Below are 57,671 nucleotides of genomic sequence, written 5' to 3' on the forward strand. Positions count from 1 at the left end.
GGCGGATCACCTGCCGGGCCGCGCGAGAAGCCGACCAGATGACCGGATCCGGAACCTGAAGCGAAGACCGGCCGGTACTCACCGTGATCGAACCACGAGGGGTTCTCCCGCCGCAGTGTCAGTGCCGTGCGAACGAGGTGCAACTTTGCGGTTCCTGTTGCGTCGATCGGCGCGGCGCCGGAATCGAGCAGTGATCGCCTCGTTCCGTAGTCGACAAGCCGCCGGTTGTCCGGATCGACCAACGAGTCCTCCCACAGCTCAGTGCCCTGGTAGACGTCGGGAACGCCGGGCCCGAGAAGTTGGAGCAGCTTTTGGCCCAGAGAGTCCGACCAGCCGTGACGCGCGATCCTGCCGACGAATTCGCTGACCGAATCACCGACTGGGCCGTCGATCACCTCGTCGATCCAGCGGTGCACTGCCGACTCGAAGTCGACGTCCGGATCGTTCCAGGAAGTTCTGGCGCCGGACTCGCGGACGGCTTTCTCCGCATAGGCGTGCAAACGCTCGCGCAGCTCTGGAACCGAGGCTGCCGAGCGGCCGTCCGCCGGCCACACACCGATGATGTTCTGCCACAAGAACAATCCGGTAAGCGGATCAGGGCTGGGGCACACGTCTTCCCACTCGCGAATCAGCCGGGCCCACAGCGTCGGCACCTGAGACACAACACCGATCCGTGCCCGCACGTCCTCGCCGCGTTTGGTGTCGTGAGTGGACAGACTCGTCATCGCGCGCGGCCACCGCTTCGCTCGGTCCGCGTTGTGGAGATGGAATTCGGCGACGGAGACGGCAAGCGATGCCGGGTTGCCGCCGACTTCCTGACGTGAGACCAGGCGCGCCGTCCGATAGAAGAGTCGATCTTCGACGGACTTGGCCATGACAGCGCCACACACCTGCTGGAAGCGAACTGAGGCTTCACCGCTGTTCACCAGGGATTGCGCCAACACGTTGAACGATGGTTCATGTCCGGGAGCCAATTCGTGCATGTCACCGACGATCCGAGCGGCCAAACCGGCGAGGGGACTGTAGTCGGATCGGTACACCGGCATCCGAGCGATCGCGACGACAACTGCGTCGTTCAGTTCGGTCTCACTGCAACGACTTCCGGTTTCGCGTCGGATTGCACGTACGAGCCTGCGAACCTCCGGTGCCAGGTCACCGCGCCCGGTGTCGCGTTTGAACTGACGTTCGGTGTGATGCAACCACGTACTGTCCCCGTCGTCGCCGGTCAGATCTGCCGAGAGTTCGGTCAATTCGAGTTCGGCGGCGGGATCGACGAAAATGCCGCCCAGCTGATTGAGGGCGTCGTATCCGGTGGTGCCGTCGATCGGGAGCATCGGATCGAGTGGTTCCGTATGGCCGAGGATCTTTTCGATCACGAGCCACTGATCTGGTCCGATCAGTTCTCGCAGGCGCCCGAGATATTCCGCCGGATTCGCGAGTCCGTCCGGATGATCGATGCGAACGCCGTCGATCAGTCCTTCGTCGACCCACGACTTCACCTGCCGATGGCAGAGTTCAAAGACTTGGGGGTCCTCCTGGCGCAGCGCAGCGAGTTCGTTGACGGCAAAGAACCGTCGGTAATTGACGATCCCGGCGTTCCACGGTACGAGTCGGTACGACTGCCTGGAGTGCACCTCCTGTGGAGATCCGAATTCAGTACCGGCAGCGATGGGGAAGCGGTGCTCGTAGAACGCGAGAAGTGTTTCCTCGCCATCTTTCTCGACAGTCAGTGCGTCGAGATCGTCCGGGCTGCCCAGTACCGGGAGTGAGAGTTTGCCGTCGGCGCCGTTGGCTCCGTTGTCCTCGGCCCAATCGATGTCGAAGAAATGCGCGTACTCCGACGACTGCCCGTGCGTGAGAACGTCCCACCACCAAGCATTTTCGCGAGGTTTGGCGACACCGACATGGTTGGGGACCAGATCGACGATCAGGCCCATCCCACGTGATCGAACGGCGCGCGAGAGCTCCACCAGGGCCTCGCGGCCACCAAGTCCTTCGGACACGGTTGTCGGATCGGTGACGTCGTAGCCGTGCGTCGATCCGGACGTTGCAGTGAGGATGGGGGAGAGATAGAGATGTGAGACCCCCAATGCCTCGAAGTAGTCCACCTGTGCGGCCGCATCACGAAGAGTGAATGCATCCGGTCGCAACTGCAGTCGGTAGGTGCTGGTTATCGGGGCCATGTGCATGTCTCCCTCAAGCGGTTCTGCGAAGTACCGTCAATGCTCGCGCTTTTACATCCAATATTGTTCCGGCTTTGATCACGGTATCGCTCTCACCGGTGGGGACCGAGGTGTCGAGTACGACGGTCCACTCCGACGCGTAGTCCGCGTTGGGGGTGGAGAATTCGAGATCTTCGTAGTGGGCGTTGAAGCAGAGAAGGAACGAATCTCCGGTGACGCGCTCGCCACGGTAGTTCGGTTCCGGGATCGCGTCACCGTTGAGAAAGACAGCCAACGACTTGCCGAAACCGCTGTCCCAGTCGGCCGGAGTCATCTCTTCGCCAGACGGCGTGAGCCAGGCGATGTCGCGACTCTGATCGCCGCTTCGAATAGGTCGCCCCTCGAAGAATCGACGACGCCGGAAGACCGGGTTCTTGGCGCGCAAGGCAATTGCGCGCTTGGTGAACTCGACGAGGTCGGCGTTGGTTTCCGCGAGAGTCCAATCCATCCATGACAGTTCCGAATCCTGGCAGTAAACGTTGTTGTTACCCTGCTGAGTTCGGCCCATCTCGTCGCCGTGAGCAAGCATCGGGGTGCCCTGGCTGAGCATCAGCGTAGCCAGTATGTTCCGGCTCTGACGGCCACGCAGTTCGAGGATTTCCGGGTCGTCGGTGGGGCCTTCGACCCCGCAGTTCCAAGATCGGTTGTGCGATTCGCCGTCGTTGTTGTTCTCGCCGTTGGCTTCGTTGTGCTTCTCGTTGTACGAGACGAGGTCGTGCAGGGTGAAACCGTCGTGAGCGATGACGAAGTTGATGCTCGCGCCAGGGCGACGTCCGGTGGCCTCGTAGAGATCAGAGGATCCGGTGAGACGGGAGGCGAACTCCCCCAGCGTTGCCGGCTCACCACGCCAGTAGTCGCGGACGGTGTCGCGGTATTTGCCGTTCCATTCGGTCCACAGGCCGGGGAAGTTGCCGACCTGGTAACCGCCTTCGCCGACGTCCCACGGTTCGGCGATCAGCTTCACCTGACTGACGACCGGATCCTGTTGCACGAGATCGAAGAAGGCCGAAAGGCGGTCCACGTCGTGCAGTTCACGGGCGAGTGTCGAGGCGAGGTCGAAGCGGAAACCGTCGACGTGCATCTCCGTGACCCAGTACCGCAGAGAGTCCATGATCAATTGCAGCGTATGCGGATGACGGGCGTTGAGGCTGTTGCCCGTTCCGGTGTAGTCCATGTAGTGCTCTTCGTCGCCGTCGACCAGGCGGTAGTAGGCGGCATTGTCGATTCCGCGGAAGCTGATGGTCGGCCCCATGTGATTGCCCTCGGCGGTGTGGTTGTAGACCACGTCGAGGATCACTTCGATACCCGCCTGGTGGAAGCTGCGCACCATGGCTTTGAATTCCGCTACGGCCGCATCGGGTTTCGTGGCCGAGGAGTAGTCGGTGTGCGGAGCGAGAAAGCCGAAGGTGTTGTAACCCCAGTAGTTTCGCAGACCTTGGTCGAGAAGCACCTGATCGTGCATGAACTGGTGGACCGGCATCAGTTCGATCGCCGTGACACCCAGATCGGTGAGGTGCTCGATGATCACCGGATGAGCGAGCCCCGCGTACGTGCCGCGCAATTCCTCCGGAACTCCGGGATGCGTCGCGGTCATACCCTTGACGTGCGCTTCGTAGATGACCGTCTCGTGATACGGACGCTTCGGCGAGTGGTCGGACGCCCAATCGAAGAACGGGTTGATGACGACGGTCGACATCGTATGGCCGAGCGAATCATGTTGGGGGAAAGGGATGGTGGCGGGTTCGTCGACGAGTGGTTCCGGCTCGAAGGGTTCGGGCTCGAGGATCTCTTCCGATTCCTGATCGCCCGTGGGCGAGTCGTCTTCGAGGCCCACCTCGTCCGATTCGGCTTCCGAACTCGTGTCGTCGGTAGCCTCTTGCGGCTCCACGGCGGGAGATTCGTCGTCTCCTGAAGGTTCGGGGTCCGCCGCCGATTCGACGTCGTACGAGAACAGCGAACGGTCTCCGTCGAAGTCTCCGTCGAACGCTTTTCCGTACGGGTCCAGCAGGAGCTTGCTCGGATCGCATCGCAGACCTGCAGCCGGATCGTACGGCCCGTGTACGCGGTAGCCGTATCGCTGGCCGGGGGATACCGACGGAATGTACGCATGCCAGACGTAACCGTCGACCTCGTCCATCCGAATGCGGGTTTCGGTTCCGTCCTTGGCGATCAGGCACAGCTCGACGGCCTCGGCGACCTCGGAGAAGAGCGAGAAATTGGTCCCCGCGCCGTCGTAGGTGGCACCGAGTGGGTACGCACTGCCAGGCCATACCGGGATGGGAGTGGCTGAGGTCTCGCTCGGCGGTTGATCCATGAATCAGACCCTATCGGGTGCAGCCGATCGAATCTCGTCGACTGTCTACGGTGCCGATCACCGTTTCGCCTGGCTGCGGGCGGTTGCAAGCATTCCGGCTGTGATCTGTTCCACCTCTGCCTCCGAACACAGGTACGGAGGCATCGCGTACACGAGGTTGCGGAACGGCCGGAGCCAGACGCCGGCGTCGACGGCTGCATCGGTCGCGCTCTGCATGTCGACCGGCTGTTCGAGTTCGATCACTCCGATTCCGCCTTTGACGCGGACGTCGACGACCCCGGGAATTGTGACGGCTTCGGCGAGGCCTCGAGCGAGGCCACGTTCGAGGGTTGCGACGTCACGCCGCCAGTCCATCGCAAGCAGAAGTTCGGTCGACGCCACCGCGACGGCGCACGCGAGTGGATTGCCCATGAAGGTGGGGCCGTGCATCAGCCCGCCGCCCTCACCGGCAGTGATGGTCTCCGCGATCTCCGTGGTGCACAGCGTTGCCGCCAGACTCATGTACCCGCCGGTCAGTGCCTTGCCGACGCACATGACATCGGGACTGACGCCGGCGTGATCGGCGGCGAACAATTCTCCGGTGCGTCCGAATCCGGTCGCGATTTCGTCGAAGACCAGGAGGACTTGGTACTTGTCGCAGAGGTTACGCAGGTCGATCAGGTACGCGGGATCGTGGAAACGCATTCCGCCGGCACCTTGGACCACTGGTTCCACGATCACCGCTGCGAGGTGCTCGTGATGCTCGGCCAAGAGCGATTCCAACTCCTGCACGTATTCGGGGAGATAGCCCGCCGGGGGAGCTTGCGCGAAGACCTGAGGGCGCAGGACGTCGGTCCAGAGAGAATGCATGCCGCCGTCGGGATCGCAGACGCTCATGGGGGTGAAGGTGTCACCGTGGTATCCGCCGCGCCAGGTCATCAAACGATTCTTCGACGGCTTTCCGAGGCTCCGCCAGTACTGCAGGCACATCTTCACTGCGACTTCGACGGCCACCGAACCGGAGTCGGAGAGGAACACCTTGTCGAGGTGAGGTGGTGTGATGTCGACGAGCAGTCGCCCGAGGCGAGCGGCGGGTTCGTGCGTCAGTCCGCCGAACATGACATGGCTCATTTTGCCGAGCTGCCGTGCGGCGGCGGTGTCGAGCACGGGATTGCGGTAGCCGTGAATGGCGGCCCACCACGAGCTCATCCCGTCGACCAATCGGCGGCCGTCGGAGAGCGTCAGGGTAGCCCCCTGCGCAGAGTCGACGATCAGCGGACGAGTCGACGCGGGAAACGATCCGTACGGATGCCAGAGGACATCGGCATCGATGGCGGAGACGTCATGGGGATCAAGTCCGGTTGTGAGCACGGATGCACCCTAACCATTGAGTTGAACGGTGTTCAAGTATGGTCGGAAAAGTGAACACCTCGCTGAATTGGCTGACGGCCGTCGAAGCGGACCGCAGGGCCGCTGGACTGCGTCGCGAACTCCGTCCTCGCACGGTCGACTCCCCGTTGATCGACCTGGCGTCGAACGATTATCTCGGACTCGTGCGGCACCCCGATGTGATCGAGGGTGCCGCGGCGGCTCTGCGCCGTTGGGGCGCGGGCGCCACGGGCTCGCGTCTGGTCACCGGCACCACCACCGAACACGAACTGCTCGAAGTCGAACTGGCCGAGTTCGTCGGGGCGGACTCCGGACTTGTCTTCTCCTCCGGTTACACAGCCAATCTCGGCGCGGTGACGGCGCTCTCGGGTCCAGGGTCGTTGATCGTCTCCGATGCGGGATCGCATGCCTCGCTGGTGGATGCCTGCCGCCTGTCACGTGCTCGGGTTGCCGTGGCTCCGCATTCGGACATGGGCTTTCTCGCCGACACGTTGCGCAGCAGAGTGGAAGAGCGAGCACTGGTCGTCACCGATTCGGTCTTCAGCGCCGACGGAGACCTTGCGCCACTGCGGCAGATGCATCAGGCGTGCCGCGAGTACGGGGCGATCCTGTTGGTCGACGAGGCGCATGGCATCGGTGTGCGCGGTACCGGTGGACGTGGACTCGTCCACGAGTCGGGCCTGGCCGGTGAACCCGACGTCGTCGTGACGGCAACACTGTCCAAGTCGCTCGCCAGCCAGGGTGGAGTTGTGCTCGGTGACAACAAGATCCGCGCGCATCTCATCGACGCGGCAAGAACGTTCATCTTCGACACCGGTCTCGCACCGGCCGCCGTAGGCGCGGCCAGGGCTGCACTCGCCGTACTCCAGCGTGAGCCGACGCGAGCGCTCGACGTCCTGGCCCGGGCATCCGAGTTGGCGGACGTCACCGGTGCTCCGTCGCCTGAATCTGCTGTCGTCTCAGTCGTTCTCGGTGATCCGCAGCGGGCGTTCGATGCCGCGTCCGCGTGCCGGGATCAGGGGTTGCATGTCGGTTGCTTCCGCCCGCCGTCGGTTCCGGAAGGAACGTCACGGCTGCGTCTGACTGCACGAGCGACGCTGTCTCCTTCCGAGATGGAGCAGATCTCACTCGTACTTCGCGAGGTATTGGCAGGTGCTCGCGCATGAGTATTCTCCTGGTGACCGGCACATCGACCGACGTCGGAAAAACAGTGGTGACGGCAGCACTGGCATCGCTCGCCCTGCAGTCGGGAAAGTCGGTTGCGGTGCTCAAACCGGCCCAGACCGGCGTCGACGTGGACGGTGCGGGTGATCTGGCCGAGATCGAGCGTCTGACCGGGGGCGGCGTGACGCTGGTCGAGTTGGCGCGGTATCCCGAACCTTTGGCGCCGGATACTGCTGCCCGTCGAAGTGGTCTCCCGTTGTTGGCGCTCGACGACGTAGTCCGAGTTGCTCGCGACCTGGACACCACCCACGACTTGACCCTGATCGAAGGTGCCGGCGGCTTGCTGGTTCGGTTGGGGGTGGACGGGTTCACCGCGCGCGATCTCGCCGCAGTTCTGGCAGTACCGGTGGTGCTGGTAGTTGCGTCCGGCCTGGGCACGCTCAACCACACCGCACTGACCGTGGAAGCCCTACGTGCATCCGGCGTGGACTGCGCCGGGTTGGTGATCGGTTCGTGGCCGCAGGAACCGGACCTCGCCGAGAGATGCAATCGCGAGGATCTGGTCTCGGTCAGCGGTGTTCCCCTTCTCGGGGTAATGCCTGCCGGAAGTGGAGGCGCGAGTGTCCGAGAGTTTGCTCGCACCGCTTCGATCACGCTCGGTGAACTTCATTTGACCAACTGACGACGTAACATCCGATTTGTCCGCATCGATAGCCAAGGCACAGTGGGGTGCCTCGGGTTTCGACGTCCCTCGCGTACGATTCCGGTCGGTATATTTCGACGGGTGTCTTGCGGCGACCCCGCATCCGGGGCGCCTTGGTCGCCGACAGTGGTTGTCGAATTGTGAGTAGGTCAGTCGAATGTAGGTGGTGAGCACGGTCGAAAAGTCGTTGTCGTCATCGGCCGTACGTCGCGCACTGCTTATCGGCGTAGTCGTCTTCGTCTCGTGCCTGGTCGGAATTCTGAGCCGTCTGCCGGGCACGCTTGCAGTCTTCTGGCCGGCGAACGCGCTGCTACTCGGGATCCTCTTTCGGTCGCCGCGTTCCGCCACACTGCTCACCTGGATCTGCGTCGTAGTCGGTTATGTCGGAGCCGACCTGATCACCGGTGGGGCATGGGAGTCCACGGTGTGGCTCAACGCGGCCAACATCGTCGGGGTTGCGAGCGGCTTCTACGCCTTTCGCTGGGTCGACAGTGAGGACCGTCGACTGACCAGTATTCAGTCCGTCGGCTATCTCGTGTCTGTGACTGTCGCCGCCGCGTCGATGGCGGCGCTCGTGGGCGGAATCGCGAACCGCGTGCTGTTCGGCGGGCAGTGGTGGGACGGCTGGTTGCTCTGGTTCTCGAGTGAGTTCGTCAACTACATGACCATCGTCCCCTTGGTGCTGACATTCCCTTCGCTTCGACGAGTGGATCGAGAACCGAAAGCTGTTGCCACGCTTGTGCGTCGATCAGTCGTTCCGACGGCGCTGCTGGCCGTCTGCATCATCTTGGAGTGGGTGATAGGCGGTGCCGGAGCGATCGCGTTTGCCATGCCGGCGCTGGTGACTGCAGCCTTGCTCACCAATGTATTTGTCACGTCGGTGCTCACAGCTGTGTCAACTGCCTGGACGTTGGTACTGACGGCCGACGGCCATCTCGGATTGTCCAGCGAGGGCGTCTCGCCGGTCAGCGCGTCGGTCCAGATCGGATTGTCGCTGCTGGCGGTAGCGCCGATCGCGGTGGCCTGTGTGATCCTCGAGCGTCGCCGCGCGCTCGAGGCACTCACCCAGGCCGTCACCCACGACGATCTCACCGGTGCGTTGCGCCGGGACGAATTCTTGCGGCGAGGCGGCAGCGTGACGGGTGCGACCGATCCGCGTCGCCACTCTGGACGTCCGGTCAGCGTCCTGATGATGGATCTGGATCACTTCAAGATGGTGAACGACAACCTCGGTCATCGTGCCGGCGATACAGCGTTGGTGAGTTTTGCCGATCAGGTGCGGCGGCACCTCGATGACAAGCATCTCTTCGCCCGATTGGGCGGCGAGGAGTTCGTCGTACTGATGGCCGGTGTCGATCTCGAGGGTGCGACCGAAACAGCCGAGATGATTCGACGCGCGCAAGCGGAGAATTCGTCGGCAGTATTGGGTGAATTCGGGCCGACGGTCAGCATCGGTGTCGCGTGTTCACCCCACGGCGACGCAGACCTGACGCAATTGGTCGATTGCGCTGACGAGGCGTTGTATCGAGCGAAGAAGTTGGACCGCAATCGAACCGTGGCGCTCACGGTCGGTAGCTGAAGAAATACGTGCGGACCCGCAGTTTGTTGCGGGTCCGCACGTGGTGGTGGAGTCGACCGATTCAGAACAGATTGATCAGGGCAGGAACACTGAACAGCGCTACGTAGTAACCCATGAACAGAACTCCGCCGTGAATCTTGAACAGGCGCCCGAGAAGGCCACCGACCAGGCCGACCGTCACGGTGATCAGAAGCCCGAGGACGCCGCCCTCCCAGATGCTGATGACGACGACGAGTCCCGTGAACACCGCGATCACAGCTTCGTGACTGATGTGCTTGACCACCGCTGACGCAGCGCGGTACGCGTAGTTCATGGCAAACGGGTATGCGATGACCGTTGCCGTGACCACTGCGAGCAGGCCGTAGAGCAGGAACTCCCACTGCGTCAGGTACGTGGAGAGATTGTTGATCACTCCGGTTTCCTGATTGGTCTCGAACACCGGTGGAGCGTTGAACAGAGGGGCTGCGGGGCCTGCCGCGAGCGGGCTGAGCGGAAGGCCGAAAGCGACGAGTGGGATGAGGGTTTCCGCGATGTAGGTGGATTCCGTCGTACCGTTCTTCGCCGAGACCATTGTGGTCAGTCGGTGATAGCCGTTCTTGATCCGCGCACCTACCAGCTCACCCATCAGAACAGTCATGGCGACCGGGCTGAAGACGAAGGTTGCGCTCGACACCGTGGAAGCGGCGGCGGTGTAACCGATCTGCTTGCGATCGAGGACCTTCAGAGGATTGGGGAAGTATCCCCTCCATCCTTTGATGTCCGGGGCCAATGCAACGGTTTTGGGTTCACTGCGTTCCATGTCCTTACGGCTCGACGGGCCCAAGGTCAATGCGAGGTCCGCGATCAGCGGCCCGACTGCGATCGCAAGGAAGTAGCTGATGTTCAGCGACACATCGTAATTCGACGTCAACGCGCGGGCGCCGAGGATCAAGATGACGAAGGGAACGAGGGCGACAACCCCGGCCCAGCGGCCTGGTGAGGCGTAGGCGATGCCGATGGCGGCGACCAGGAACAGCCACGGTGCTATCGACTGAACGGTGTCCGCGAACGGCGCGAGGATGGTCGCGAACAAAACGGCAACCGGCACAGCGACGAACGCCGAGATCACTGCTCCCGAGATCGCCTTGCGGAGTGCGATGTGCGGGATGCCGAGTGAGCGCATCATCTGCGCTTCCGGCAAGAGTGGAATCGCCATCGTGTCGCCGGGAATGCCCAGCAGCATCGTCGGCACCGCGTGTGTCATGTGTTTGGCGATCGCACCGGAGAGAAAGAACGTGAAGACCGCCGCCGGGGGAGCGCCGAGCAGAATCACGAGCAGAGTCAGTGGTGCGATCGTGGCGGTCTCGTCCGTGCCGGAGATCAATCCGATGAACGTGAATGCGACCGCACCGATGATGCCGAAGAGAACGGCAATCAGAATTTCGTTGGTCAGAACCGAACTCATGCGCGCCCACCGTCCTTCGGTGTGTTCGAGACCCGTGCGTGCTCGGCCTCGGCAGCGGCGAAGTGGTCGTACAGACCCAGCTCGCGAAGTTCCTGTCGGCTCTGCTCCGGAATGTCGGCGAGAGTGCCCAGACCCTGGCGCTGTTCACTCATCGTCGTGATGACACCGTCGATCGACTCCGCGTCGGCGGCGGCCAAGGCGACTATCCGCTTCGGCTTGATGAAGATTCCGCAGACCACGCCGGCGAGCAGGCAGGCCGCGATGCCGACCAGAAGGCTGTACGCCTGGGCCAACGACGGTTCGCTGACGACCCGTTCGAACAGTGCCTGGGCCGCGAGAAGGGCCGAGGCGCCGACGACACTGCCGACTGCAACGGAGATCGCGAGGTGTCGACCGTTGACGGTGTCGCCCCAGACCTCGAGGTATGTCTGCTGCTCGGTCGGCTCGGTTGTGGTGGTCGGCGTCGTTGCCGGCTGCGGTGGTGACATCAGTCTTCTCCAGTGTCATGCATGGCGGGGTCGTACAGGGAGGGGCTTGCGAGATGAGGGGCTTGCGTTGCGAGTGTCAGGTGCGTGCTGCGCGGAGGGCGGTGACAACTCGGGACGGGCTCGAGTGGCCGATCTGTTCGGCCATCCAGATGCTTGTATCGGTGAGCGAATCCAGGTCGATGCCGGTGTCGATCCCGAGGCCGTGGAGCATCCACACCAGATCCTCGGTGGCGAGATTTCCGGTCGCGCCCTTGGCATATGGGCACCGTCCGAGACCACCTGCGGAACTGTCGAATTCGGATACCCCAGCGGTCAACGACGCATAGACGTTCGACAGCGCCTGGCCGTAGGTGTCGTGAAAGTGCATGGCGATCTGCGATGTGGGGATGCCACGTTCTCGGAGGGCGCCGAGCAAAGCGAGTACATGGCCAGGTGTGCCGACGCCGATGGTGTCGCCGAGTGAGAGTGACGTGACACCGCTGTCGATCAGGGTCTTTGCGATGTCGGCGACACGCTCGACGGGCACGGAGCCTTCCCAGGGGTCGCCGAAGCACATGGAGATGTAGCCGCGGACGGGAAGTCCCAGGGCTCGGGCGGCCGTAGTGACCTCGGCAGCCGCGGCGATCGCGCCGTCCACCGTGGAATTGAGGTTGCGTTTCGCGAATTCCTTTGTGGCGCTGACGAATACTGCAACCTCGCTTGCTCCGGCGGCGACGGCCCGCTCGAGACCCTTGCGGTTCGGGACAAGAACGACCGTACGTACCGAGTCCGGCAGGTGCAGCCGACCCATCAATTCTTCCGCGTCCGCAAGTTGCGGGATCCATCGAGGTGAGACGAAACTCGTCAATTCGACAGTGCGGGAGCCGGCCGCGACCAGGCGTTCGATGAACTGGGCTTTCGTCTCGGTCGGGATCACCGCTGTTTCCGCTTGAAGTCCGTCGCGTGGCCCGACTTCGTAGATCCGGACCGAGGTCGGCAGCCCCGGCGCCGGCACTCGATGAGGCGCCGGCTTCCACACCGGTGATCCTGCAACTGTTTCGGTCATTGTCGTCAGTTTCCGCCGCGGATCTCGGCGAGAACCTTCTCGGCATGCTCGACGCGAATGCTCTTGTCCGCGATCAGGCGTGCCACCACGGCGTCGATCTCGCTCTTCTGCGCTCCGGCGGTGGCAGCGATGTTGCGGGCGTGCAGCCCCATGTGTCCGCGCTGGACACCCTCACTGGCCAGAACGCGGACCGCAGCCAGGTTCTGCGCCAGGCCGACTGCCAGGATGATGCCGGCGAGTTCCTCGGCGCTCTCGACGCCGAGCATCTTGATTGCGGCCTGCGCTACCGGGTGCACTTTGGTGGCCCCGCCGACGAGGCCGACCGGCATGGGTAGCTCGAGGGTGCCGACGATGTTTCCGTCGGCATTCTTCTCGAAATGCGAGAGCGACGAGTAGATCCCGTCGGCGTTGACTGCATGGGAATGGCACCCGGCTTCGACTGCGCGCGTGTCGTTTCCGGTTGCCAACACCACGGCGCTGATGCCGTTCATGATGCCCTTGTTGTGTGTCGCGGCGCGGTAGGGATCCAGCTCCGCCAAGCGTGCGGCATGGATCAGGTTGTCCACAACCTCTGCGCCGCCGATCAATTCGGCGTCGAACACGGCACGAACGCGCGTCAGCCGCAGATCTGCCTTGTTGGTGAGAATGCGAAGAACGACGTGCCCGCCGCCGATCTCGGCTACTCGATCCGCGATTGCCTCTGCCATCGTGTTGACTGCGTTGGCGCCCATGGCATCTCGTACGTCGACATGAAGGTGGAGGACGACGTAGGCGGCCTTGTCCGAGGACACGATGCGAACCGAAATGTCCTTCACGCCACCCCCGACGCTGACCAGCTTCGGGTCCTGCTCGTTGGCGAGTGCAATGATTTCTTCACGTGCCTCGAGGAGTCGGATGCGGGCAGCTGCCGGATCCACGACGTCGACGAGTTGAATCTGGGCTTGCATGATCGGCTGCGTGCTCGAGACGTGAAAGCCCCCGAGTCCGCGTGCGATGCGAGCAGCGTTACTCGCGGCTGCGACTACCGACGGCTCCTCGGTGGCGAGGGGGATCAGGTAGTCCGTGCCGTTGATCGTGAAGTTGGTGGCCACGCCGACCGGGATGCCGATGACGCCGAGGACGTTCTCGACCATGCGATCGGCCTGATCGATGGTGAGGCCGTCGGCAGCGTCGTAGACCGCGATGTCTGCTTCGGTCAGGTCGGTCTGGCGAACGATCTCGGCGCGCCGTGCGGCGACGTCGTAGGACCGGAAATCGGCGATGCGGCTGTTGGTTGATCGGCTGCTGGTTGATGACACGGGGGGTCGTCCTCCTGAAGTGGTTCTGTGCTCCGCTTCACAGTAGGGAGGTCGATGCTTGCCAGGCCACGTGCTCACGACACATCGATCGGTCGAAATTGTAGTGTCATGCACCATCGGCGCTGTCGGTGATGCCGCTTCCGGCCTCTTCGGTTCCCACGTCCCGAAGTTCGTCGAGCCTCGTCGCCATGGACACCCGGAAAAAGTTCTCGTCTTCCCGCCACGATTGACCGAGGAGCGTACGGATGCGGTCGAGACGCTGAACGACGGTGTTGGGGTGATAGTTGAGTGCGCGGGCAGCCTTGGTCGGGCTCCCGTCGTTGCGTACCAGGGCACGAAGGGTCGCGGTGAGATCGGTGTCCTTGTCGCGGTCGTACGCGAGTACCGGGCCGATTACTTCGTCGATGAACTGATGAAGTGATTCCGGATTTTCGCCGAACAGAACGGTGTACGGCAGATATGACGCCGTCGTGACCGCGCCGTCGGTCTTGCCCAATGCCGTGAGTAGGCGGGCCGTGCGCAGCGCCGAGGTGAAGCGCGCCGGGAGCTCTTCGGGGCGTTCCGCCGTCGCCGGCGCAATGACTACTGCGTGCGGTCCTACCGAACCGGTGATCTGACGGTGAATGACCGTCGCCGCGGCTGCCGGGTTTCCCGAGCGCGAGACCACCGCGATCAATCCGGCATGCTGCGCCGCCAACCCCGCTACCGGCAGAGACTGCCCGATTGCGCGGAGCGCGGCGGTGCGGAGTTCCGGAGCGACCGACACCACGAGGACGGTGTCCAGTTCGCCGAGTGAGATGCCGAGGTTTCGGGTCCTACGTTCGAGATCGCGCCTGCGCTCGGGGGCAGTGCTCAGCAAGTCGGCGACCAGTTCGTCACGTGCACGCCGGTCCGCTGCTGCCGCCGCCGAGTGTTGCAACACGAGGATGGCAGTGACCTGAGCTGCCCGTTCCACGGTCCGGAGTTCGACGGGGCCGATCGGCGCGTCCGAACGATTCAGCAAGATGGCCCCGAGGAACGATTCTCCGGCGGTGACGGCGCTGACGAGTTGGATCACGGTCTCACTGTCATCGGCGACAAACGTGCATCGGCCGCTTCGGCGACTCTGGTCGATGGCCTCGGACACGGCGGGAGGAAGAGACATCGGCACCGTCGTGATCTGCTCGCCAGAGGATTTCACGAGAGGGCGTAGCTCACTGTCGACGACGACGGTGCTGCGCTCGAGAGAGCTGCTGAGAGTTCGTGCAACCTGGGCGTATCCGCCGCCGCGGAGAACGGCGTGGATCAGATCCTGGTGGACGACGTTCGATTTGTCCCGCGCGGACACGTGTTCGCGCAGCTCGTCGAGTGCTCGCCCGGTCTCGGCAGCGGATTCCTCGGCGCGGTCGAGTGCCCGCGCGGTTTGCAGGACCACCGAGGCGTGATCAGCCAGCGCCGAGAGCAGGGCGATCTGATCTGCGGTAAAACGCCGTTCCCGACGGTCGGCGGCAAACAGGACTCCGAGGATCTGGCCGTCGGAGAGCATCGGCACGCCGAGAATCGCCACCAGACCCTCGGCGACGATCGCGGCATCGACCACTTCGTCATGGCGCGACTGCGTGTAGTCGCTGTAGTTCTGAACCCATTGGGCTGCTCGAGATTCGGCAATCGCGCTGACCAGTCCCGCGCCGGCAGGAACTTGCAGATGCTGGAGTTCCGGCGAGACCGCGCCGGCCGTCTTTCGAACATTCAGGTCACGAGTGATCACGTCGAACTCGGACAGGTACGTGACGTCGGTGCCCATGATGTCGTGTGCGCGGTTGACCAACCTCTGCAGCAGTGTGTCCACGTCGCGAACCTGCGCGAGCTCACGTGCACTCGAATAGAGAACCGCCAATTCGTTCTCGCGACGGCGAAGTCGCCGAAATTCCGACCGACTGGCCCGGATGCGGGCCGCGGTCTCCGCGACCTCCGTTGCGCCAAAGCCGAATTCGGCAAGTACCTGTTCGACATGTTCGTCGCCGACTGAATCGGACGTCACGTCGAACAGCGCGGCAATCACGTTGGGCGCTGAGTCGGAGTCTGAATCAGGGGCGGTCACACCGAACAAACTACAGACCGGTGGATCCACCGAATTCGTCGAGCGGTGTGGATATGTGATTGTTGTTTGTTTCCAATGCATTCCGAGTCGTGCTCGTGTCTCCCGTTTCCCGTCTCAGTCTGTTCACGTCCTTCTCGAGCGCGCTGACTTCTGTCTCGAGGGCACTGATTTTGCGGTTCAACGCTTGGATGCTCGCCATGCAGACGCCGTTCGCGTCGACGGCGGAGATCCGGCGGGCGTTGGATCCCAAGCCGAAAATCGCCGCAAAGTCTTGCGCCATCGGACCCAGGTGACGGACCGACTTGTGGTCGAATCCGTAACTCCACGTACTTATTCGGAGTGCCGTCAACCGGTCGAGCACGTCCTGCGCGCTCGTCGGAACATCTACGCCGGTATGCACGCCACGTCGATGCGCGGCCCGTGCGAACACCCACTGCGCGGGGTGTCGCATCGCGGCGTTCACCCGAATACCGACCCGAGTGCCCAAAAATTCAGTGCGCTCGCCCTCGTCAGGCGGTGAGTTCACGTCGTGCGGTTTTGACGGTCTTGTCGCTCAGCAGAATTCCCGCTCCTGCGCCGAGCAGTCCGAGGCCGATTCCGACAGCGGCGCTGCCGAGGCCCAAAGCAATTCCCAACATGATTCCTCCAAAAATTGTGCGGTGAATTGAGGGGCCAGGTGTCCGACGAAAGTGCTGCCGACCTGCTCCGCGCTCATCTTTCACATTGCTCCGCCGTGCGGGCGATGACAACCCGTCTGGACCGAATTTCTCGTGGAAAACACAGGCGTGCAACACTGGGTGAAGAACTGCTGAGTCATCGGCGTCTTGTCGGCGCCGTACGGGCGGCAGTAATTGAGTAGCCATCGACCGATCTCTAACGCAGGTTTATCTGCGCGCGGCAACGATGACCAGGCAAAAGGGTGGCATGTGAACGAATCGAGCAGTGGCTTGTTTTCCGACCTCAGCGCGTCGGAGCCCGTTGTCGACGCAAAAAGCGCCGAGCAACTGGCTGCCGAGCGTGAAACTGCGGCAGCAGAACGCTCCAACACCGACACCGCTGAACAGCGGCAGTCGCAGCTGTTCAGCGGTTAAGCGCGTCAGGACTCCTTGATCACCGACAGAACATTGCCGGCGGGATCGGTGAACCAGGCGATGTCGGGGCCGTTGCCACGCATGATGCCTCGCGCATCCTGGGGGAATCCGTCGTATTTGAGAAACTCCACGCCACGTGCGGTCAGTTGGTCGACGGTTGTGTCGATGTCGTCGACGACGAAGTTGAGAATCGTGTAGGTCGCCGCTTCGTGATTCGGCTTCGGATAAACGAGGATCTCGGTTCCGCCGGCAAGATGTAGGCGAATCAGTCCCATGTCTCCGTCGGTTACCTTCAACCCGAGTGTTTCGCCGTAGAACTTCTTTGCAGAGTCGATGTCTGTCACCGAAAATCCGCTGAATGCTTTCGTGTCTGTAAGCATGACTATCTCCGTTCCCAGCGGTTGCCGGACTAGGTGGTTTGGGAATCCGTCATTCCGGATTCCATCTCGGCCCTGGCTTCCTCGCTGAACTCGATGATCTGAACGTAGTTTCCGTCGGGGTCGATCGCAGTGGCGAACAAACTGCCCCCGCGGTCTTCGAGTGGAGCGTGCCATTTTCCGCCGAGCGCATCGATGCGCTGTGCGATCGACCGGGCGTCGTCGGTTTCGACGTTGAGGAACATGCGACCCGGCTGGGGGTTGGTCTCGTCGACGTCGTCGCGTCTGTCGAGCATCACGTAGAAACCGTTGAAGTCGAGCACGTCGTAGCCGGGTTCGCCGGGAGTCCGGTCGACCTTCGGGGCGAACGCCTCGGCGTACCAGTCGCGCAAGCGTTCGGGGTCGGTGCTCGAGAGCAAAATGCTGCTGATGCTGGATCCGGACATGGGTCCTCCTGCTGTCGGTCGTTACTGTCGTCGGCAATCGAGGCTCTGGCCACATCACCTCCCAGATACAGACTTCCCGCAGCGGCGAAACTCATCGCGGCTCAGGTGTGTTCCGACACCAAGATCGCTGTCGTCCCTGGTTCGAGCGCCCGAAAGATGTGCTCCTCGTCGCCGGGATAAGCAAGATAGTCGCCCGGTCCGAGTTCGATCGGATTTGCAGTGGGCCCGACCTCCGCCCGTCCGGTGCCGATCACGACGTGTTCGGTGGTGCCGCGTGCATGCGGAGTGGAAATACGCGGCTCGCCCGGTTCGGCGACTATCCGATACAGGTCGCGTCGCGCGTTCGGTGGGCTCGGCGCCAAGAGCGTCGCGATGTACGACGCGTTTGCCGACGCAATCGCGGGACCTTCTCCGGCTCGAATCAACTGAACGGTCTGTGCCTGAGAGTCGACGAGTTGTGAGAACGGCACACCCAATGCGTTTCCGAGTGCCCACAGAGTTTCGAGGCTCGGATTTCCGAGTCCGGATTCGAGTTGGGAGAGTGTGGACTTGGCGATATCGGCGCGCCGGGCGACCTCCGAAAGGCTCAAGCCTGCTCGGGCACGTTCGCGTTTGAGTGCGACGGCGACCAGTTTCTGAGGAGTCTCCGCTGTATCCGTTTCATTACTGGGCATCGTTCGATTCTCCGATCGATCGTTCTACTTGACGAACGGTGTCACTTCGTTCAACATAGAATACATGCGTTCTTTATGGCGAACAGTTGATCGAGACACGGTTCGGGTGAGCGTGCTGATCTGTCTCTCCGTGGCCATCGTCGGTGTGTCCTACGGTGTGACGGCAGGATCGGCTGGATTCTCGTTGTGGCAGCTTTTGGCGTTGGCTGTACTCGTTCTGGGAGCGTCTTCGGAGTTCTTGTTCATCGGAATCATCGCGGCCGGAGGCGGCACCGTCGCTGCAGTTGTAGCCGGCTTGCTGATCAACTCCCGAAACTTCGCCTACGGATTGGCAGCGGGATCTTTTCTCGGCGAGGCTCGCCACACGGATTCAGGCTGGTGCAGGGGCTCGGGCTGGCGCAAGTTGGTCGGCGCGCACCTGGTCAACGACGAAAGCGTCGCGGTCGCCATGGCGCAGGAATCGGTGGAGCGCAAGCGTGCGGCTTTTTGGTTCTGTGGAATCGGGATCGCGGTGTCGTGGCCGATCGGAGCTCTCCTGGGCGGGCTGCTCGGCAGCGTCGTCCGAGACCCCGGCGCGTTGGGATTGGATGCCGCGTTTCCGGTTGTCATTCTGGCCCTTGTCTTTCCTGCGCTGAAGGAGAAGGTGACGCTGCTTGCCGCCCTGATCGGTGCAGCAGTCGCGGTGGCCACGTCGCCGTTCCTGCCGCCCGGTACCGCTCCGCTCGTTGCGCTGCTGAGTATCGCGGTGACGATATCGTTCCGGGAGAAGGTTCGATGAATACCGCGTCGGTCTGGATCGGTATCGTCGTGTTCGCTTGCGGTTCTTACGCTTTGCGGGCAAGTGGCGTTCTGCTCCGCGCTCGGGTGAAGCTCTCCGGCTTCGCCGAGAAAACCCTCGATCGTGCTGTCGTGGTGCTGCTGCTCGCAGTGGTTGTGACATCGACGGTCTTCACCGGGCATGACGTTGCGGGGCCGGCGCGGATGCTCGGCGTGGTGGCCGGAGGCATCTGCGCCTGGTTCAAGGCGCCGTTGGTGGTCGTGGTGATTGTCGCGGCCGGCACTACTGCAGTACTCCGACTGTCAGGAGTGTCGTAGAGCCGATTCGATGGGCGTTGAATCGGGGATCGAATTCAGGCGAGTGCGAATGCCGTCGATGAACAGGTCCAGGCCGAACTGGAAGCGCACTGTCGGATCGCCGTCGAGGAGGTCCTCGTCGGAACCGCCGCCGATCACCTCGGGGGAGTCGGGGGAAATGGGTGCTCTGGTCAGTGCCCCCATTTCTTCCATCTGCGCTCGGGACTGCTCGTCCACGGTATGGCCGAGTACGTAATACAGCAGGGCGTACGCCGCGAGTTGGGCGTGCTCGCGTGAGAGACCGGATTCTTGCCCGGCTTGTACGAAATGCTCGCGCACCTTGCTGTTCGTCATCCGCGAAGCGAAGGTGGCGCTGACCAACTCGGCGCCATCGCGGTGCGCCAGTAGGGCAGACCGAAGTCTGTGTGCCAGTTCGGAATACGCTTCTTGCCACGTGTCTGCGTCGACGGGGGCGTCGAGGTCTTCGAGGATCTTGTCGACGACCGCGCCGAGCAAGGTCTGCTTGTTCGGGAAGTGCCAGTACAGGGCGCCGGGTTGGACGCCTAGTGAGGTTGCGAGCCTGCGCATCGTGAGGTCGGCAAGTCCGAACTCGTCGAGTATCGCCATGGCGCCGTCCAGCACGTCGCCGCGTCGCAACTGCACTTGTTGTTCCCCTCGTTTCGTCCCGCTGTGGAGCGCTTTCGATCGAATGTCGATCGGACCCGCCTTTGACAGTATTCCACCACGTCTCTAACGTGAACACCGTTCAACTTGTACGGTGTTCAATTTTGCTGGTTTCGAAGGAGACGTCTGTGACCCCGCCCCCGATTAGCACGGCCCCTGCGACGGTCGACATCCTCGACCAGGCGCGCGAGCAAGTTCTCGAAAGAGGAGTTGGCCTGACCGAAAGCCAGGTGCTCGACGTACTCCGACTCGACGACGACAGGCTCGAAGACCTGCTGGCTCTCGCCCACGATGTGCGTATGAAGTGGTGTGGACCGGAGGTCGAGGTCGAGGGCATCATCAGCCTGAAGACGGGCGGCTGCCCTGAGGACTGCCATTTCTGCTCGCAGTCCGGACTCTTCCAGTCGCCGGTTCGCGCGGCGTGGTTGGACATCCCGAGCTTGGTGGAAGCTGCCAAGCAGACTGCGAAGTCGGGCGCTACCGAGTTCTGCATCGTGGCCGCCGTCCGCGGACCCGACGCCCGGTTGCTCGCTCAGGTTGCCGCAGGCATCGAGGCGATCCGCAACGAGGTCGACATCCAGATCGCCTGCTCGCTCGGCATGCTCACCCAGGAGCAGGTCGACCAACTGGCCGCCATGGGTGTGCACCGGTACAACCACAACTTGGAAACTTCGAAGTCGCATTTCCCGAACGTCGTGACCACGCACTCGTGGGAAGAGCGGTGGAACACGCTTCGGATGGTTCGTGAAGCAGGCATGGAAGTGTGCTGCGGCGGAATCCTCGGCATGGGCGAATCGCTGGAGCAGCGCGCAGAATTCGCGGCCAACCTGGCTGAACTGGAGCCGGACGAGGTCCCGCTCAACTTCCTCAACCCGCGTCCGGGTACGCCGTTCGGTGATCTGGACGTGCTGCCCGCCAGTGAGGCGCTCAAGTCCGTGGCCGCTTTCCGTCTCGCGCTGCCTCGCACGATCCTGCGCTTCGCAGGTGGACGCGAGATCACTCTCGGCGACCTGGGTGCCAAGCAGGGCATCCTCGGCGGAATCAACGCCGTGATCGTCGGCAACTATCTGACGACCCTCGGACGTCCCGCCGAGAAGGATCTGGATTTGTTGGTGGATCTGCAGATGCCGATCAAAGCACTGAACGACACTCTGTGAGCACTCCGGTGACCGAGGAGCGGTACAACCCGTTCACCGGGCGTCGGATCGTCGACGGCGTCGACGATCCGACGCCGACTGCGGCGTCGATGGGGCTCGAGCCTCCTCGCTTCTGCGAGCAGTGCGGGCGCCGCATGATCGTTCAGGTCAGCCCTGACGGATGGTGGGCGAAATGCTCCCGACACGGTGTCGTCGACTCGATCGACGTCGCCCGCAGGTAGCGTCACTCTGTGTGATCTCTCTTCGGCAGACTCGTCTGCGCACCGCGATCGTGATCGCCGCAACCATTGCGGGCGTGAGCGTGCTCGTCGGTGTGCTGTGGGCGTTCTTGGCTCCGGCCGAGCACCTGTTGGTGGTGTCCGAGGGGCGCGGCGTCGCGTTGACGGGTGAGAGCCTTCATCAGTTCGACGCGAGCGCCGTGTTCATCTGGCTGGCACTGATCGTCGGTGTGCTGTCGGCTGTGGCGGCCTGGTTGGCACGCCTGAGTCGAGGTCCTTATGCCCTGGGCGGGTTGATAGTCGGTTCAGTGGCAGGTGCCGGACTGATGGCACTCGTGGGTTCGGGCGTGACAAAACTGCGTTTCCCTACGGCCGACAATCCGGCGGTCGGGGAGATCATCGCGCGGGCCCCGAACGTCGGAACTTTGCTCGTGCTTCTGTTTCAGCCGCTCGCGGCGTGCGTCGTGACATTGGTTCTTGCAGTGCTCAATCCGTACGACGACCTCGGGGTGGGGGACCACCCGGAATCCGGGGATCCGGAATCTGGGGATCCGGCCACCGACACCGAACAGACCGAAGTCGAGAGCCAGCCGAAACTTCCGTAACTGTTGCGTCGCTAGGCCGGCGAGGTCGACGAGCGCTTGGTTTCGGCTTTCATTCGCACGTCACCCAACAGTCGCCCGGAAATCAGCGCGCCCAACCGGCGGGTTGCGAAGCGAGTGCTGATCGAGGACACCCAGTTCGGCAGTCCCGATACGACGGTCGGCGGCGCGTAGCGTCGATCCAGTGCTCGGAAAGCGGTGTCCACCACCTGAGTTGCCGTCTGCATTCGCCCGACCGCCGCGTCTTCGGAGCCGACTACGTCGAAGAACTCGGTGCGCGTCGGACCGGGGCACACCGCCAATACAGTCAATCCGCTGCCGCGAGCTTCGGCCCAGAGTGCTTCGGTGAAGTTGAGTACGAACGCCTTGGACGCGCCGTAGACGGCCATGCCCGGTGTCGGCTGGAACGACGCTGTGCTGGCGACGTTGACCAGTGCTCCGCGGCCGGTGAGAAGGTCGGGCAGGAATGTGTGTGTCAGCTCGACCAGCGTGGCGATGTTGAGCTGAATCTCGGACGTGACGCGCTCGAGATCTTCGTCCACGAATGCCCCGTGTGTTCCGAATCCGGCGTTGTTGATCAGCGAGTCGACGGTGATGCCACGGTTTGTCAGCTCCTGGTGCAGCGATGCACCGACGCCGGGTGCGGCCAGGTCGGCGGGCAGGACTGTCACGATGATGCCGTGGGCGCCACGGAGTTCGGTGGCGAGTGCCTCGAGGCGGTCGGCCCGCCTGGCGACCAGAACCAGGTTTGCGCCGCGAGCGGCAAAGCGATGAGCGAATTCCACTCCGAGCCCAGCGCTGGCTCCGGTGATGAGGACGGTGGTTCCGGCTACGTCGATGGCCATGGTGGCTCCTTCGGTTCGGGTGATCCCAAATGTAGGCACTGACACCATAGTTGTCAATGACAACATTTTGATATGGTGCCACCATGCCCGCCCACGAACAGCCGTATCATCACGGCAGCCTGCGACAGGAACTCCTGGCGTCGGCCGAAGCAACACTCGAACGAGATGGTGTCGACAAGTTGTCGCTGAGGCAACTCGCGCGTGAGGCGGGCGTGAGCCACGCGGCTCCGGGCAAGCACTTTCGTGATCGCCAGGCTTTGCTCGATGCCTTGGCCGAAAGTGGATTCCATCGGATGACCGGTGCGCTCGAGCGGGCAGTCGCGGATGCTCCACCGACCGCGAGGGCCCGGTTCTCCTCGCTCGCCAATGCCTACGTGGATTTTGCGCTGGAGCATCCGGGCCTGCTCTCTCTGATGTACAGCAACAAGCATGCGCCGGGCGCCGCCGAAACTGTCGTCAACGCGGGGCACGCGACGATGGACCTGACCGTCCGGCTCGTGTCGGAAGCTCAGGCCGCAGGTGACATTGCCGCCGATGATCCGGAAAGCATTGCGCTGGTTGCCTTTGCGACGTTCCACGGCGTCGCGACGCTTGCTGCGGGCGGAATGTTGGGCGACGTGCCGGTGGGCGAGGTCGTGAACGCGGCCTCGACGGTCTTCTGGGCGGGCCTTTCCAGGGCTGTCTGAGGTGGGGCGCGCAATTCCCCAGAGTTCTCACAGAACCAGCACAAGGGAAGCACAAGATTGCGGACTTACATAGGAGTCAAGAAGTTTGATTCCGAGTGGAGGTTCGGCAATGAGTGTTTCAGAGATCGCCCCCAACAGGGGAGTTGTACTTGTCACGGACATCGGATTCGAGCACGGTGCGCGCACGGCCGCCGAGTTTCTCGACGCTGGTTGGAGCGTGGCAGTCACGGCGCGGACGGTCACCGAATTGGTTCGCGTCATGGCGGGAAAACCTGGCCATCGCTTCTTTGCGATTGTCGCCGATCCGACGGATCGTTGGCAGGCCGATCGGATTCTCGATCGGGTGACGACTCGGTTCGGTGTAATCAACCGGGTCATTGATCCGGCCGGCGCCGTGACCTCGGTGTGGTTGCAACGCGGAAGTCTCGAAGCTGTTGCCTGACAGTGCGATCGGTGTCAGCTTGGCGGCCGTAGTGCGGCGAATTCGTCGGTGACCCGCAAGGTGGAGTCGGTGAAACGGTACAGGGCGGGTGGACGTCCACCAGACTTGCCGGACGGTGCGGTGTTGCCGGTGGGAGTCAGAACGCCTCGACGCCCCAGCACGCGTTGCAAGTTGGTGGCATCGACCTGGTAACCGAGGGCAGCGCAGTAGATTTCGCGCAGTGTCGACATCGCGAACTCTTCCGGGGCCAGCCCGAATGCGATGTTGGTGTACGAGAGTTTCGCGGCAAGTCGATTGCGTGCGTGCCGTACGACGGTTCCGTGGTCGAACGACATCTCCGGCAACTTCGAAACGGGGTGCCAGGCCGTGTCCGGTGGCAGTTGTGGGTCGGCGCTGAGGGGAACGAGTCCGAGGAAGGTCGACGCGATGCGGCGCGGACCCGGCACGCGCTGTGGATCACTGAAGACGGAGAGCTGTTCGAGGTGGGCGACCTTTCGTAGGTCGACCTTCTCGGCGAGGAGTCGTCGAGCGGAGGTCGTCAGGTCCTCGTCGTCGCGCAAAGTGCCCCCGGGCAGGGACCACGTGCCCTTCTGTGGGTTGAGTGCACGCTGCCACAGCAGCACGGCCAACTCTTCACGACCTTGCGGGCAGTGATCGCCGTCACCTGCGGCGATGCTTGCGGGGAAGGTGCGAACTTGGAACACCGCTGCAAGCACTTCGTGGGTGGTGTTACTATTGGGCACGTTTTCGATCCTAAGTCGAAAACCTCGAATACGGAAATCCGGGCCAGCCCGTCCGGATTTGAACTGGGTGACGAGCCCGGGTTCACGGTGAAGGAGAACGCCATGACGACCACGACGTTATGGGAGGGATCGGCCTCGCAGATTCACGACGGCCCCGGCGGATACAACGGAGTCGAAGCGACCCCCGAGTGGGCCGCTGAGATCAAACGTCTGGCTCGCGAACGCGGCGCGACGATTCTTGCGCACAACTACCAGCTGCCTGCGATTCAGGACGTCGCCGATCATGTCGGTGACTCCCTGGCGCTGTCGCGAATCGCTGCCGAGGCGCCCGAGGACACGATTGTCTTCTGCGGTGTGCACTTCATGGCCGAGACCGCGAAGATCCTGTCGCCGTCCAAGACTGTGCTGATCCCGGACGAGCGAGCCGGCTGCTCTCTGGCCGACTCGATCAATGCCGAGCAGCTTCGTGAGTGGAAGGCCGACAACCCGAACGCGCTGGTGGTGTCGTACGTGAACACAACCGCAGAGGTGAAGGGTCTCACCGACATCTGCTGCACCTCGTCCAATGCCGTCGACGTGGTCAACTCGATCGATCCCGACCGCGAGGTTCTGTTCCTGCCGGACCAGTTCCTGGGAGCTCACGTCAAGCGCGTGACGGGCCGTACCAACATGCAGATCTGGGCTGGTGAGTGCCACGTGCACGCCGGCATCAACGGTGACGAGCTGACGGCCAAGTCCAAGTCGCACCCGGACGCCGAGCTGTTCGTTCACCCTGAATGTGGTTGCGCCACTTCGGCTCTGTACCTCGCCGGCGAAGGCGCGGTCCCCGCGGACAAGGTCAAGATTCTCTCCACCGGCGGAATGCTCGACGCTGCCCGCGTCACCAAGAGCAAGCAGGTTCTGGTCGCGACCGAGATCGGGATGCTGCACCAGTTGCGCAAGGCGGCGCCCGACGTCGATTTCCAGGCCGTCAACGACCGCGCGTCGTGCCCGTACATGAAGATGATCACGCCTGCCGCGTTGCTTCGCTGCCTTCTCGAGGGCAAGGACGAGGTCCACGTCGATCTCGAGATGGCCAAGCGTGCACAGAAGTCGGTGCAGCGCATGATCGAGATCGGTAATCCGGGCGGCGGCGAGTGACCAGCCCTGCCGGGCGTTTCGCCTGGGAGGCTCATGCCGACCTGGTCGTCGTGGGAGGCGGTGTCGCGGGCCTCACCGCTGCGCGCACCGCTTCTCTGCGGGGACTGAAAGTACTCACGGTCAGCAAGGGCGGTCCGACGGACACCGCGACTCAGTACGCGCAGGGCGGCATCGCGGTCGTCGACGATCTGAATACCGATTCCGTCGAGTCGCACGTTTCGGATACGTGTGAGGCCGGCGTCGGTTTGTGCGACGAGGAAGCTGTCTATTCCATCGTCGAAGCTGGTCACGACGCTGTTGCTGCGCTGGCCGCGTTGGGAGCGGTCTTCGATCGCGGGCGAGACGGCGAGGTGTCGCGCACCCGCGAGGGTGGGCACAGCACGCGTCGGATCATCCATGCCGGCGGCGACGCCACTGGCGCGGAAGTGCAGCGGGCTCTCAATGCTGCCGGGCTCCCCGTTCTGTTCGGTGCAGCGGCAGTCCAGGTGGTGACCAACCGGCGTGGGGTGTGCGGACTCATCGTCTCCTCGCCGGAAGGCCTCGGAGTGATCCATGCGCCCGCGGTGCTGCTCGCTACCGGAGGACTCGGTCAGCTGTATGCCTGCAGCACAAATCCGCCCGGAGCGACTGCCGACGGAATCGCGTTGGCACTCGAAGCCGGTGCGGCGATTGCGGACCTGGAGTTCGTTCAGTTCCATCCGACGGTGCTCTTCACTCCGGGCGGGGTAGGCCGCCGACCCCTGATCAGTGAGGCGGTCCGCGGCGAGGGCGCGATTCTTGTCGACACCAACGGTGATTCGGTCACCGCAGGTGTTCATCCGCTGGGTGATCTCGCCCCGCGTGACGTGGTCTCGAGGGCAATCGCAGCACGCCTACGCGATCTCGGCACTGATCACGTCTATCTCGACGCTCGCAAGCTCGACGGTTTCGATTCGAGATTCCCGACCATCACGGCGTCCTGCCTCGAAGCGGGCATCGATCCACGCACCCAATTAATTCCGGTCGCTCCGGCCGCGCACTATTCGTGCGGCGGAGTCGCCACCGACGTCCATGGACGAACGGGAGTGCCTGGTCTCTACGCAGCAGGCGAAGTGGCTCGCACGGGATTGCACGGCGCGAATCGTCTTGCGTCCAACAGCCTTCTCGAGGGTTTGGTAGTCGGGGAGCGTGCAGGAATCGCAGCTGCCGAGCGTCGCGAGGTTCATGCCGAAGTGGTCAACGTGGTGCGCAAGCCGATGCCGATCCTGCCGCGAGAGACCGTGCAGTCCGTCATGACGGCACACGCGTCGGTGGTTCGCGACGGAGGCGGTCTCCAGATTGCGCGAGCCGCGCTTGCCGACGCCGAACAGACAGTGGCGGTGGCTGCTCCGGACCTCGAAGACGCGGCGCTCACGTTGACCGCGACTGCATTGGTCGACGTGGCCGTGGCGCGAACCGAGAGCCGTGGCTGCCATACCCGCACCGACTATCCTGAAACAGATCCGAATCAGCGTCGCAGCACTCGGATCAAGATGGGTGCCGACGGAGCGCTCGAAATACCCGACATGTTGTTGACAGGAGTTCATTGATGACCGAGCAGAAGATCCTGCCCGCGCCGCTCGACCGTGACGAGCTGCTCACATTGGTCAGGCTCGCTCTGGACGAAGATCTGCGCTATGGACCCGACATCACTTCTACCGCAACGGTTCCCGCCGATGCGGTCGCGAAGGCGTCGGTCGTCTCACGCTCCTCGGGTACTGTCGCCGGCATCGACGTCGGACTGCTTGTTCTCGACGAGGTGATCGGCGCGGGTAACTACGAGGTCGTTGATCGGGTGGCCGACGGAACTCGGGTTGCGCCAGGTCAATCGGTGCTCACCGTTGTCGCGCCCACCCGCGGACTTCTCACGGCAGAGCGCACGATGCTCAACCTCGTCTGCCATCTCTCGGGAATCGCCACGGCGACATCACAGTGGGTCGACGCCATCGTCGGCACTCGTGCCAAAGTGCGGGACAGCCGAAAGACGCTGCCCGGACTGCGTTCTCTGCAGAAATATGCAGTCCACGTGGGCGGAGGCGTCAACCACCGTATGGGATTGGGTGACGCGGCGTTGATCAAGGACAACCATGTTGCTGCTGCCGGTTCGGTGGTCGCAGCACTTCGTGCGGTCCGTGAGCTCGCCCCGGACATCGAGTGCGAAGTTGAGGTCGACAACCTCACTCAGCTCGATCAGGTGCTGGCGGAGAACGTGGAACTTGTTCTGCTGGACAACTTCCCGCTGTGGCAGACGCAGATCGCGGTCCAGCGCCGAGACGCTGTTGCTCCAGAAACCAAACTCGAGTCATCCGGTGGTCTCACCATCGACGTTGCCGCAGAGTACGCCCGAACCGGCGTCGACTACCTCGCTGTAGGTGCCCTGACACACTCGGTGACGGTCCTCGACCTCGGGCTCGACATGTAGATGCCGCTATTGCTCGGCGTCCAGCAGTTGTGGGACGGCCGAGCGAAGCGCGTTTGTCACGGTTGCGACCGCCGGGTGAGCGTCGGAGCCCGCTCGGTGTGCAATCTTCGTCCTTCGTCGAATGGGCATCGGCGTCAGGCGCACACCTAGCGGCGGATGGATTGCTCCGAGTTCAGGAACCAGCGAAACACCCTGTCCCGCAGCGACGAGGGCGAGAACGGTGGCGAACTCGTCGATGTGGTGTCGCACTTTCGGGGTGAATCCAGCTGCCTGGCATGCGCGAATAGTCATTGCATGACAAGCAGTTCCGGGAATTGCGGTAATCCAGGGACGTTCTACGCAGTCGGTCAGCGATGCGACAGCGTCGTGGGAATCTGACTCGATGTCACTCGAAGCGAGGTACACGGCTTCGCTGCACAGCGGCAATGTCGTCAGGCCCGGTTCGGTGGGGCGAGGGACGAAGTCGTAGTCGTGAATCAATGCCAAGTCCAGAGTCCCAGCTCGTAGGTCGTCGGCGACGTCCGCCGGGTCGATCTCCGAAACCATCGGTTCCAACCCGGGATGCTCGCGAGACAGGGCGATCAATGCCGCCGGGAGGATCGCCCGTGCCGCGGTCGGGAACGTTCCGATGCGCAGCGGCCCCGCCAGTCCACGACGTGCGTCGACCAATTCACCTGACGCCTGCTCCAGGCGTTGCAGGATGGCTTCGGCATGACGTGCGAGGTTCTCACCGGCGGGTGTCAGTCGGACGCGACGGCCTGTTCGTTCCAGCAGCGGCACGCCGGCTTCACGTTCGAGGACGGCCAACTGCTGCGACACCGCGGAGGGACTGAACGACAGCGCCTCGGCAACGGCAACGATGGTTCCGCGCAGCGCTAGTTCGCGCAAGAGCTTCAGTCGGCGAACATCGAGCATCAGCTCAGCTTACGCTCGACGATGGAAATGCGAACTAGACCTACAAGGTTTGTTCGGTGAGGCTGAGTTCTATGACTACGACTCGAGTTGACCTGGCCGGAATCCATGTTCCACTGATCACGCCCTTCGAGAGCGACGGTCGTATTGCAACCGATGCACTCGAACAGCTTGCGCACCAGGTCCTCTCCGAGGGTGCGGTCGGACTCGTTGCGCTGGGGACTACAGCGGAAGCCGCAACACTCACCGAACAGGAGAGAGTGACCGTTCTGGATATCTGTGCGAATGTGTGCCGTGCGAGAGGTGCGACGTTGATCGTCGGCGCGGGCAGTAACGACACGGCGGGCAGTGCGCAGGCGCTCGGGAGGCTGGCTCGGTGGCCTGAGGTCTCGGCGGCCTTGGTGCCGGTTCCCTCCTTCACGAGGCCGTCGAAAGCCGGTGTGGTGGCGCATTTCGCGCATCTGCAGTCGTCGAGCCCAGTGCCGCTGATCGTCTATCACGTGCCGTACCGAACTGCGTGCGATCTGGACAGCGGCACTATGCAGGAGGTGGGTACTTTGCCCGGGGTTGTTGGTGTGAAGTATGCCGCGGGCGGTATCGACGCAGCTGCCGTCGAACTCTTCGCGGATCTTCCAGGCGACTTCGCCGTACTGGCGGGGGATGATCTGTTTCTCGCGCCTCTTCTGGCCTTGGGTGCGGCCGGTGGCATCTTGGCGTCCGCTCATGTGTCGACCGCTGAGTTCGTCCGCTTGGTAAAAGCTTGGGACAGTGGCGATGTGGACGGCGCCCGTGACCTCGGGCGGAGTTTGTCGAAGCTGTCCGGAGCTCTGTTTTCCGAACCGAACCCGACTGTGATCAAGGGCGTATTGCATGCGTTGGGACAGATTCCGACTCCCAATGTGCGACTGCCGTTGCTACCTGCGGGTGACGAATCGGTAGCGCGGGCGCTCGAGGTCTACCACTCTTGACTCGAACGGGTGTTCGAGTATGATTTGGGGAGGGGATCGGGGGATTCAATGAGCGTCTTGTTGTCGGATGTGGTGTCTGGTTCTGCGGTGGGGTTACGCGGACGGTTGTGGCAGTTGTCTGCTTCTGAGTTGCGTGCTGCTGCTGTCGAGGCGAGTGCGGAGATTCTGCGCCTCGAGGCGGTGCGTGTGGCGGTGGTGGACGAGTTGTCGTTGCGCCCGGATGATCAGGTGATTGCCAGCCGCGGTGTCGGTTCGTGGTTGGCGGCGAACACGATGCTGCAGGTTCGGGACGGGAAGAAGATCGCCGCGTTGGGTGCGGCTTTGCGGCCGTTTCCGGCGGTGGCTGCTCGGTTCGATGGCGGGGATTGCTCGTTCGAGCATGCGGTGTTGATCGTGGCGTTCTGCGAGTCACCGCCGAAGGGGATGCCGGAGGAGGCATTACCGAAGTGCATCGATTTGTTGTTGGCTGCTGCGTCGGGGGTGGAGGCGACGACGACGAAAGTGCGGAACGTGATCGCGACTTTGGAGCGAATTTTCGAATCCGATGAGATTCCGCCCGCCGAGGATGTCGATCTCAATGAGTTGCGGATTGCTTCGACATTGAACGGTCGAGTGGTGGTGCGTGGGGATTTCGATGCCCTCAGCGGGGAAATGTTGTTGTCGGCGTTGTCGAATCTGACGATGCCGACCCCGGCACCGGACGGGACTCCCGATGCCCGGTCGGCGGCGAAGCGGACTGCGGATGGGTTCACGGAACTGATCCGGCGTTATCTCGATTGCGCCAAGACTGGTACCGATGGTGGTCAGCGTCCGCATGTGAATGTGCACATCAATGCTCGTGATTTGGCGGAGCATCGGGATTGGGCCGCACAGTCTTCGGATTCGGGTGATGACGGCTCACTGGAGCTGTCCGATCTTGATGTCGGGCACATGCCCTGGCTGGGACCGCTGTCGGTGTCGCAGACCAGGCTTCTCGGGTGTGATTGTTTCCTCTCCACGGTCCTGCTCGACGATCACGGCGCGCCGCTCGATGCGAAACCAGGGAAGAGGTTGGTCACCGCCGAACAGCGAGTGGCGTTGATTGCCCGAGACAGAGGCTGTGCGTTCCCGGGTTGCACATGTGTGCCCGCGTGGACCGATGCGCACCATATCCGGCACTGGGCGAACGGTGGCCCGACGGTGATGAACAATCTGGTCCTGCTGTGCCGTTCACATCATCGGTTGATGCACCGAAAATCCGGGTTCGTCGGGAAATGGGAAATCCGAATAGGCGCCGACAACAAACCGTGGTTCATCCCACCACCCTCGATTGACCCGCAGCAGCAACCGAGGCCGGCCAACACCACATTCAAAACCTGACTGAGTGGTGACACCCGTTCAGGCGCACAACTTCACGCCGATAGGCTTCAACTCGGAGATACACCCGGGTTGGGGCCTGGAGGCCGTGTTGTTGTGAACGGCTGCAGATATGGGGGAGGTCATATGGTTGTGGACGTTGTGCAAGCGGTCGAGACCGATGGGCCGGAGATTCTGGCGCTGCGGCATGCGGCAGAAGACTGGTTGGCAGAACGCGGAATCATCCAGTGGCGCCCGCGTGAAGTGTCTGTCGAGCAGGTCGAGCAGCAGATTTCGAGAGGGGAGTTCTTTGTTGCGCGAGATCGGGCGCAGTCGAGGATTGTCGGCGCCCTGCGGTTGATCTGGTCGGACCCTGTGGTCTGGCCCGATTCGAACGAGCGTGCTGGTTACGTGCACGGATTGGTCATCGATCGAGAATTCTCGGGCACCTCGTTGGGCGAACGCTTACTCGTCTGGGCCCATCGACGGTCCGCGCAGGAGAACGCGCAGTACCTGCGGCTCGATTGTGTAGAAACCAACGTGCGGTTGCGCCGCTATTACCGAGACGCGGGTTTCGCCGAGGTAGGGCGTCGTGACTTCGGAGACGATGCCGACAACGGTTGGTTCAGCGTCGTGCTATTCGAGCGCTCCCTGACCTGAGCCATTCACAGCAACTTTCCAGCCGGCTCCCAGTGCCGCCAGGGTTGGAGACGCGATCGTTGGCAGGACAGTAACTCGTGAAGGGACTTCCTGATGACCGCCGTTCTGCATCCGGCCCCGCCTCAGCGCCCGGCACCAACTGCCCATCGAGCGGAGTTCTCGCCGTCGTGGTTCCGCACGCGCAGTACAGGATTGGCGCTGACGATCCTGTTGGCAGCAACGGCAGTCCTGTATTTGTGGAATCTGACTGCGAGTGGCTACGCCAACACCTTCTACGCTGCGGCGGCGCAGGCCGGCTCCCAGAATTGGAAAGCGTGGTTCTTCGGTTCCCTCGATACCTCGAATTTCATCACTGTCGACAAACCGCCCGCTTCATTGTGGGTCATGGGTGTGTCCGGACGAATCTTCGGATTCTCGAGTGCCAGTCTTCTAGTTCCGCAGGCGTTGATGGGCGTCGGATCGGTTGCGCTCGTGTATGCGGCCGTCAAACGAGTGGCGTCGCCCGCTGCGGGTTTGGTGGCGGGAGCTGTTTTGGCAGCTACGCCCGCTGCCGCCCTGATGTTCAAGTTCGACAATCCTGATGCACTGTTGGTTCTGCTCATGACTCTCGCCGGCTACTTCGTTATTCGCGCCATGTGCACGGCGATAGGTCGTCGAGCCGCTATGTGGGTGGCGCTCGCAGGAGTAGCGCTGGGGTCTGCCTTTCTCACCAAGATGCTGCAAGGGCTGATGGTGTTGCCTGCATTTGGTGCCGCGTATTTGATCGCCGGACAGGTGCGCTTGCGGGCTCGCCTGGTCCACCTGGTGATCGGTGCTGCGTCCGTTGTCATATCGGCTGGGTGGTGGGTGTTGGCAGTGTGGCTGTGGCCCGCGGATTCTCGCCCGTACATCGGCGGATCGACCAACAACAGCGTCATGGACTTGGTAGTGGGATACAACGGATTGGGTCGACTTTTCGGGAGCACCGGTGGCGGTGGCGGAATGGCCGGTGGCAGTGCAGGTTCGAGCTTCGGGGGAAGTGCCGGACTCGAACGGCTGTTCGGCAGCGAGATGGGTATCCAGATTTCCTGGCTTATTCCTGCGGCTTTGATTGCGCTGGTGTTCGGCCTGCTCGCCTGTGGGCGCGCACCGCGCACAGATCTTGTCCGTGCGTCGTTGATCCTTTGGGGTGGCTGGTTTCTCGTTACCGGCCTGATCTTCAGCTACATGTCCGGCACGATCCACCCCTACTACACAGTTGCGCTGGCGCCCGCCGTCGCGGGGATGATCGGGACCGGTGGATACGCTCTGTGGTTGGTCCGTGCCCGTTGGATCGGACGTTGCGGGTTGGCTGCGACGATGCTGGCCGCAGGAATCTGGAGCTGGGTGTTGTTGCACCGCAATGCCGACTGGCTGCCGATGCTGAAGTGGATTCTGTTGGCGGGCACTGTCGTCGGCGCGATCCTGGTTCTCGTGGGAGCTAAGGATCGATTTCGCAAGCTCGCTGTCGCTGGATTGATTCTTGGATCGTTGGCAGGGATAACCGGTTCTGCGTCTTACGCGATTGCCACTGCCGCAACAGCGCACGGTGGGTCCATCCCGACGGCCGGACCGACCGGCGCCGTGTCCGACTCCGGAATCGGCGGGGGAGGAGGTATGGGTGGGGGCCCAGAGCTGCAAAACGGTGACGCTACGCCGAATTCTTCTGACGCGACTGTAAATCCGGCGTCGAACGGGCAAGAACTGAGTAGCGGCAGTGAAAGTACTTCCGAGTTGACGGCAATGCTGGTCAATTCGGGCACCACGTGGTCGGCCGCGACCAACGGCTCGCAAAGCGCAGCAACCTACGAGTTGGCCAGCAATACCGCGGTGATGGCGATCGGCGGTTGGAGTTCCGATCCCGCACCGACATTGGATCAATTCATCCAGTACGTGGCAGACGGAAAAATTCACTACTACATTGCCGGTGGCCAGGGCGGAAGCCAGCGAGAGCGCCAAAGCGGGGACAGCACGTCGAATGTCATCCAGGAATGGGTCGAAGCGAATTTCACGTCGACAACGGTGGGAAATTCCACGATCTACGACCTCAGCGGGTATGTCGGATAGCGACGTAGTTGTTGTGGTAGGCAATGATCGAGAAATGTCTGGGCGCACCGCACACGAGTCGAACCGTCGCCGCGAGCAATGGACCTGGCGTGACGGGCTGGTGATCGTCTCGATCGTCGCCTTGGGAACTGTTGTCGCGGCGGTGACGAACGAGGACACGGGCGCGTCGATTCCCGGCTGCGATTCGGTGGCATCGCCGGGTCCGCCGGTGCGTATCAACTACGGTTTTGCCGGTGAGCCCGGCTATGACGACCCGGACTATCCATGGTTCTCGGGACCGAAGGCCACCGCCATGAGCGACGCACTACTCGAATCGCTGCCTTCCGATGTCGACGTTGCATTTGCGAGTCCATCGAAATCGCTCGAGTTTGCGCCGATCCAGAATTACCGGGGTGCCTCGTTTCCTGACGGGGTCGACCCGATCGAGTTCAGCGGTTCTACGTCGGCGAAGGGAACCTTGACTCGCGTCGGGCGGACTGCGGATATCTCGGTTCAGGTGCGTGCATGGGATCAGCCGGTGCCGCCGTGCTTGGAGGGTCTGGTGGATCGGCGGGAGCATCTCGAAAACGGAACAGTGCTCGACATCGCCGATTTCGAGGACAGAGCCGATTTCGAAGACACAGACGGTTCGGAAGTCGGGGGCGAGCGCGGAGTCGTCGCGTATCTCGGTGATGGATCCCGGGTTGTTGCCAGCGTCGACACGTCGACCGGAACTTCGTCGGATGCTTCCCCGCTCTTGACGATGGACGAACTGATCGCGTTAGCGACCGCGCCGGGGCTTGCGGTGACTGCGCCGGTTCCAGACTCGACGCCGCCGCCGATGGCATCCTGCTACACCGATTCTGTGAATGCCGGTCCACCTGCGTCGCGCATGGATATCGACCGACTGAATCAGTTGCTCGATGCACGTTGGAAGGATCTCGGCGCGGCAGGCGTCACTTTGGAGCGCCCGCTCGGTTCGTTGGTTCCAGATGATTACGGACAGGGAGGAGTGTGCGAGCGGATCGTCGCCTCGACAGCGGACGGCAGCAGCGATGTCGAAATATCAGTTGGTACCGCTGTGCCGGAACCGGGTGAGACACTGACGTTGCCAGGCTCCACCACCGTGACTCGCCTGGTCGATCCCGATGGCTCGGGCGATGACACGGTCCGGGTTGTTCACCCCTCCGGCGAAACAGTAGTGGTGACCCAGTTCGTGACATCGGCTGGCTCCACATCGGCGTCGCCTTTGACAATCGAACAGCTCGAGTTCATCGCAACCACTCCAGGGCTGGTGATTTCGGCTCGGTGACGGTGGTGCTGGCACAATAGTGGCGAATTGTTCGTACCCAGAGACGTCGGAGGCTCAACGAATGGGCGATGCCAGCCCTGCTCGCGGTGACGATTTCTCCACCTGGTTCATCGACCAGTTCTCCGTGTACTGGCAGTCCGGCGGTGGGGCCCGCATCGAAGGACGTATTGCGGGCTATCTGTTGATCAGCGAGTCGCCAGGGGTCAGCGCCGAAGAGTTGGCGCAGGCACTCGGAGCAAGTCGCGGATCGGTGTCCACCTATATTCGTCGGTTGATCGACCGGGGGTTCGTCAAGCTCACGCGCAGGCCTCGGGATCGGACTCACTACTACGTCATGGATTCCGACGTGTGGGGCGGATTCCTCGAAACAGAGCACGTGTATCTCGAGAATCAACGCAAGCTTGCGACCGAGGCCCTGCAGTACGCAAATCCCAACGGTCCCGCGTACATTCGTGTGCTCAACATGCGCGATTACATGGGGTGGATCATCGACAATCGCATGCTGAGCAGTGAGTGGATGCGATTCAAAGCTGAACGCGACGGCAAGAAACCCGCGTCCGAATAGGACGCGGGTTTCTCGATCGCACGATGCTGATCTACATCACTTGTTCAGCTTCGCGATTGCCTCGTCGATCATCGGCACGTAGCGCTCGAGCGACCAGGGCACGGTCAGAGGGTTGATCATCGAGGAACCGGTGACGAAGGGCTGTTCGGTCGGAGCGATGACAGTTCCCCGAGCCACAGCGGGGATTGCCTGGTAAGCGGGCTGCGCTTCGATCTCGGCCCGGTTGGCCGGGTCCGAGTAGAAGGTGAAGAGCAGGTCGGACTTGTCGAGGAGGTTTGCGTTCTCGAGGCCGATGACGGCGGAGTCTGTTCCTTCAGATTCCGTCAAGGTGTAGACGACGGGATCCACCTGCAGGCCAAGTGCGCGGACCATGGCCACACGCTGCTCTTCGGCGAAAAAGACGCCGAGGGTTCCTGGGCCCGTGTTGTAGATGAAGGAGAAGCTGACGTCGGCGTAGTTCGGATGTGCTGCAGTCGATTCCGCGAACTGCGACTTGATCTTGTCGATTTCGGACGTTGCCTTCTCGGATTCACCCATGGCTTTGCCGATGACGTTGATCTGGTCTTCCCACGTGATGGTCCAGGGGCTCTCGGCGTAGGCGACGGTCGGCGCGAACGCGTTGAGTGAGTCGAACTGCTGCTGTGTGATGCCGGACCAGGGGGCGAGGATCAGGTCGGGTTCGAGAGCGATGATCGCCTCGATGTTGAGATCGGTTCCGCCGGTAAACTGCTCTGGCAGTTCGCCACCTTGCTTCGTGACCGCTTCGTGGACCCACGGCAGATACCCGGTGTCGTCGCTGCCCCATGCGTACTTTTCGACGCCGACGGGGATCGTGCCGAGCGCTATTACGGTCTCCGCCGACCCCATGCCGAGAGTCACGATTCGCTCGGGCTTTTCGGTGATGACGGCGTTTCCGAGCGCACTTTCGATGGTGACGGTTTCGAAGTCGCTGCTGCTCGATTCGGTTGCGGTGTCGTTGTTACTGCATCCGCCGATTACCAGGGCGGCAATGACCAATCCACTCAGCGCCACAGTTCGGCGAAGTGAGCGCACACGGGCGTATCGCATGGGGTACCTTCCGTTGTCGATGCGCCGAGGAGTGAGACTCCGACGGATCGCAGCCGACGGCCGGTTCCAGGCGCGTCAGGAAGCATAGGCTAGCCTTTGCCAAAGTTTCAAATCTGCTGAAAGTTCACGAGTCCGACAAACGGCGACATGCCAGGGGCCTCGTCGACGTTTGCCGGACAAGCTCAGCAGCTAGGAACGTCGACGGTAATCTTCGGGTCGTCGACAAGCGGCTGGACCGGTACGCGAGCTTCGCCCTCGGCTGTGGGCTCGGTCAGATCGAACTTCAGCTCAACCGTCTGGCCTCGCGGAATGACGGCCCTGGTCATGTAGGCCGGGTGACCCTGTTCAGTTCCGTTGACGGCAAACGAAATCTGTCCACCCACGGAGACGGCATCGAGTTTGGCGCCGGCTGTCGCAAGCAGAGTGACTGCAGCCACATTGGTGCCATTGGGCAGTCGTCCGGGGTTGTCGACGATCCCGCTGACATATTCGGTCAGGTCGGCGTCGGGCGCGTTGTTGGTCAGTCGAACGGTGACCGTTGTCTTTCGGGTGTCGCCGGTGCACGTCTGGGCTGTGTAGTCGATTTCTCGTGTGAGGTAGTAGTCGAGCTTGTTGCCGGCTTGGTTGTTGATCACCACACCGGCATACGGAGCCGCATCATCGGGAATGGTGTGCCCGAGGACGGTGTCGTCAAGAACCGATTGTTCGTCGGGGTGAGAGCTCCACACTGCGATTCTGCCCTCGCTGACACCTCTGCCCAGAGCCTCCAGTAATGCGCTCGGCGACTTGATGTTCCCGGTCATCTTCGCCACGACACGGGCCGCGATTGTCTGCAGATACTGCTTTCGTGCCTTGTTGTCGGAGGGAAAGCGTGCGTACGCGGTCGACTCGGTCAACTCAACGACGTTGTCGGCGGTGACCGACTCTCCGTCCGGCATCTCTACTGGTCCCACCGCCGCGAGGAGGTAACTCAGTGCTATCGGATCGGTCGCTATCGCGCCGTCGACCAGCTCACCCCCGGACTCCTGTGACCACAGGGACTGCCAGATCTGCGCTGCGTAGGGAAAGTGCGAGCTGAGGTTGCTGTTGCGAAAATCGGTGGTCGGTCGACTGTTTCCGTACAGCTGGTTGAAGTCAGGACCAAGGTCTATCGGTTGATTGTCCAGTGTTAGTTCGGAGTTGGGGGAGAGTGTGTCCACCCGAGCGGCGCCGTTGTCGACTCGGACGATGCCGTATCCACCCAACAGGCCGCCGGTTCCTCGCGCTTCCGCATTGGTCTGGAAACCGATGAAGTAGTTGCGCGGTCCGTCGGTGCCGAGCATCGCCGGTGCGATGCGCGCCGCGGTGGCGGTGTTCGTCAGGAGGGTAGCCAGTTCGCTTGTCTGCGACTGTAATTCTGCTCTGGCATCGTTAACTCGGCCCAGGTACTTCGATTCGGGAACTTCCTGTGCCTGCGACGACAGCAATTCCGCGGCGATAGCTGTTTCGGCCAGTTTCGGTTCCGCTTCGCGTAACGGTGCGAGTGCCAAGCGCCCACCGGGCTGCACCAATTCCGTTGGTGCGAGTGAAGTTCCGGTAGTCACGGCAGGGCCGAGAACGTCACGCGTAAGCCCCTGAACGACCTCGGTCATCTGGCGCGTCGACTCGAACGGCGACCCGATGACGGGAATTGCGGCGGTGATGTTCCAGGGGAGTGAATGGGTGTTGTCATATGCGGCCGATGCTTCGCGATCGGCTTCCGCCGCGGCAGACTCTGCGACTCCCGTATCTCCGGCCAGGAGAGCGCTCTTCGCCGACTGTGCGTGGTCGCGAGCCGCCTCCAGGTTGTCTTTCGCCTCGTATGCCGTGTACCCGAGCCATGCCACGAAACCGCCCACTACCAGCGTCGTTGCGGTGATCGCGACTGCCGTTCTACGGCTTCGGAGAAAAGCGGCCGCCCCCTTGGTTTCGCGCTCCGGGCCCCTCGGTGGGATGGTGTTGGAGCCGCTCGGTTCAGCCCCGGAATCGTCGTCGGACTTTGGTCCCACCGTGTCGTTGTTCATCCGCTGAAGCTCCTGACGTTTGAGTGCGTGAAAGCTGCGTCGACATGTCTAGCAGTGTTGGCCCAGTGGTGAAAACTTAGACGAGACAGTAGGGTTCGGTTCGGCCGTTCGTGGTGTTCGCTCCCATGGATTCACGTGATCAGCCACCGAACGTTCGTGAAAAACAAGGCTGGTGAAATGTGAGGTGACGGGTTGAGTGCTTTTCCGTTGTCTCGGGCTCAGCTCGCGCTGTGGTTCGCGCAGCAATTGAGTCCGTCAACTCCGTTCGTGGTGGCTCAGTACGTGGAACTACGCGGACCGGTTGACGTCGACGCGCTGATCGAGGCAACGAATACGGCATGTCATGAATTGGAGTCGCCGTTCGTTCGCCTCGTCGCTACCGATGCCGAGCCGGCACAGGTCGTCGATCATTCGATCGTCGACGATCTCGCATACCTCGACTTACGCAGCGACCGCGACCCGGTTCAGCGCGCGAACGAGTGGATGACAGCGGAATACTCACGGCCACTTGACGTGATGTCTGACCGCCTGATCTCGGCAACCTTGCTTCACCTGGCAGATGAGCACTACTACTGGTACTCGCACGCCCATCACCTCGTGCTCGACGGACATGCGGCGATGACACTCACCGCTCGGGTGGCCGAGCGCTATTCGCATCTGGTTCATGGCAAGACGCTGACTCCTTTCGGTGGTCTCGGGGTACGTGCACTGCATGACCTCGACGTCGATTACCGATCCTCGTCGCGGTATCGATCGGACGAGCAGTACTGGACGGAGATGTCCGAAGGCCTGCCCCGCCCGGTTCGCCTCGCCGACGGCGCCGGCCTGACGTCCATGCCGCAGCGCATGATGGTTCGGACACTGAATCCAACTCTTGCAAAACAGCTTTCGGATGTCGCGACCGAGTGGACTACGTCCGAGGTGGCGGTCCTCGTCGGTGCATTCGCGTCTTATCTCGGTCGCATGACTGATTCCGATGACGTAGTCCTCAGCTTGCCGGTGTCCGGCCGCACCACGGCGACGTCGAGACGTTCAGGTGGGATGCTGTCCAACATCGTGCCTGTTCGTGCGCAACTCGAACGGGATCTGTCGCCACGAGAACTGGTGCGTCAGATCTCGGTTCAAATGACCGGTGCGCTACGCCACCAGCGATTCCGCTACGAGGACATGGGCTTCCAGGAAGGTCAGGGCGGATCCCGTGAGGCGGCGGGCCCGGCCGTGAACGTCATGATGTTTCACGAAGCCATTCGGCTCGGCGACGTCGTCGGCGAGTTTCACGTCCTCACATCCGGCCCCACCGAAGACCTGTTCTTCAGCATCTATCCGTCGATCGCGGGGGAGAACGTTCGCCTTTCCTTCGAAGCCAATCCGCACCTCTACAGTGAACGTGACCTGGCGATGCATCATCGTCAGTTCGTTCGGCTACTCGAGGGGTTCCTCGACTCTGCTACCCGTGCGCTCGGTGACCTCCGCATCCTCTCGACGGATGAAGTGAAGGATCTGGTCCCCGCGCTGGGTCCGCGGACGGACGGATTCGCGACGCTCGATTCGGTCATCAGAGGCGGCGCAGGGCAGGGGAGTGCTGTCGCGATCCGCGAGCAAGGTGTGGACGTCACTTATGACCAGCTCGGCGCTCGCGCGGATGCACTCTGCGCCTTGCTCGTGGAGAACGGAGTCGGACGAGGCGACGTCGTCGGGATCCTCACCGAGCGCTCGACCGATTCCGTAGTTGCATTCCACGCGGTAGTGCGGGCTGGTGCTGTCCTTCTTTTCGTGGATCCTCAAACACCCTCCGAGCGTGTCGCTTTCATTCTCGACGACGCCGACGTGTCCGTTGTGGTCGGTGGCGAACTCGTGGACGTGCCGGCTTGGGTGTGCGTCGTTGATCCCAGTGGCGACGAGACCGTCGAAGGGCCGGTGGATCGACGCGTGGGGGCGGGTTCATCTATCGCCGACCTGTCTCTGGACGACACCGCCTACGTGGTCTACACCTCTGGTTCTACCGGGCGACCGAAGGGTGTCGCGGTCACGCACCGAGGCATTGTGCCGTTGCTGCGTTCTCACGCACGGCGTCTGAACATCGATAGTTCCTCCCGCGTCGCGCTCCTTGCAAACACATCGTTCGACGTGGCGATCCTCGAGATTCTGCTTGCACACGGCTGCGGCGCGACCGCAGTGATCGTTCCTCCCGGATTGATCGGCGGAGTGGACCTCGAAGACTATTTGCGGCTCGAAGGTGTCACGCACCTGAACTCGACGCCATCGGTTCCGTTGACGATGGATCCTCGGGCTTTGCCGGAACTTCGAGTCCTGAACGTCGGCGGCGAGCGACCGCCGGGAGCGCTAGTGGATGCGTGGTCGAGTCACGTCGACATCGTGAATTCGTACGGCCCCAGTGAAGCGACCGTCGCGGCATTCATGAGCGAGCCACTCGAGCCTGGCGGTGATACTCCGATCGGGCGTCCGATCGACGGCGTTGCCGCTGTGGTGTTGGATTCGTGGTTGCGTCCGACTCCGGTCGGCGCCGCGGGGGAGCTGTACGTGATGGGACACGGACTGGCGCGAGGGTACCTTTCTCCGACGCTCACCGCGGAGCGTTTCGTAGCGGCGCCCTTTGGTGCCACTGGTGCCGGCGAGCGCATGTACCGCACCGGGGATGTCGTGCGATGGAACGATGCCGGTCAACTCGAGTTCTTGGGTCGCTCTGATCAACAAGTCAAGATCCGTGGAGTACGCGTCGAACTGGGCGAGATCGAGGCTGTGCTCCTGTCGACTCCCGGCGTTGCGCAAGCAGCGGTGGTCGAGCGATCCGGGTTGCTTGCGGCGTATGTGACCGTGGCCGAAGGTGCAGCTCATCCGTTGAGCCAGACGATGGTGCTCGATCATCTGGCTTCCCGACTTCCTCGTTCCATGCTGCCGAGTTCGGTGACTATTTTGGCAGCATTGCCCGTCACGAGCCATGGAAAGACTGACCGTTCAGCGCTCCCCGAACCGGCGTCGTCCGCGCCGGCCGAGCAGCGCGCGGCGGTCAACCGTCCGATCGAGTACGACGAGGAATTGATTGCCTCGGTGATGGCCGAGGTCCTCGGCGTCGGAGTTCTCGGACCGCACTCCGACTTGTTCGCCTGGGGCGGTAGTTCACTCGACGCCGTGTATTGTGCCGCGCGAGTGAGTTCCGCTCTCGGAAGACGGGTTGGTGTCAGGGACGTGTTCGGTGCCCCGACGCCGGCGCGCCTGGCCCGGGTGATCCGTGCGGGGCGGGCGGAGTGGATGGTGGAACCCCAACGCATTTCGGACGACCTCGTCGTGGAAATCGCACCGGCGCAACAACGCCTGTGGTTACTCAACCGTCTGGATCCCCAGTCGTCGGCGTACAACATTGCGTTCGAGGTCGCGTTCAGTGGTGCTCTGGATATCGAGGCGATGAGGGCGGCGGTAGGTGACCTGACCGATCGCCATCTCGTCTTGCGTACTGTTTTCTCGTTCGACCAGAATCACGATGCGTGGCCGATCCAGGTTGCGACCGCGACTCCGGTGACTCTGATCGAGGTTGCGTCCGAGGATTACGAGGCTGCGTCAGCGGATTTGGTTGCGGCGGGTTTCGACCTGGCGACCGATGCGCCTCTTCGCTTGATCCTCGCCTCGGGCAGCGACGCCGACCACCGCATGACCGTGGTTGCCCATCACATCGCCCTGGACGGCCTTTCGTTCGCGACGATCGTCTCGGACCTCATCGCGGCGTACGACGCTCGCGCCGACGGACGGTCGCCGATCTGGCCTTCGCCCGCTCTCGACTACCGCGACTATTCCGCTTGGCACAGAACCATTCTCGGTGATCCCGCGGATCCACAGAGCTTGGCAGGACGCCAGCTGGAATTCTGGTCCGACACACTCGCCGGTGTTGATCCGACTCTGGCGCTTCCCGTGGACAGATCCCGCCGGCCGGACCAACCGTCGTCGGCGCGGGACGTGACGTTCGAGTTCCCCTCACCTATCCATGCGGCGCTGAACGAGATCGCTCGCGCGCACGACTGCACAACCTTCATGGTGTTGCACGCCTGCCTTGCGATCGCACTGAGCAAGATCACCGGTGCGTCCGATGTGGTCATCGGGACCCCGACCTCCGGACGAACGCATCCTTCGTTCGACGGTGTCGTCGGTATGTTCGTCGGGACCGTCGCGCTGCGAACGCTCCTTCGCGGCGGAGACACGTTCGGTGAGTTCTTGACTCGGGTGCGCGAGGTTGATGTGGCGGCCCTGTCCAATGCGGACGTCCCGTTCGACTGGGTGGTCGACCGTGCGGTCGGTGGGGCCGTAGGCGAGAAGAATTCTTTCCTCCGAGTTGTTCTCGCTGTCGATCCGGTAGCGCCCGACTCCGAGATCGCGATGGGAACTCTGACGGCGCACGGCACTCCGCTACCCCCCGTGCACCCTCGCTTCGACCTCGAAGTGACGGTGCGCGAGGATCGTACGATTGACGGCGACGCGAGCGGTATTCGCGGTACATTCCGATATGCCGACGATTTGTTCGATGCAGGCACCGTGCAGAGCTGGGTCGAGCGGCTTCGTCGAGTGTGTGGCTCGATTACCGAGAACTCGTCAATCATGCTGCGTGACATCGATGTTCTCAGTGTTGCGGAACGCGAAGAATTGTCGGCTCGGGTGCCGGCGCCGTCGATTGTCGCGCAGTCGCTGCCTGACCTCTTCGGGGCCGTCGCAGCCCGGCATCCGAATGCAATCGCGGTGTCGAGTGGCGATACTCGTTTCACCTATGAAGAGGTGCGAGTTCGTTCGGAGGGCCTTGCCGCTGTCTTGATCGATCGAGGAATTCGAGTCGGTGATCGCGTGGCGGTCGCCCTGCCTCGATCGGTCGACCTCGTCGTAGCCATCATCGCTGTCGTTCGCGCGGGCGCGACGTACGTACCGATCGACTTGCAGTATCCCGACGCTCGTATCCACTACGTACTTGCCGATGCAGGCCCGAAAGCGATTCTGTCGACGGACGAATCTGCTGGGCGGTTCGTTGGGTACGAGCAACTTGTCATCTTCGTGGACGAGACGACTGACGCTACGGCCGACTGGCCCGTTGCACAGTCGGAGTCCGCCGCCTACGTGATCTACACTTCCGGATCAACTGGAGCACCCAAAGGCGTAGTGGTGTCTCAGGACAACGTGTTGGCGCTGCTCGCCTCGACCCGAGAGATCTTCGACTTCAACGCCGAAGATGTATGGACGATGTTTCATTCGTACGCATTCGACTTCTCGGTCTGGGAGATGTGGGGTTCGTTGACCACTGGCGGATCCCTCGTGATCGTGGACGGTGATGTCGCGCGCTCACCCGAAAGATTCGCGGATCTGATTGTGCGGGAACGAGTGACCGTTCTCAATCAGACCCCGGCCGCCTTCTATGCGTTGGCGGAAGTCACGCAGGAAATGCTGCTTCCGCTCCGGACGATTGTTTTCGGCGGTGATCGCCTCGACGCCGGGCGCGTGGAGGCTTGGTTCGATCGGCACCCGGACGTGCGGGGCGTCAACATGTTCGGAATCACCGAAACCACAGTCCATGTCACCAGTTTCGATCTTGTCCCCGGTGACGAGACTGTCTCGCCGATCGGGTCCCCACTACCAGGGTTGCGCAGCTACGTACTGGACGCGTCGTTGAAGCCCGTCCCTCCGGGATCTGTCGGCGAACTGTATGTTGCGGGTCCGCAGGTGGCCGAAGGCTACTTGGGTCGACCCGCGATGACGTCTTCGCGATTCGTGCCTGAACCCGGATTCGATGGATCACGGATGTACCGCAGCGGCGATCTGGTCCGTTGGCGAGCCGGCCGACTCGAATATGTTCGCCGCGCCGACGGTCAGATGGCACTGCGCGGTTACCGCATCGAACCGGGCGAGGTCGAATCCGCGCTGTTGGCTCACACGTCGGTGGAGCAGGCCGCGGTAGTGGTGAGAGAACTCGACAGCGGGCCGACTTTGGTCGGTTACATCACCCCGGGGAGCGGACACGACCTCGACGGCGTCTTGCGGACTGCTCGTTCGTTGCTGCCCGCGCACATGGTTCCGTCGGCTTTGATGGCGCTCGCGTCATTACCGGTCACGATCAACGGCAAAATCGACCGAGCATCGTTGCCGACCCCGGTGTCTCTCACGCAGCCGACTCGGCAGTCGCGAGACTTCTTCGAGCAGACAGTCGCAGCCATTCTGAGCGATTTGATGGAAGTTCCGCATGTCGATCCGGTCCGGAACCTCTTCGATCAAGGCGCCAATTCCTTGATCGCCACTCGTCTTTCGTCGCGTCTGAACTCCGCCCTGGGCTGTAACCTCGACGTCCGCGATGTGTTCGAGCACCCATCCGTCGATCAGCTCGCAGACATCGCTGCTGCGCGGATAGGTGTAGGGCGAACCGGCGCGGAGCACGCGTCTGACGTGTCCTTGGGGCCTCGTTCGGACAACACGGAAGTGCACCTGTCAGCTTCCCAGCATCGAATGTGGATTCTGAATCAGTTGGATACAGACTCCGCCGGATACAACATCCCGATCGTGCTGCGCTTGGCAGGCGAGCTGGACGTGGTTGCGGCCGAACTGGCAATTCGTGACGTGATCAATCGCCATCGCACTCTGCGGACCGTGTACCCGGTTGTCGGCGGCGGCCCGGTTCAGACGGTGCTCGACGCCGAGGATGCGCTTCCGGCCTTTCAGCTCGAGGCACTCGACGGCGGCGACGCCGAGAATTGTGTAGCAGAACTGGTGGGTTCGGGCTTCGATGTCACCGTTGATCCGCCCGTACGTGCGGCACTTCTCCAGGTTTCACCTGTCGAGCACATCCTGGCTGTCGTCGTCCATCACATTGCCGCCGACGCTCGATCACTCGAATTGTTGGTCCGCGACTTCACTGCGGCGTACATCGCCCGCTCGGCGCAGCACGCTCCGCAGTGGTCGCCGCTCGCGCTCGAATACTCCGATTACAGTGCATGGCAAAGGGAATCGGGGATTCCCGAGACGGTACGCAGCTACTGGATGCAGGCTCTCGAAGGACTTCCCGAGCAGGTGACGCTTCCCCTCGATCGTCCACGTTCGACGTTCGCCCGTGCGTCGAGCTGTCGGGTGGAGATCTCAGGTTCGGTACGAACGGGCCTTCAGACACTCGCACGATCGAACAACGCGACCATGTTCATGGTTGTACACGCCGCTCTCGCGGCGCTGTTGGCGAGGTACAACGGTATCGATGACGTAGCTGTCGGCACTGTTGTGTCCGGACGCGTCACACCTGAACTCGACGAGCTGGTCGGCATGTTTGCCGGCACGATTGTTCTTCGAACCGAAGTCGATCCGTCGAACTCGTTCGGCCGGTTGGTCGAGCAGGTTCGTCAGCGTGACGTAGCGGCGTTCGCGCACGCAGAGATGCCCTTCGAATCGCTGGTCGATCTGATCGACCCACCGCGATCGCGTTCGCGACATCCGTTGTTCCAGGTGGCGCTCTCGTTCCGAACTGCTGAGACCGCCGCGTGGTCGATACCAGGGCTGGACATCACACAGATTGCTCCTGAAGTCAGGCACGCAAATTTCGATCTGCAGGTCAACGTCACGGACGAGGGGGTCGGGGGCGAACTCGGTCTCGAATTCGTCTACAACGCTGATCTATTCGATGATCTGACGGTATCGAGCTTTGCGGGCCGGTTCGAGCGCTTCCTGAATCAAGTGTCTGTCGACCCGAATGTCGCCGTAGGGCAAATCGACCTGTTGGACAGTGCGGAACGAGCTCTTCTCGTCCCCGCACACGGCGCGGTCGACCGGCCTGATCGATCTCGACTTTCCGGTACGACACTTGCCTCCATGCTGCGCTTCGGCGTCGAATCCGCCCCGGACGCTGTGGCGGTCGAGGGTGAGGGCAACACACTGACTTACCGGGAACTCGATGCCCAGTCGGATGTCGCAGCCGACGAGTTGCGCTCCCGGGGAGTTGGAGTCGACCAGGTCGCTGCTTGGACTGCAGATCGGTCGATTGCGTCGATCGTGCAACTGTGGGCAATCGCGAAGGTCGGTGCAGCTCCGGCATTGACGGACCCGGAACAGCCGCAGGCGCGAGTACGCGATGTCCTCGAAACACTGGGCACCGGAGCGATCGGCGGCCGCAACGCTGGTGGTGAAGACGCTGGTGCTGAAGACGCTGGTGGTGAGAAAGTCACCGACTCGGTGCGCGAATATTCCGAGAACCTGGCGGCCTACGTAGTTTTCACGTCAGGAACGACCGGAACCCCCAAGGCTGTGGTCGTGACCAACGGCGGGCTCGGTGTGATCGCCGAAGACCTGCCCGGTCGATTCTCGGCTGGGCCAGGTTCTCGCGTATTCCATCGCGGAGCGCCAGGATTCGACATGACGTTGCTCGAGGTGCTCATCGCGAGTGCGTCCGGGGCCACGCTCGTTCTGGCGAAGAACGAAGAACTGTTCGGCTCGGGACTCGCATCAGCACTGAGGCGCGAGCGAATTACTCATCTGTGCGCCACACCTACTGTCGTCGCCTCGATCGGCGATCCTTCGCTGCCGGACCTTTCCACGGTGATGTTCGGGGGCGAGCGACTCGGCGGCGCGTTGGCGAAGCGCTGGCAAGCCGGACGCCGAGTCATCAACGGATACGGACCTGCCGAGTCGACGATGTATTCGCTTGCTACCGAACCACTGTCGATCGAACAACTGTCGATCGAACAACTGTCGGCTGACACTCACGACGGATCGATCGGGTATCCACTGGCCGGGGTCGACGCCGTCGTACTCGATGATCGACTCGAACCGGTGCCGCCGGGAGTCGTCGGCGAACTGTATCTCTCAGGTCGAATGCTCGCTCGCGGTTACGCCGGCCAACCGGCCCGAACTGCGGAACGATTCGTGGCAACCGGTTCAGGCGCCCGGATGTACCGGACGGGCGATCTGGTGAGGTGGAAGCCGGAAAGCCCCAAATCCGAGGGAAATACGTATCGCCTGCATTATCTCGGGCGGACCGACGTGCAGGTGAAGGTCAACGGTGTCCGGATCGAACCGGGTGAGATCGAGGCAGTCATTCAGTCTGTCGTGAACGTCGACTTCTGTGTCGTCGGGGTTCGGTCGGCCGAAGGTGGAAGTCCTCTGTTGGTCGCCTACGTGAGAAGTTCAGGTGCCGAAAGAGTTGACACTGGTCAACTTCGCGCTGCCGCCGCAGAAGTCCTTCCGACGTACATGGTTCCGCATGCCATCGTCGACATCGAGGGCGAGCTTCCGATGCGGAACGGCAAGGTCGACTTCGCCCGTCTCCCGTCGCCGACACTGGATGCTTCCCGTGCAGAGGGGCCGGCCACCGCCACCGAACGTGTTGTAGCCGGAGCTTTTGGTTCCGTCCTCGGTGGGAATGAGGACGACCGCGACGCAGACTTCTTCTCGCTCGGGGGCAACTCGCTGTCGGCCGCGGAGGTTACCTCGCTCTTGAGTAGTACTCTGGGGCTGGTTGTTCCGCTCAGGACCGTATTCGAGCATCCAACAGTTGCGGCATTGGCAGCCCGGCTCGATTCGCTCGAGCAGAACGACTCGGTGACCGATCTTGTCCGACTGGAACCGCGCCGCGACCCCACGCCCGCACCCCTGTCACGAAACCAGCGTGCGATGTGGGTACTGAATCAGCGAAACACGGCGAGCGGCGCGTACAACCTGCCGATCTGCATCGAGATCGACGGTGAACTCGACGCGGCCGCGCTGCGTCAGGCAGCAACGGATCTTGTCGGTCGTCATGATGTCCTCAGAACCCGGTATCCGGGCACTCCACCGGTTCAGGTCGTGGATCCTCCGACCTCCGTGACAATGGAAACGCGGCTGGTCGCCGACATCGAGGTCGAGGTGCTGCTGCGAGAGTTCGGCTCGCGTGGTTTCGATGTAGCGGCAGACCTGCCGGTGCGCTGGATGCTGCTCCAGGTGTCACCGGTCAGGCACGTTCTGGCAGTGAGCTTTCATCACATCGCAGTCGACGGGGTGTCGATGCGAACGGTGGTCGGCGACCTGCTGACCGCGTACGGCAAGCGACGAGCTGGACTGGATTCGCAATGGTCTCCGTTGCCGATCCAGTACGGGGATTTTGCCGCGTGGGAGGCAGCACGTGACGTTTCCCCTGTCGTCGAGCAGTTCTGGCGCCGAACGCTGGACGGTGTGACATCTGTGTCTCCGCTGACGGTGGATCACTCCGATGGCGGGCCGGATACCTTAGCGCAGCGAGTGAACTTCGTGATACCAGCCGTCATCACCTCGGCACTGCAGGCGCGAGCCGACCGATTGAAGGTCTCGCTGTTCGCGGTGGTTCATGCGGCGTTGTCGGTGGTGCTTGCCAAGCTGAGTGGAAATCCCGATGTCGTGATCGCGACAGCTGTCGACGGACGGCGGGCGCCTCAGCTCGACGGCGTGGTCGGCATGTTCGTGGATACGGTGCCTCTTCGCCTTCGGATCGACGGGGACGTGCCGATCGATCTTCTGTTGGGTGCAGCTTTCGATGCTGATGTGGCAGCGTTCGAAAACAGCTCTGTTCCTGCCGAGTTGGTTGGTGAGCTGCTCGGTGGACGAACTCCCCAGATTGCGCTGGGTCTGCAGAACTTCGCGATCCCTGCCGTGGAGGTTTCCGGCCTCACGATCGAGGCTCGCGAAATCGAGACCGCGACAACGAAGTTCCCCATGCATGTCTCGCTCGCACCCGCTGACGACGGTTCATTGACCGGAGCGCTCATCTATGCCGCGAGCGCATTCGATCCTTCGAGCGCCGACGCGGTTACCCGACAGCTGTCGAGAGTGCTCACCTCGATTGCCGAGGATGTACCAGTACTCGTTTCGGATCTCGTGGTGGGCGCGGCGCCCAGTTGGACTGCTGCCGAGGTCGATTCGTCCCGCACACTGACCGAGATCTTCGCCGCCACCGCGGCGCGATTCCCGAACAACATTGCTCTCGACGACGGACACCGCACGGTGACGTATGCCGAACTCGACTCTGCCTCGGATGCCCAAGCCTGGGAACTGGTGGCTCGGGGAGCAGGACCGGGTGCTGTGTACGAGATTCCGGCGGTGCGGACTATCGCGTACCTGGTCCGAATGTTGGCGATCTCGAAAACGGGAGCGGCATTCGTGCCGATCGACCCCGACCTGCCACCGGCACGTCTGAAGCAGCTGCGCACAGTCCTCTCCGATCGCAGCCCTGTTCCCGGTCGGCAGTATCCGGATTCAGTCGCGTACGTTGTTCACACGTCCGGGTCGACCGGTGAACCGAAAGGCGTTGCAGTCACCCACCGAGGACTGGGCCTGCTGACCGACGATGCTGTCCGCAAGTACGGCGTGACCTCGGACTCGGTTGTGCTGCACGGTTACAAACCGACGTTCGATGCAGCAATCCTCGAGATGATGTTGGCGATCGGCGCCGGGGCTACCTTGGCGGTCGCTCCTCGGGAGGCTTTCGGCGGAAGGGCACTCGAAGAATTCGTCGCAGAACGCGGCGTCACTCACATGTTGTCCACTCCAGCCGTACTCGACACGATGGCTCCAGAGCGGTTCGATTCGCTCGAGGTGGTGGCAGTCGGTGGCGATGTGCTCTCACCTTCCACCGCGCGTGCGTGGAGTCGCCGCGCGCGAATGCTCAATGCGTACGGACCGACGGAATGCACGGTGGTCACCACTGTCGCCGAGGTGGATCATCGGGTCACCATCGGAGTCCCGCTCGCCGGAATCGGTGCAGAGGTGCTCGATACGCGACTGCGTCCGGTGCCGTGGGCCGGGATCGGTGAGTTGTACGTCAGCGGGCCCGGGCTTGCGATGGGCTATGCCGGAGATCCTGCCGGCACCGCCACGTCGTTCATCGCAGCACCCGGTGGGCACCGCCGTTATCGGACCGGTGATCTGGTTCATCGCCGCACGGATGACAGGCTCGGATTCGTCGGACGCTCCGACCGTCAGATGAGCGTGCGAGGAATCCGCGTCGAGCCCGCCGAAATCGAATCAGCTCTGCGTCGGTGCACGGGCGTCGAGGCTGCGGCGGTTGTCCTCGTCGACGACATCGCCGTTGCGTGCGCGGTCGGCGATGGTGTGGAGGCGGATCAGCTGACAATCGAGTTGGCCGCGATGTTGCCTGCGTATCTGATGCCCGGCCGCGTGGTCGTATTGGAGTCGATCCCGCTCACGACGAACGGAAAACTGGACGCAGATGCGTTGCGGCGCCATGTGTTCGAGAGCCAGGCGCCCGATGCAGCAGTGACGGTTTCGGAGGAACTCGTCACCGCTGTCATGTCGGAACACGTGTCCGGAAGTTTCGGCGCTCTGCACAACCTGTTCGAATCAGGTGGTGATTCGTTGGCCGCGGCAGCGGTGGCAGGTCGACTCGCCTCGATCTTCGCGCGAGATGTGCCTGTTCGCGCCGTCTTCGACAATCCGTCGCCGCGAGCGATGTCTCAGTGGCTGTCGGCGAGCGCGTCCGATGGCAAACGCCGCGAACTGACTCGACGTGATCCCGGCAAGCCGGCCCCGCTGGCGCCCTCGCAACAACGACTCTGGCTGATCAATCAGCTTCAGCCGGAATCGACTGCGTACAACCTGACGTTTGCAGCGGTCCTTGCAGACGACGTCGATCGTTCGGTCTTGAGCAGCGCGCTCGGCGACGTCGTCGATCACCATGCCGTATTGCGAACTGTCTGTGTTCCGGGTGAATTCGGTCCGCAACAACTTGAAATGGACTCTGTTGCATTCGATCTCACTGCGGTACACGTCGGCGATATCCGTGCGAGCGCTTCGGCATTCGCGACTGTGCCGTTCGATCTCGAACGAGATGTTCCGTTCCGTGTGCGTGTGTTCGCCGAAAAGGCAGGAGTCGACTCTTCAGGACTGACGGTCCTGGTCATCGTTGTTCACCACATCGCGATCGACGGAGCGTCGATGGGCCCGATCCTGACCGATTTCGTGGCAGCATTCGAGGCCAGGTCGGCAGGTCTTCCCTGGGATCGCTCGTCGGGGGAGATCAGCTACGGCGACTACAGTTTCTGGGCGAGAGAGAGCTTGGGTGACCCCGAGGATTCTCTCAGCATGGCTCACCGGCAACTCGACTATTGGTCGGACGCACTTTGTGGCGTCGAGGATGTGTTGGCTCTACCCGTCGACAACCCCCGGAGTCCCGTGTCTTCACGATCCGAGGAGATGGTGACGGAAGTCCTCGACGGCGCCACCTACGACGCGTTGTCGGCGTTGGCTCGTTCGCATGGCGTCACGGTATTCATGGTCGTCCACAGCGTGATTGCCGTGCTGCTCGCTCGCGAGTGCGTCACGGACGACGTCGTGGTGGGAGCAGCTGTGAGTCTGCGGAACGATCCGGCGCTGCTGAGCGTCGCCGGAATGATGGTGGGTACTGTCGCATTGCGCACGAGGATCAACTCCACCGATCGCTTCGCTGCTGTTCTGGACGAGGTTCGCCGTGTCGATCTGGAAGCAATGGCGAACGCGGACGTCTCGTTCGACGACGTCGTTGCGAAGGTCGATCCGCCGCGCAGGATGAACGAGCATCCGCTGTTCACGGTCATGCTGGCGTACCGGCGAGCGCTGGAGTTGCCGCAGATCGACGGCATTACCGTCTTCGACATCGAGAATTCAGGGGCGTCGACCGGTTACGACTTGACGTGGGACCTGGTCGACACCGGTGACAGTCTGACTATTCGATTGCTGTATGCGACGGACAAGTTCCGCGAGTCGACCGCGGAACTGTTCATGCAGCGGGTGAGACGTATCGCCGAATCAGTGACCGCGGAACCCGAGATTGTGATCGGGGAGATCGAACTGCTGTCCGGACTCGAACGCTCGGCGCTGACTGCTGCGAATCCTCGCCACGTCGAACCTCTGACGATTGCCGACATTTTCGAACGCGCTCTGCGTCAGGCGCCCGACGGCGTAGCGCTGGAAGAGAACGGCAGACGCTGGACTTACCGCGACCTGCACGAGGAGTCGTCGCACTGGACACGCGAGTTGGTGGTCCGAGGAATCGGACCCGACGACGTGGTGGCCGTTGCGCTCGGGCGCGGGCATCTGTGGATCGTTGCGTTGTGGGCAGTAGCGCGTGCAGGCGCAGCGTGGCTGTCGCTCGATCCGGCGCTGCCGACAGCGCGCCGGCAGACGATGGTCGAGGAATGCGGTTCGGTTGTCGGTTTGACAGCGGGAGGTGCATCCGAGAGTTTGCCCGAGTGCGTCGAGTGGGTGGCGATGGACGAATCCCGCACTGCTGGTGGCGCTGCCGAGGTATCGGTAACGCCGGCTCACCCCGACAACCTCGCCTACGTCATCTACACGTCGGGTTCCACGGGAAGACCCAAGGGCGTGGAGGTTTCACATCGCGGAATCATGAACGTCTGCACCGCCCACGCCGAGATCGCCGAGCTCGAGCGTGGCCCCCGAGTCCTGCAATTGGCGTCGTCGACCTTCGACGCGTCGGTGATCGAGATCCTTCTCGCGGCTGCAGGGTGTGGAACGCTGATTCTGACTCCCGACTTCGTCTACGGGGGAGAAGAACTCACGAATCTGCTGATAGCCGCCGACGTAACACATCTGATCGTGACGCCGACGGTCCTGGCGACAGTCGATCCGGATGCAGTGCAACCGTTGATCGTCGAATCGATGGGGGAGCCGCTCTCTGCGCGCCTTGCGTCGGCGTGGTCACCCCGACATCGCATCGTCAACGGATACGGACCGACCGAATCAACGATCGCGGCATCGATTTCCGCACGGATCACTGACGCGGACGTCACTGTCGGCACTCCAGTCCCTGGTACGACAGCATTTGTTCTCGATCAGAGGCTCCGACCGGTTCCGGATGGCGTTGCGGGAGAACTGTTCCTCGCCGGTGAGAATGTGGCACGGGGGTACGTCGCTTCCCCGGCTCTGACTTCCGAGCGCTTTGTTGCCAATCCTCACGCGGTGGGGACTCGGATGTATCGCACGGGTGACCTCGTGCGTCGTAGGCGTCACGACCGAGCGCTCGAGTACCTGGGTCGCAACGACGCGCAGGTGAAGGTGCGGGGTGTCCGCGTGGAACCGGCGGAGGTCGACGCGGCTCTGTCAAGCCATGGAGCAGTGGCCTTCTCGGTAACCGTTGTCTGTGACGACGGGCACGGATCCGCTGAGCTCCGTTCGTATGTGACGTTGGCGGAAAACGGTTCGGCGACGGAATCGGAGCTTCGCGGGTTCGTCTCCGGCCTGCTGCCGAAGCACCTGCTGCCTTCGTCGGTGACGATAGTGGGCGAGGTACCGTTGCTCGCTTCGGGGAAGATAGACGCAGCGGCACTTCCTGCTCCTTCACCGCAGCCAGGGTCGAGTGTGGATCGACCCATCTCGGATACCGAACGTCACGTGGCACAGGCATTCGAGGGCGTGACCGGCGCGATATCGGTCGGCCGCTACGACGACTTCTTCGAGCTCGGCGGGACATCGATGGGTGCAGTTCGAGTGGCTACGCGCTTGCGTGAGAGCCTGAACAGGGAATTCCCGGTTCAATGGATTTTCACCGACCGAACTGTGGCGGAGCTTGCCTCTCGGATGGATCTCGTTCATGCCGATGTCTTCGAGGGTGATTCGCTTCGTTCGGATCCGCTGGACACGGTCGTCATGCTCGGAGGCGACCCCGATGACCAACGGCCGCCGTTGTTCTGTGTGCATCCGGTCAGCGGAATCGCCTGGTGCTACGCCGGACTCGTCGGTCAGCTGCGGGGTCGACGGGTGTACGGCATCCAGGCAACGGGAGCAGGTGAATTGCCAGGCACGGTGGCGGAGTTGGCGTCGGGGTACGTCGATGCCGTACGGACGGTGCAGCCGTCGGGTGAATACCATCTACTCGGTTGGTCTGCCGGCGGAACGATCGCGCTCGAAATGGCGAGCCAGCTCGAAGAGGCCGGCGATCTGGTCGGTTCGGTTGTCATGCTCGACGCGCTGTTACCGGAGATGATGCCATCGGTACAAGCGGCTCCGAAACCTTCCGAACTGTTCGCGCAGATCGGGCTATCCGAGGTTGAAACTGACACTGCAGCACTGACTTTCACAGACGTTGCGGCAGAGATCCGAAGGCAGACCGGTATGGATTTCCTTTCCGATACGGTACTCGAATCCGTAGTGGGTCGGGTGGAAAAACTGTCGCGAATCGTTCGGGACCACACGCCGAGGCACTATTTCGGGTCAGTGGAACTGTTTGTGGCGCAGCATGATCTGCCTGAACATCGTCACCTGGTCGAAAGGTGGTCCGAACTGGTGGGGCCGTTGCGGGCGTACCTGGTCGACTGCTCCCACTCGGAAATGTCGAGCACTGAGGTGTTGGCAGAGGTCGCCCAAGTTCTCGTCGGCTATCTCGAAGGTGTCGATTCGGATTCGAAGGATCGCAATCATACTGGGGTGCAGTAGATCTAACGGGCCGGGACTTTGGTCCGGAATTGTCACTCCCGTGGTCCCCTTGCTTCAGTTCCGCAAGTAGAATCTGTAGCATTTCCCTTGTGGCAGTAAGCCATTCAGAAACTATCTCCGGAGGATCGTATGTTGGGTTCCCTTTTTTCCATCAGCTCTGAAATCGGTGTTCCGTCCGTCGACGCGCTCTTCGAGGCTGCTCGGACCATCATCGGCGCGCTCTTCGGCCTGAGCTGACACGTCGCAGCGACCTTCCCCCGCGGTGAAGAAAGTCCCTGTTCTCCGACAAGGAGAACAGGGACTTTCGTGCAGCCTGCAGGTGAGCGTTTGCGTGGCGGTGAGTGAGTGACCTACCGGCCGTTCTGTTGATACGCGATCGCTGTCAGCGATCCGACTTCGTCATTCACGTCTGCGGTGCTGCTGAGCCCGATCTTGTGGGTCGACTGCCCGGGAGCCTTGGCCGGGACAAGAAGTTCGGATTCGGGGGCCTCGACAAAACGTAGTCCGAGGTCGACTCGGGCCTTGGTGGCCGCTGCGATGGCGGCGAATTGGCGAGCGCGAACGAAGGGCGTGTAGGTTCCGCGGCCTTCGACCCGAACATCGGCTCCGAGTTCTTCGATCAGACGTCGGGCTGCATCGAAGATCGGCCGCAGTGCTGCCTTCGGGCCGCTGTACTGCTGGTCGATGTATTGCTCGACGGTCGGCTCCACCCATCCGGACTGTTCGGCAGTCTCGAATGCAATTGCCCACTGCGAATTCTGCGGTACACCGTGCTCTGCTTTCAGCCACTTGCGCACTTCGTTCTGATCGAGCGGGTCGACCCCGGACGTCCGTACGGCCTCAACCCATTCTTCGAGGGTGCGCCCGGTACGGTCGCGCATGGACGAGGTGACTGCGGCCATCATGTCGGAGGGTTCCATGTGTCTGTTCTACCGGTTGTCACTGGTCTTCCGGTTGTCGCTGCTCTCTCGGTTCTCACGGTGCACGGGTAGCTCGCTCAGTCGATGCCGAGCATCGTCTTGAACGCGCGCACGCCGGTCACTTCGACGGGATACGGCGGTGCGACAAAATCTTCGCGGCTGAGGGTGAAGAGACGACGCACGGTCATGCGACCGTCGGCAGCCAACTCCTCTACTGTGCCGTCTGCGCGGTACCCGACTTTGGTGGACACCGTGATCGAGGCGGGGTTGTCCGTGAATGCCGACGACACGACGCTTCGTGCACCCAAAGAGTCGAATGCGAATGCGCAGATTGCCTGTCGGGCGAGAGTGCCGACACCCCGGCCTTGGAACCCGCGTCCGATCCACGAGCCGGTTTCACCGGTACGACTGGTAGGAAAGTCCGTCGCGGCGAACGCCTGGCAGCCGACGATTTCTCCGTCGACGACAATGGCTGTTTCGAATTTCCAGTCGGTCATGGTCATCGCTCCGCGGACCGACCAGTGGTATTGGATGAATCTTCGCGACACTTCGTCGGGAGTGCCCACCGTCCAGGGGACGAGAAACGGCATCTGTTCGGCAGGGTGAATGCCGGCTCGGACCAGCGCAGTGAGTTCGGGGAAATGATCGTCGCGCACAGGGAGCAAGGTGACGGGCCCACACGTGATCGTGACTCCGTACGGAGGCCAGATCTCTCGCAGTGGGTCAACCATCGTCTTCAGACCTTCGTTTCGTGTGCGAATCGGGTCACAGTCTGGCATGCCAGGCCCGTCCGAGTGAGCGACTTCTGGTCATCGGGATTCTTTTGCCCTCGCGGTACGAAGTCGTGACATTAGTGTGTGGACGGTGACTACAGACAAACCGGTACGTCTTCGTGAAGGTAGATCGCCCGACAGGCTTTCGCGTGGTGTGGTGGCCGGATACGCAGCGGGAAGTGTCGGTACGGGTGGATTCGGTGTTCTGCCAGGTCTGGTACTGGCGTACTACCTGACCGACACGCTCGGCGTTGCCGCGGCGCTCGCGTCGCTTGTGGTCATTGTCCCGAAAATCGCCGACGTCCTGAT

At 62.4% G+C, this 57,671-nt stretch carries 43 protein-coding genes (2 of these 43 cut by a window edge); 22 read left to right on the forward strand and 21 right to left on the reverse strand.

What is annotated here, in order from left to right:
- The 3 genes in view from treY to ASU23_RS32600 are tightly spaced (at most 57 nt apart) and all read right to left on the reverse strand, a layout consistent with a single transcriptional unit that may run on beyond the window.
- Positions 1-2,183 carry the 5' portion of a malto-oligosyltrehalose synthase gene (treY, locus tag ASU23_RS32590; RefSeq protein WP_064075428.1) on the reverse strand. Its footprint begins 184 nt before the window's first position, so only the first 2,183 of its 2,367 coding nucleotides appear in the window; it begins with the start codon at positions 2,181-2,183; its stop codon lies beyond the left edge, outside the window.
- Between the two features lie 13 nt (positions 2,184-2,196).
- Positions 2,197-4,536 carry a glycogen debranching protein GlgX gene (gene glgX, locus ASU23_RS32595; RefSeq protein ID WP_058039474.1) on the reverse strand — a complete coding sequence of 780 codons (2,340 nt, stop codon included), beginning with the start codon at positions 4,534-4,536 and terminating at the stop codon, positions 2,197-2,199.
- Positions 4,537-4,593: 57 nt separating this feature from the next.
- A complete protein-coding gene (locus ASU23_RS32600) occupies positions 4,594-5,886 on the reverse strand; it encodes an adenosylmethionine--8-amino-7-oxononanoate transaminase (protein ID WP_007733120.1) in 1,293 nt (430 codons plus the stop codon).
- A 38-nt stretch (positions 5,887-5,924) separates the two neighbouring features.
- On the opposite strand from ASU23_RS32600, the gene ASU23_RS32605 reads away from it, so the two are divergent.
- From ASU23_RS32605 to ASU23_RS32615, 3 genes are all read left to right on the forward strand, one after another.
- Positions 5,925-7,070 (forward strand): 8-amino-7-oxononanoate synthase, encoded by a 1,146-nt coding sequence (locus ASU23_RS32605; RefSeq protein WP_058039475.1) that lies wholly within the window; start codon positions 5,925-5,927, stop codon positions 7,068-7,070.
- Positions 7,067-7,750, forward strand: coding sequence for a dethiobiotin synthase (bioD, locus tag ASU23_RS32610; protein WP_058039476.1), 684 nt, complete (start codon positions 7,067-7,069; stop codon positions 7,748-7,750). Before ASU23_RS32605 ends, bioD begins: the two co-directional genes overlap by 4 nt.
- Positions 7,751-7,937: 187 nt before the next feature.
- Positions 7,938-9,350: a GGDEF domain-containing protein gene (locus ASU23_RS32615; RefSeq protein WP_230358774.1), complete on the forward strand. Its 1,413-nt coding sequence runs from the start codon at positions 7,938-7,940 to the stop codon at positions 9,348-9,350.
- A 61-nt stretch (positions 9,351-9,411) separates the two neighbouring features.
- On the opposite strand, the gene ASU23_RS32620 is transcribed toward ASU23_RS32615, so the two are convergent.
- From ASU23_RS32620 to ASU23_RS35175, 7 genes are all read right to left on the reverse strand, one after another.
- On the reverse strand, positions 9,412-10,794 hold the full coding sequence (locus tag ASU23_RS32620; RefSeq protein WP_058039478.1) for a tripartite tricarboxylate transporter permease: 1,383 nt from the start codon (positions 10,792-10,794) through the stop codon (positions 9,412-9,414).
- On the reverse strand, positions 10,791-11,282 hold the full coding sequence (locus tag ASU23_RS32625; RefSeq protein WP_003941716.1) for a hypothetical protein: 492 nt from the start codon (positions 11,280-11,282) through the stop codon (positions 10,791-10,793). The genes ASU23_RS32620 and ASU23_RS32625 overlap by 4 nt, the downstream gene beginning before the upstream one ends.
- Positions 11,283-11,358: 76 nt before the next feature.
- Positions 11,359-12,327, reverse strand: a complete 969-nt coding sequence (locus ASU23_RS32630; protein ID WP_081557965.1) for a hydroxymethylglutaryl-CoA lyase — start codon at positions 12,325-12,327, stop codon at positions 11,359-11,361.
- A 5-nt stretch (positions 12,328-12,332) separates the two neighbouring features.
- Positions 12,333-13,625 carry a hydroxymethylglutaryl-CoA reductase, degradative gene (locus ASU23_RS32635; protein WP_050655329.1) on the reverse strand — a complete coding sequence of 431 codons (1,293 nt, stop codon included), beginning with the start codon at positions 13,623-13,625 and terminating at the stop codon, positions 12,333-12,335.
- Positions 13,626-13,731: 106 nt separating this feature from the next.
- Positions 13,732-15,705 carry a helix-turn-helix domain-containing protein gene (locus ASU23_RS32640; protein WP_058039517.1) on the reverse strand — a complete coding sequence of 658 codons (1,974 nt, stop codon included), beginning with the start codon at positions 15,703-15,705 and terminating at the stop codon, positions 13,732-13,734.
- Between the two features lie 10 nt (positions 15,706-15,715).
- Positions 15,716-16,231, reverse strand: coding sequence for a tail fiber domain-containing protein (locus ASU23_RS32645; protein ID WP_030537101.1), 516 nt, complete (start codon positions 16,229-16,231; stop codon positions 15,716-15,718).
- Positions 16,215-16,343: a hypothetical protein gene (locus tag ASU23_RS35175; protein WP_003941742.1), complete on the reverse strand. Its 129-nt coding sequence runs from the start codon at positions 16,341-16,343 to the stop codon at positions 16,215-16,217. The genes ASU23_RS32645 and ASU23_RS35175 overlap by 17 nt, the downstream gene beginning before the upstream one ends.
- A 288-nt stretch (positions 16,344-16,631) precedes the next feature.
- On the opposite strand from ASU23_RS35175, the gene ASU23_RS34410 reads away from it, so the two are divergent.
- Positions 16,632-16,796 (forward strand): hypothetical protein, encoded by a 165-nt coding sequence (locus ASU23_RS34410; protein WP_003941708.1) that lies wholly within the window; start codon positions 16,632-16,634, stop codon positions 16,794-16,796.
- A 5-nt stretch (positions 16,797-16,801) separates the two neighbouring features.
- Here ASU23_RS34410 and ASU23_RS32650 read toward each other — a convergent pair whose 3' ends face one another.
- The 3 genes from ASU23_RS32650 to ASU23_RS32660 form a co-directional block, all read right to left on the reverse strand.
- Positions 16,802-17,176 (reverse strand): VOC family protein, encoded by a 375-nt coding sequence (locus tag ASU23_RS32650; RefSeq protein WP_030537100.1) that lies wholly within the window; start codon positions 17,174-17,176, stop codon positions 16,802-16,804.
- Positions 17,177-17,205: 29 nt separating this feature from the next.
- The gene (locus ASU23_RS32655) at positions 17,206-17,619 is read right to left on the reverse strand and encodes a VOC family protein (protein WP_058039479.1); all 414 of its coding nucleotides are present in this window, start codon (positions 17,617-17,619) and stop codon (positions 17,206-17,208) included.
- 101 nt (positions 17,620-17,720) lie between these two features.
- Positions 17,721-18,293, reverse strand: a complete 573-nt coding sequence (locus ASU23_RS32660; protein WP_030537098.1) for a helix-turn-helix domain-containing protein — start codon at positions 18,291-18,293, stop codon at positions 17,721-17,723.
- 64 nt (positions 18,294-18,357) lie between these two features.
- Between ASU23_RS32660 and ASU23_RS32665 the strand changes: the two genes are divergently transcribed.
- Complete coding sequence (locus ASU23_RS32665) at positions 18,358-19,071, forward strand: AzlC family ABC transporter permease (RefSeq protein ID WP_058039518.1); 714 nt, start codon at positions 18,358-18,360, stop codon at positions 19,069-19,071.
- Positions 19,068-19,388: an AzlD domain-containing protein gene (locus ASU23_RS32670; RefSeq protein ID WP_007733089.1), complete on the forward strand. Its 321-nt coding sequence runs from the start codon at positions 19,068-19,070 to the stop codon at positions 19,386-19,388. Before ASU23_RS32665 ends, ASU23_RS32670 begins: the two co-directional genes overlap by 4 nt.
- Here ASU23_RS32670 and ASU23_RS32675 read toward each other — a convergent pair.
- Positions 19,374-20,030 (reverse strand): TetR/AcrR family transcriptional regulator C-terminal domain-containing protein, encoded by a 657-nt coding sequence (locus ASU23_RS32675; RefSeq protein ID WP_007733086.1) that lies wholly within the window; start codon positions 20,028-20,030, stop codon positions 19,374-19,376. The two genes, ASU23_RS32670 and ASU23_RS32675, sit on opposite strands and share 15 nt — an antisense overlap.
- Positions 20,031-20,194: 164 nt before the next feature.
- Between ASU23_RS32675 and bioB the strand changes: the two genes are divergently transcribed.
- Genes bioB through ASU23_RS32690 form a run of 3 tightly spaced genes read left to right on the forward strand, consistent with a single transcriptional unit; the run spans position 20,195 to position 22,031 of the window.
- A complete protein-coding gene (bioB, locus tag ASU23_RS32680) occupies positions 20,195-21,208 on the forward strand; it encodes a biotin synthase BioB (RefSeq protein ID WP_024487821.1) in 1,014 nt (337 codons plus the stop codon).
- Positions 21,205-21,429 carry a hypothetical protein gene (locus ASU23_RS32685; protein WP_003941741.1) on the forward strand — a complete coding sequence of 75 codons (225 nt, stop codon included), beginning with the start codon at positions 21,205-21,207 and terminating at the stop codon, positions 21,427-21,429. The genes bioB and ASU23_RS32685 overlap by 4 nt, the downstream gene beginning before the upstream one ends.
- 11 nt (positions 21,430-21,440) lie before the next feature.
- Positions 21,441-22,031: a DUF2567 domain-containing protein gene (locus ASU23_RS32690; protein WP_003941661.1), complete on the forward strand. Its 591-nt coding sequence runs from the start codon at positions 21,441-21,443 to the stop codon at positions 22,029-22,031.
- An 11-nt stretch (positions 22,032-22,042) separates the two neighbouring features.
- Here the strand turns inward: ASU23_RS32690 and ASU23_RS32695 are convergent, their stop codons facing one another.
- Positions 22,043-22,873: an SDR family oxidoreductase gene (locus ASU23_RS32695; RefSeq protein ID WP_037126834.1), complete on the reverse strand. Its 831-nt coding sequence runs from the start codon at positions 22,871-22,873 to the stop codon at positions 22,043-22,045.
- An 83-nt stretch (positions 22,874-22,956) separates the two neighbouring features.
- Between ASU23_RS32695 and ASU23_RS32700 the strand changes: the two genes are divergently transcribed.
- A complete protein-coding gene (locus tag ASU23_RS32700) occupies positions 22,957-23,559 on the forward strand; it encodes a TetR/AcrR family transcriptional regulator (RefSeq protein WP_054782042.1) in 603 nt (200 codons plus the stop codon).
- A 109-nt stretch (positions 23,560-23,668) separates the two neighbouring features.
- Positions 23,669-24,001, forward strand: a complete 333-nt coding sequence (locus tag ASU23_RS32705) for a hypothetical protein (protein WP_058039480.1) — start codon at positions 23,669-23,671, stop codon at positions 23,999-24,001.
- 14 nt (positions 24,002-24,015) lie between these two features.
- Here ASU23_RS32705 and ASU23_RS32710 read toward each other — a convergent pair whose 3' ends face one another.
- Entirely contained in the window at positions 24,016-24,744 is a 729-nt protein-coding gene (locus ASU23_RS32710) for an NUDIX domain-containing protein (RefSeq protein WP_007733069.1), read from the reverse strand.
- Positions 24,745-24,846: 102 nt separating this feature from the next.
- On the opposite strand from ASU23_RS32710, the gene nadA reads away from it, so the two are divergent.
- Genes nadA through nadC form a run of 3 tightly spaced genes read left to right on the forward strand, consistent with a single transcriptional unit; the run spans position 24,847 to position 28,324 of the window.
- Complete coding sequence (nadA, locus tag ASU23_RS32715) at positions 24,847-25,884, forward strand: quinolinate synthase NadA (protein WP_003941702.1); 1,038 nt, start codon at positions 24,847-24,849, stop codon at positions 25,882-25,884.
- Complete coding sequence (locus ASU23_RS32720; protein WP_003941771.1) at positions 25,881-27,452, forward strand: L-aspartate oxidase; 1,572 nt, start codon at positions 25,881-25,883, stop codon at positions 27,450-27,452. The genes nadA and ASU23_RS32720 overlap by 4 nt, the downstream gene beginning before the upstream one ends.
- Entirely contained in the window at positions 27,452-28,324 is an 873-nt protein-coding gene (nadC, locus tag ASU23_RS32725) for a carboxylating nicotinate-nucleotide diphosphorylase (protein WP_058039481.1), read from the forward strand. Before ASU23_RS32720 ends, nadC begins: the two co-directional genes overlap by 1 nt.
- 6 nt (positions 28,325-28,330) lie before the next feature.
- Here the strand turns inward: nadC and ASU23_RS32730 are convergent, their stop codons facing one another.
- Positions 28,331-29,239: a LysR substrate-binding domain-containing protein gene (locus ASU23_RS32730; RefSeq protein WP_042450126.1), complete on the reverse strand. Its 909-nt coding sequence runs from the start codon at positions 29,237-29,239 to the stop codon at positions 28,331-28,333.
- Between the two features lie 71 nt (positions 29,240-29,310).
- Between ASU23_RS32730 and ASU23_RS32735 the strand changes: the two genes are divergently transcribed.
- From ASU23_RS32735 to ASU23_RS32760, 6 genes are all read left to right on the forward strand, one after another.
- Positions 29,311-30,204: a dihydrodipicolinate synthase family protein gene (locus tag ASU23_RS32735; RefSeq protein ID WP_054186699.1), complete on the forward strand. Its 894-nt coding sequence runs from the start codon at positions 29,311-29,313 to the stop codon at positions 30,202-30,204.
- Between the two features lie 48 nt (positions 30,205-30,252).
- Positions 30,253-31,563, forward strand: coding sequence for an HNH endonuclease signature motif containing protein (locus tag ASU23_RS32740; protein WP_058039482.1), 1,311 nt, complete (start codon positions 30,253-30,255; stop codon positions 31,561-31,563).
- 123 nt (positions 31,564-31,686) lie between these two features.
- Entirely contained in the window at positions 31,687-32,199 is a 513-nt protein-coding gene (locus ASU23_RS32745) for a GNAT family N-acetyltransferase (protein WP_058039483.1), read from the forward strand.
- A gap of 93 nt (positions 32,200-32,292) precedes the next feature.
- Entirely contained in the window at positions 32,293-34,284 is a 1,992-nt protein-coding gene (locus ASU23_RS32750) for a glycosyltransferase family 39 protein (RefSeq protein ID WP_082661515.1), read from the forward strand.
- 34 nt (positions 34,285-34,318) lie between these two features.
- Positions 34,319-35,575 carry a hypothetical protein gene (locus ASU23_RS32755; protein WP_042925087.1) on the forward strand — a complete coding sequence of 419 codons (1,257 nt, stop codon included), beginning with the start codon at positions 34,319-34,321 and terminating at the stop codon, positions 35,573-35,575.
- Between the two features lie 61 nt (positions 35,576-35,636).
- A complete protein-coding gene (locus tag ASU23_RS32760) occupies positions 35,637-36,140 on the forward strand; it encodes a GbsR/MarR family transcriptional regulator (RefSeq protein ID WP_058039484.1) in 504 nt (167 codons plus the stop codon).
- Between the two features lie 36 nt (positions 36,141-36,176).
- Here ASU23_RS32760 and ASU23_RS32765 read toward each other — a convergent pair whose 3' ends face one another.
- A complete protein-coding gene (locus ASU23_RS32765) occupies positions 36,177-37,208 on the reverse strand; it encodes an iron-siderophore ABC transporter substrate-binding protein (RefSeq protein WP_020969805.1) in 1,032 nt (343 codons plus the stop codon).
- 182 nt (positions 37,209-37,390) lie between these two features.
- The gene (locus tag ASU23_RS32770) at positions 37,391-39,250 is read right to left on the reverse strand and encodes a DUF4012 domain-containing protein (RefSeq protein ID WP_058039485.1); all 1,860 of its coding nucleotides are present in this window, start codon (positions 39,248-39,250) and stop codon (positions 37,391-37,393) included.
- Between the two features lie 192 nt (positions 39,251-39,442).
- Here ASU23_RS32770 and ASU23_RS32775 point away from each other — a divergent pair, with 192 nt between their 5' ends.
- Positions 39,443-55,669, forward strand: a complete 16,227-nt coding sequence (locus tag ASU23_RS32775) for a non-ribosomal peptide synthetase (protein ID WP_058039486.1) — start codon at positions 39,443-39,445, stop codon at positions 55,667-55,669.
- A gap of 350 nt (positions 55,670-56,019) precedes the next feature.
- Here ASU23_RS32775 and ASU23_RS32780 read toward each other — a convergent pair whose 3' ends face one another.
- Both ASU23_RS32780 and ASU23_RS32785 read right to left on the reverse strand, forming a co-directional pair.
- Positions 56,020-56,589, reverse strand: a complete 570-nt coding sequence (locus ASU23_RS32780; RefSeq protein WP_058039487.1) for a DUF5655 domain-containing protein — start codon at positions 56,587-56,589, stop codon at positions 56,020-56,022.
- A gap of 77 nt (positions 56,590-56,666) precedes the next feature.
- On the reverse strand, positions 56,667-57,320 hold the full coding sequence (locus ASU23_RS32785) for a GNAT family N-acetyltransferase (RefSeq protein WP_193595236.1): 654 nt from the start codon (positions 57,318-57,320) through the stop codon (positions 56,667-56,669).
- Between the two features lie 124 nt (positions 57,321-57,444).
- On the opposite strand from ASU23_RS32785, the gene ASU23_RS32790 reads away from it, so the two are divergent.
- On the forward strand, positions 57,445-57,671 hold the start of the coding sequence (locus ASU23_RS32790; protein WP_172827115.1) for an MFS transporter. 1,165 nt of this gene lie beyond the right edge of the window; 227 of the gene's 1,392 nt are visible here — the first part of the coding sequence; the start codon lies at positions 57,445-57,447; the stop codon falls past the right edge of the window.

The sequence above is a fragment of the Rhodococcus sp. KB6 genome (genome assembly GCF_001445685.1).
GTDB lineage: Bacteria > Actinomycetota > Actinomycetes > Mycobacteriales > Mycobacteriaceae > Rhodococcus_F > Rhodococcus_F qingshengii.

Coding starts and splice junctions, on each gene's coding strand:
- glgX (WP_058039474.1), bottom strand. CDS start 4,536: ATGGATCAACCGCCGAGCGAGACCTCAGCCACTCCCATCCCGGTATGG.
- ASU23_RS32605 (WP_058039475.1), top strand. CDS start 5,925: ATGGTCGGAAAAGTGAACACCTCGCTGAATTGGCTGACGGCCGTCGAA.
- bioD (WP_058039476.1), top strand. CDS start 7,067: ATGAGTATTCTCCTGGTGACCGGCACATCGACCGACGTCGGAAAAACA.
- ASU23_RS32620 (WP_058039478.1), bottom strand. CDS start 10,794: ATGAGTTCGGTTCTGACCAACGAAATTCTGATTGCCGTTCTCTTCGGC.
- ASU23_RS32625 (WP_003941716.1), bottom strand. CDS start 11,282: ATGTCACCACCGCAGCCGGCAACGACGCCGACCACCACAACCGAGCCG.
- ASU23_RS32630 (WP_081557965.1), bottom strand. CDS start 12,327: ATGACCGAAACAGTTGCAGGATCACCGGTGTGGAAGCCGGCGCCTCAT.
- ASU23_RS35175 (WP_003941742.1), bottom strand. CDS start 16,343: ATGTTGGGAATTGCTTTGGGCCTCGGCAGCGCCGCTGTCGGAATCGGC.
- ASU23_RS32650 (WP_030537100.1), bottom strand. CDS start 17,176: ATGCTTACAGACACGAAAGCATTCAGCGGATTTTCGGTGACAGACATC.
- ASU23_RS32655 (WP_058039479.1), bottom strand. CDS start 17,619: ATGTCCGGATCCAGCATCAGCAGCATTTTGCTCTCGAGCACCGACCCC.
- ASU23_RS32660 (WP_030537098.1), bottom strand. CDS start 18,293: ATGCCCAGTAATGAAACGGATACAGCGGAGACTCCTCAGAAACTGGTC.
- ASU23_RS32665 (WP_058039518.1), top strand. CDS start 18,358: ATGCGTTCTTTATGGCGAACAGTTGATCGAGACACGGTTCGGGTGAGC.
- ASU23_RS32670 (WP_007733089.1), top strand. CDS start 19,068: ATGAATACCGCGTCGGTCTGGATCGGTATCGTCGTGTTCGCTTGCGGT.
- ASU23_RS32695 (WP_037126834.1), bottom strand. CDS start 22,873: ATGGCCATCGACGTAGCCGGAACCACCGTCCTCATCACCGGAGCCAGC.
- ASU23_RS32700 (WP_054782042.1), top strand. CDS start 22,957: ATGCCCGCCCACGAACAGCCGTATCATCACGGCAGCCTGCGACAGGAA.
- ASU23_RS32705 (WP_058039480.1), top strand. CDS start 23,669: ATGAGTGTTTCAGAGATCGCCCCCAACAGGGGAGTTGTACTTGTCACG.
- nadA (WP_003941702.1), top strand. CDS start 24,847: ATGACGACCACGACGTTATGGGAGGGATCGGCCTCGCAGATTCACGAC.
- nadC (WP_058039481.1), top strand. CDS start 27,452: ATGACCGAGCAGAAGATCCTGCCCGCGCCGCTCGACCGTGACGAGCTG.
- ASU23_RS32730 (WP_042450126.1), bottom strand. CDS start 29,239: ATGCTCGATGTTCGCCGACTGAAGCTCTTGCGCGAACTAGCGCTGCGC.
- ASU23_RS32735 (WP_054186699.1), top strand. CDS start 29,311: ATGACTACGACTCGAGTTGACCTGGCCGGAATCCATGTTCCACTGATC.
- ASU23_RS32740 (WP_058039482.1), top strand. CDS start 30,253: ATGAGCGTCTTGTTGTCGGATGTGGTGTCTGGTTCTGCGGTGGGGTTA.
- ASU23_RS32745 (WP_058039483.1), top strand. CDS start 31,687: ATGGTTGTGGACGTTGTGCAAGCGGTCGAGACCGATGGGCCGGAGATT.
- ASU23_RS32750 (WP_082661515.1), top strand. CDS start 32,293: ATGACCGCCGTTCTGCATCCGGCCCCGCCTCAGCGCCCGGCACCAACT.
- ASU23_RS32755 (WP_042925087.1), top strand. CDS start 34,319: ATGTCTGGGCGCACCGCACACGAGTCGAACCGTCGCCGCGAGCAATGG.
- ASU23_RS32760 (WP_058039484.1), top strand. CDS start 35,637: ATGGGCGATGCCAGCCCTGCTCGCGGTGACGATTTCTCCACCTGGTTC.
- ASU23_RS32765 (WP_020969805.1), bottom strand. CDS start 37,208: ATGCGATACGCCCGTGTGCGCTCACTTCGCCGAACTGTGGCGCTGAGT.
- ASU23_RS32770 (WP_058039485.1), bottom strand. CDS start 39,250: ATGAACAACGACACGGTGGGACCAAAGTCCGACGACGATTCCGGGGCT.
- ASU23_RS32780 (WP_058039487.1), bottom strand. CDS start 56,589: ATGGAACCCTCCGACATGATGGCCGCAGTCACCTCGTCCATGCGCGAC.
- ASU23_RS32785 (WP_193595236.1), bottom strand. CDS start 57,320: ATGGTTGACCCACTGCGAGAGATCTGGCCTCCGTACGGAGTCACGATC.